Consider the following 55,107-nt stretch of genomic DNA (forward strand, 5'->3'; position numbering starts at 1 on the left):
TTCGAAGGCTTGTTTATTGATCTGATGACATTAGGATGAATGGATTGGGTGGGCGATATTCGTGAATACTTTGATTTGGGCAAAGAACTAGGTCTTGAGACTGACAGTGTGTTTGATGCCGAGTTTTGGGATAAGTTTTCTAAGTTTTTGGGGGCATTAGGGGATAGTGCGCACTGATTAGCGGAATCGTATGTGGTAATAAGGAGTTAATTCGTAGTCAAACCCTGATTCGGAACGCTTCGTCCTCATTTGCGTGATTACCCAGAAAACCGCGGCAAGGCCGATCACATCGTCACCCGCTATCAATACGATAGCGAGGACCGTCTGGTCCGCGCCGAAACGCCGAATGGCACGACGCAATACCGCTACGACGCCCTGGGCCGGTGCATCGCCAAACACACCGCGCAAGGCGAAACCCGCTTTCAATACGATGGCCCGCGCCGGCTGGCGGAAACCGATAGCCAGCGTAGCCGCACCTGCCTGTTTGAGCCCGGCAGCTTCCGGCCCTTGGCATTGTGCGAACAAGACAACACCCAAGCCAGCGGCACCACCTACCATCTGGACCATCTCGGCACGCCTCGGGAGTTGACCGACAGCGAAGGTAAAATAGTCTGGTCCGCCCGCTACCGCGCCTACGGCAACCTGGCCCTGGCGGACGTCGAAGCCATCGACAACCCGCTACGCTTTCAAGGCCAGTATTACGACCAAGAAACCGGTTTGCACTACAACTTGAACCGGTATTACGATCCTAATGCAGGGCGGTTTATTCATCAGGATTCGATAGGGTTGGAAGGCGGAGTCAACGGCTAGCAATATGCGCCGAATCCGGTGAATTGGGTTGATCCGTTGGGGTTGACTGGGAAGGATTGTGCACCAATAACTGATCCAGCAAAACTACTGCCGGCACCTAAGAACTCTAACCCATGTATGCCTGGTACACCATTAGAGAGTAATGTAGTTGGACCTGATGGAATGACTGTCTATCGCGCGCATGGTCAAGGACGAGCAACCGGAGGTTGGGTAACTTAGAGCCTCATCCAAATCAAGCTTATGTAAGGAAAGAATTGGCGGTGCATCCAGATTGGAATGATGCAACTAATTATTCTGAAATACAATTGGCCCCAGGAACGAGGTATCAATCAGGCATAGCTGGGCCACAAAACTTTCCAGGAGGGGGCGGAGGAGGTCGCGAGATTCAGATTTTAAACTTTGAAGATATATTGAAACAGAAGGTTGTTTCAACTCATTCATTACCAAGGTAACTATGGCTGACCTAACGATATTTTCTAATAATGGAAAATTGGCTATTGAACTTTTTTTTGCGGGTGAAATACACTTCGGTCCGATGTATTTTAGGCCAAAATTTGTGGGATTTCAGACAGAGGCGACGCCCAGTCTAATTGCTGAAAACATCGTTTGGAGTATTGATGATGGGTATGTTGCGCTAGCTGAAGTATCTTCTAATCTTGAGTCAATGAAACTGCATTTAATTAATGCAGCGAACGGCTCGTTAAAAACGCTTGATGAATGTAAAGGCCTGTTAATTCCATTACATGTAAGCAACAAAGGAGAAGTGGAATTTGAATGGAGAGAAAAAGGAACGAAGGAAATCAGAATTAGGGCGTAATCTTTAGCGCTCTTGGAGGAGCGCTGCATACGAATACCCGGGATCAGATAATATGGATTCTATTTTTCAACGAATTGTGATCACGGTTAAACAGGTAGTTGAATGGCTGGTAACCGGTGATTTTGTGGCTATTGAGCGTTATACACATGGTGAGCGGCTTACCGCGAATTTGATTTCAGAAGCGATATCCGAATATGGACATAAGTTGGTTATGCCTCCCTCTGATGCGTTTGATCAATTGGATTTGATAGAGGTGGTTGGGGTTTCGCCAAGAAAATGGTCTGTTCGCTTTGATCTCTGGACGGAACGGGAGGGGCGGTCGGATTTGAGTCTTGAATGCACCTTAAGTTATACCGATGAAGGATTACTGGCTGTCGAAGTCGATAATATCCACGTTCTCTAATTTTATTGTTGCACTGAGCGTTACACCTTTGAGAGATGCGAGGTCAGAAATACAAACAAATATAAAGGTTGCAAATTATGAAATTCTATGAGGATGAAAATTGTCGATTATTTAATTCTTACTTTGCCTCCTCTTTTGAAGATATAAACTGCTACTGGGTAATTTAGGATCAGGATGAATATACCTACGATGCTGATATTGAATTCAGCCTCAAAAGCATGGGTAGCATACAATTAGTAATAAACGATAAGATCTATGACGATACAAAAATAAGCAAGCGCATTAAAGAATTTAAAGGGGCTTTTGGGCATCATACTTTGTTGTCGATTAACAAAAGAAAAAATTTCTCGCATAAAGTATTTTTGGAACCATATAGTTATTATGTCGAATCTTGCAAGTATGATTGCGCAATAAAGGCTGATACAATTAAATTTTTAAAATTAATACAATATGGGTAGGCAAACGGTTTTTTAGTTAACGCGGAAGTGGACTTGAAGTGCTTTATTAACGTGCTTGGAAGAGTTTTTTAGGAACTTTAGGTGAGCCTGGCTATTTTTCAACAATCGCTAAAAATGTCTTATTTTCATTTCCGCTAATATTTCATTCGTGTTATAAGGGCTCGATAATTTTTGGAAATTTAAAAATTGAAAATCAGCAAGGTGAAAAAATCAAGAGCCGGGACGAATTTAACTCTGTTTTTGGATCATATATCTGGGGAATTAATAAATTGACCATATTAAAGAAATGTCAAAACTCTTTGCTGAATCCAGCCCGCGTAGGTAAGGATTTAGAAATGAATCTTCGTGAACCGATGAAGTTCTTGGATATAATCGAGATGGTTAAGAATAAACAGGAGCGCAAAACCTCTTATTGTGTCTATTGTCCTGATGATATAGACGATCCAACACTCGACACGGTATGTTATATAGATAGTTATCCAGAAATTACAAATAATGATGAAGAAGTATATTCGGGATTCGTTTATAGCAATAATTTGCAGCTTCTTTGCCGAGAGGAGCTTATTCAAGACGTGATTGATACTGCCATTTCTCAAAAGCCTAATGTTTCCGACAGTGAGTTATTAATGGCTTTTATTTTTTATAATGGAAATGATGTTTTTTTAATTTTTCGTGAATTAATCAGCTATATTGGACAAATCAGCCTGCGTAGATACGATTAGCGTCAGCGTAATCGTACGCAGGGAAGTGTTGCCAAGTCTTAAATCAGAACGCTTCGTTCACGCCAGACCGGCAACCTGATCGAAGAAAACCGCGGCAAGGCCCACCACATGCCACGCGCTACCAATGAGATAGCGACAACCGCCCGAAACGCCGAATGGCGCCGCCCAATACCGTTATGACGCCCTGGGCCGGCGCATCGGAAAACACACCGAGTGAGGCAAATTTACTTTCAATACGACGGCCCATAGTTTTTGTGGAGCAATTGATCCGTAAAGTTTCCAAATACCATGATTTTAAAAAATATATTTCTTTACCCTGATTTAGTAGAGTTTGCTAACAGAGAGCAAGATTTGCTGATAGTTAAAGATCAGACCAGACACCTTTGTAATTATCTTGAGCGACGATTAGCTGTGCTTAAATTTCACGCTGATGGTTTCAATAGAATTTGTGTGATTGGGAAATCCCAGCCTCAAGAAATGCACATTAACTCTTCATCTGTATTGGCGGTTTATATTCCTTTTAATATGGAAGAGTTTAGATAAATAAAGCGAAGTGAATTAGGGGATTATTACAGCGTGTTATTGAAAGAGGGGCTGAAAAAATGTGCTGCTAAATACGAAATACCAATTGATGAGTTATTGTCCTGGCTTGAAGAAATGAAGCAAGATGGCTATCGTAACGAATTGATATTTAAGAAAAAACATTTAAAGATCATGATATAAAGTGTCGTCTTGATTGCGCTTTAACTCTGGATGAATTCACATTGAGGCTTAATGTTTCAAAAAAAGGTATTGATCTTTTCAGTGAATTAATTTTGACTACTCCGTCTGATGAAATTGCCTTTCAATACAAATTTAAAGATGTGCTAATTGAAAATGACAATATTGTGGTAATTACTCGTTTGAACTCTGAGTCCGAAAGAGTTTTATTTCGAACAATGATTCCGGCTGGCTAAATAGCCGTAACACCTGTCATTATCATCTGGATCATCTCGGCATGCCCAGGGAGCTGACCGATACCGATGGCATAATTCTCTGTTCCGCCCGCTACCACCCCTATGGCAATCTGGCACTGGCCGATGTCGACGCTATCGACAAACCTTTTGGCGCGAGAGAGCTAAAACCGAGCAGGAGCGAAGAAAAATGTTAAAACGCTGTGGATAATATGTTGTCGAATAAAGTAATAAATTATTTTAAAGCTAATGGCTAGTGGTATGAGGATATTGCTGAAGAACATTCGTTGGCATTAAATGAACTAGACATTGATCTTGATAGTCAGTTTGCAGAATTTTATCTTCATGTGGAGGACGGGCCAACTTTCAGTAGAAAATATGGAGAAATTTATCAAATATGCTGGTTCGTAACAAATTCAAGTTACGATATATGCTTACAAAGAACTCACAATGCTCTTGGTTTGCCGATGGAATATATACCTCTAGATGGTTTTGAAGGGGGAGGTGTTTTTTTTATAATAGAAAAACAAGGGAGGTTTTATATTTAGAGATCGGTAAAAAAAATTGAGGATTTTTTAGTAGGTATATTAATGCCTCAATGGAAAGATTTTAATGATTTTTTAGGGTGGTTTTTTCTTTAAGGAATCAGTAGGCATTTTCTGGGGCGAAAGATATGCGAATGGTGGGGCAGCGTCAGCTCGTATTGGCTGTAAGATATTTTATTCTGTTGGTAATAAAATAATAGGTAAGCACGAAATGAATGATGATTTGTGTGTGCAAGCGGTTAAGCAATTAATTAATTTCATGGAAGCCATGTGTGGCTGGGATATAAAATATTACGAATTATTGACTCAAGATTTTGAAAAGCATAAGTATTTAGCGAAACAAGATTTAACTCGTATTTATGACATATTTTTAATTAAAAAGAACGTAAGTATGGCCGGGAAGCAGCGGTTAATGCCTCAAGTCCGCCTGTTTTCGATCCCAGTACTGAATCTATTATTAAATGCGATGTCGTTGATAATAAAACCATTCTTATATATACAAAACAAGGTGCTGGGTTTAAATTTGATTGTCGCTACCGAATAAAAGTGATAAGGGGAGAGTGGCTTATAGACAAGAAAGAAATATTTTCTGTACACGAGAAAAAATGGGTTAATGAGCTTTTTTAGCTGTGCCGGCAGTTTTGTTGCATAAATCGGCATAGACCCCAGCCGGGGGAGATACCGCCAGCGCCAGCGTAATTATACATAGGGAAGTTTTTTGATTTGTCGCCAAGTTTTAAGTCAAAAAGCGTATCCTGCTTCTGGCCCGGCAACCTGATCGAAGAAAAGCGCGGTAAGGCCGGCCAAATTGTCGCACGCTACCGATACGATAGCGACACCTGTCTGATTCGCGCCGAAACGCAGCAAGGTATCAGCGAGTAGCGTTAGCCTCGTTTCTCGAAAGATAGACGCGATGAAAGATTTAACCGATAAAGCAGGGATTCCAACCAATTTTGTTCCATACGATTAGGTGGTATATGGGAAGCTTATCAATACAGTTCCATGCGTTACCGGAAGAAGTTAACGACATGGTTATGGCAATAAGGTCTGTGGAAGGTTTAAATATAACGTCAATGGGGGGAACGCCTTTTCGCGCCGACGCTTGGGATGGTAGAAGTCTCGCATTTGAAAATGCAGGCGAAATCAGCTTGGGTTTTACACATTATCCAGTCGACTTAAATTGTGTAAGTCGCTACGACTTTGTAATCCAGAACCCAAATGCGTTAGTTCTCGATATTGGACAGTTGACGAAAGACGGGCTCAAACGATCATGGTTGTCATGCAAAACTGACGACGAAGTTTCGTTATCGAAATGGAAAGAATTTGCCACAATCATTAAGAAAAAAACCAAGTGTGGTGCCGTCGCAATAAATCCACAAAGCGGAGAAACGTCGCTAATGAATAGTCATAGATATACAGATGGCGCGCTGAGATTATTCCAATCAGGTGTTGATATGTTACCAGTAGGCGGTATTGTTCGTATTCAACTTGGAAACGCTAAATAGTCTGAATAATCCTAATATAGTAGGATTCACAACGTCTCGATACGAGGGTTGTATAAAAGAATTTTTTCAAAATTTCGGTCGCTAAAAACTGATTTCACTATCCGGCATTGATAGGTGATTTTTTGAGGTGATTGCCCTTGATTTTTAGGGTATAGTGTTTTTGTGAATAAAGTTACCGAAAGGATTGGTAGAGCAATTTAATCCAAATTACGCATTAGATGATAAATTTGGATAGAATTAATAGGTTTCTCAAACAAGCTGTATTCTAGGCTCTTTCCCTTCTAATGCATCTTGAGCAATTTCGACCAGTCCAGGCCAATTTGATTCTTTGCAAGACTCTAAAAAGTCTTTAACCTCATTTTTTGGCCAAAGATGCGCAATCGCCGCAATATAACAGCGAGGTGTGATTTTTTTGCCTTCATCTTCCGTAAATTTTGAAATTCCTGAAACGATATTTTGAATATCGGTTTCTTTTGGAACTATTTTCTTGTACAAAATGGCTGAGCAGGCGCCGCCTATTTGCAAATCATTTTCTTTCTCGATAGATTCAAAAAGAAAGCTCAAATCTAATTTGTCCAAATGAGTGTTTTCTAACAGAAATATAGAAAACGCTAAATCCCGATATAGGATCGTGTTTTCATAATTCCTTTCTATTAGTTTCTTAAGAAAAGGCAGTGCTTCACTACAGCTACCTATTCCAATGGCTCTGATCAGGTGGCATTGCGTTTGCCACGCTTTTGGTTTTTCAATTTCTTTGGTTAGGGCTTCTAATAAATAGGAGCAGTACCCAGTTAATCTTTTTTTTATTATATTTTGTGCGGCTTTTTTTATTTTAGGTGATGAGCCAGATGTTAAGTCGTTAACATATTCCATGATTGTATGTTTTGGTAATGGTTTAGTGTATTGTTGGGCGTTTTTCTAACTTTATATTGTCCTTATTTTTCATGATAAATGGAAGTGTTGACTAGTGGCGAGCAATGCCGTAATTCAGAAGAATTAGTCATCGCACAAGGGGCAGGCGGATCGAAGAAAAGCTCGGCAACGCGCTCAGCCTAAGTACGTACGATTAGTATCAGCGTGTTGCGGCTGGGTAATGCTGCTTAAATCTATGGGGGCCTCGATAACTGCTAGACACAGGCCGAGTATCTCGCTATGCAGGTAGGAGATTTTTGATGAGTATAGTTAATATAAGGCCTTGGAACTCAAAGCCACGCACTATGCTTCGTTTTATTAAGCCAGGCGATATATTTGTTTTTAAAATTAATGATGAGTCTTTTGGGGTTGGTAGGATTTTGACAAAGGTAAGTCTTGGGCACGTTGCGGAGATATTTGATTCTATTTTAACGTCACCAACCGTTACGCCCGAGTTACTTAGTAGCGTGAGTCGGCTGGGAACTCCAGTAGTATTGGATACGTACAGTTTATTCGATAAGCGCTTAGAAGGAGATTGGCAGATTGTTGCCCATGATAGTGAATTCTGCATGGGTGATACAGATAACGTATATTTTGTATATGGGCATCCAAATTCATGGATAAGGGTCGATGTTTTTGGAAACAAGGAGTCTATGGCTGATTTGGAAGCGGCTTTATTATCTAAATACAGCCCAAGAGGATATGGCGAGGTCAAAGAGATGTTCGAAAAGGCAATCTAGCGATGAAGGTGTGATTAACCCGCGTAGATACTGTTAGTGTAATCGTATGCATGAACGCGAGTTGGCAAATAGCGACAACCGCCTAGTCCGCGCCGAAACGCCAAACGGCGTCAGCGAATATCGCACGACACCCTGGGCCGGCGCATCGCCAAGCACACCACACAAGGCGAAACCCGCTTTCAATACGACAGCTCGCGCCTGTAGATGCATTAGATCGCAAGTACAAAAAATCCGGAGACTGTTAATAATGAATGCGAAGAAGTTTTGTTTCAACGAGAATATAAATGAATTGGAGATTGATCCCCGATATATTAACGATGGGGTGTCTTTTGCGGAGCAGAATAATTACACGGCCATTAGAATACTGGAGTTGAACGAGCAAAATGGAGGTGGCTGCGATTTGGATTTAACACCACTTTTAGGAAATAAATCCATATGTTCATTATCGATAGCAGATAACTTTAAGGTTTTAAAGGCGAACATTGATGCGATATACACTATGGAAAACTTGAGCAAGTTGTCGTTTCAGGATAAGAAAATAAAGCCGGATTTCTCAAGGTTATCCCAGTTGATAGTGCTGTACATGAAATATAACGCGGACCTTTCCGGATTTTCTTCCCTAAAGAACTTAATACACCTGCTGATAACCTCGTTGAGTGCCAAGGATTGCTCTTTTCTCGAAGGGCTTAATTCTTTGAAAGAATTGCGATTAAGCGGAGGAAGCGTCGAGTCGATGTCTGGTATCGAGAAGCTTACAAGTCTAGTTGATGTGAAAATTGATCATTGTTCCAAGTTGAATGATATTTCCTCCTTGGGCAAATTAAACAGTTTGGCGACTCTGCATGTGGAAAAATGCAAGCTTTTGAATGACTTTTCTTTCCTATCAAATAATAATTCTATTGAAAATTTATTTTTATCGGACCTGGATTCTATTTCATTCGTTGCAAGTATGGAGCGGATCAAGTCGCTACGATTTTGGAATTTGAAGGATGGCGATATTAACCCTATTCTAAAAACGAAGTCTTTGATAAGCGTAGATTTCTATCCAGACAAAAAACATTACAGTCATACTAAAGCCGAGATAAAGTCATTGATGGCTTAACGCGATTTAGCCTGAGTATGTATGGTTAATGGAACTGCTGTTAATGAGGCTTGCGGATATTTGTTAGGCAAGCAACTAGGATGCTCTGGTGATATAACGAAAAATTTGGTTACATTGCAGAAGAATTGGACCAATACTCCAGCGATGCGTGGATTTGAAGGGCAAATAAGAGCTGCTGTCGAAGGTGACCGAGTCGTTGATTATTCGGCAACGCCAATCTATAACGGCAACAGCCCCTAATCTTAAATCAGATAGTTTTTTCCTCGCCTGAGAGGCAAGCGGAACGAAGAAAAACGCGGCAAGGCCGGCCACATTGTCACCCGCTACTAATGAGATAGCGACAACGGCCGGGTTCGCGCCGAAACGCCGCAAAGAATCAGCGAATACCTCTACGACAGCCCGCGCCTGCTTGCGGAAACCGACAGCCGCGCAGTCGCATCTATCTATCCGAACCCGGCAGTGTCCGGCTCTTGGCTCCGCAGGAACAAGACAACACCCAAACCCAGCACCACCTACCACCTGGACCATCTCGGCACGCCCAGGGAGCAGACCGATACCGATGGCAGAATCGTCTGGTCCGCCCGCTACCGCGCTTACGGCAATCTGGCCCTGGCCGATGTCGAAGCCATCAATAGCCCGAATCAAGAAGGTGGATTTAAATGGCTTAAAAATAAATGGTAAAGGAGAATCCATATGAAAGTTGAAACAGTATCGCTTGAAGAAGTGTTGACCGATCCAGGTAGATTCAAAGGTTGGCTTTTTCTAGAACCAGTGCCGTGGACAGCGAAAAGCCGGGGAGTTTTGATTGTTTTCGATAAAGACGCGGAGCCAAGCGATGAGCTCATCCACGCATGGATTGAAGACAAAGAGTGGTGCGAAACGTTGGATATAGCAACGATAGAAGATATTGTGTTTAATGCTGCACAACAAATAGAAAAACCAAGGATAGATGAGTTGGTGGAAGCGTTCACATTTTATTTTACAATGATGCTTTCAAAGATTTTTGAATGTATTTAATCAGGAATGAACGCCGAAGGCGGGGAGCTTAGGTATGTTAGCCCAAGCGTATGCTTGAACGTGTCACCAAATCTTGAATCAAAAAGTCTCGCCCGCTTACGGCCGCCATCGTCGATGAATATGGGGAGAAAGTAAATTCATTTGACCATACAGTATTAGTCGTGATCGCAACTCGACAATCAATTATCAAGCAGAAATGAAAACACAGAAAGGAGATTGCAGGTGAGCGAAATAAAAATTAGGGGGTGGGGGGCGAAGCCAAGAACGATGCTTCGATATATTAAGTCTGGCGACATATTTATGTTTCAGGTTGATGATAATCGGTATGGGATTGGGCGGATTTTAATAAAGATAGACTTTGGTCATTTAGCGGAGGTTTTTGATGAAATTCTGCGTTCAACAGAATTGAGCGAGGAAATAATTAGGCACTTGAAGCGGGTTAATTCACCTATTATTCTTGATTCGTATGGTTTGTTCGATAAGAAGTTGGAGGGGATTGGCGTATTGTTGCTCAACAAGATGGATTTCAGATGCCTACGTCTGACAATGCCTATTTTTGTTATGGCGCTACTAATTCATGGAAAAAGATTGATGTTTTTGGTAATGAAGAATCGATCACTGAGAATGAGGCCAATAAATTACCAAAATACAGTCCTAAGGGAGATCGCGATGTAAAAGAAATGCTCAGAATCGCATTTTGAGAATTATTGGGGGTGCTAAGAATGATTTTTTCGAATTGTGGAGCGAATTTATCTCTGGAAGATATTGGAGATATTCAGCAACAGTTGGATCTCGTTTTGCCGGAAGAATTGGTCAATCATTATTTAATACATAATGGGGGTATACCTTCAAATAGTTTTTGGATTTTGGAGGATGGCCGTTCTTTATGGGTTAAAAAATTTTTGCCTATGAAATTCCCGGTTGGAACCGAGCGGACTTTGGAAGATAGTTATTTACTGATGGTTGCAAAGAATGTAATGCCCAAAGGATTGATCCCGTTTGCCATTGATCATGGGGGAAATTACTTTTGCATCGATACATCTGGCGAAGTTTACTTTTATGCGGTTGACAGATGGGATGAAGCGCTGAATGACGAACAAAATCATGAGAAGGCAAAAAAGAAGTTAGGCGTGTCTTTTCAATTGTTTGTAAACCAGCTTGTCGAAACTGACGAATTTGAAGATTAGGCCGCTTAGGCAAAATTAGCCGTATATTAGTCTTATCCAGGGAGACGTACTGATTCGTCGCCAATTCCAGAATCAGAAAGCTTTGTCCGCGTTGGGCCAAATCGCTAACGCAAAGCTCTGGCCTCCCTACGAGGTTGCATCAGCAAGTTTTAAAATTGGGGAAGCAAAACCCCGATTCCAAGGTGGTCGGTAGGGTTATTGATAAAAGTATGTCTACGACAAAAGAGGCGAAAGCCGTGGAGACTAAGAAATTAAAAGAGTATTTTGATCAGACTGGTAATACACCGGAAGGTAATAAAAAGCTTTAAGCCAACAAAAACAAGGGTTGTTGACGAAATGAATATATCTACATGTCAAGTTTATCCTGAAGTTGATGTCAGTTATAAAATACCCAGTTTTGTTATGAAAGAGTTGCGTAAAGGATTAAACTCGTTGGATAAGGAAATAACTTATTTTAAGGAAAAGTTCAAAGGACAAGATTTTGAGCTTGGTATTGTTATTTCGGCAACGCGCGAAAAATATAAGCCTTTAGTCATGGGGCCTACATTTTTTAATCGATATAAGCGCGTTGATTTTGTATTACATATTCCTTATAAAAAATTCGATAGTTCTTATGATGAGTTTTCTTATATTGTCGAAAACCTTCGATGTGGATTAGTAAGTATTTTTGACAAATATAGTGAGGATAGCTCTGGTATAAATGAAGTCTTGCAGCGTATATTGGAAATGGCGCCGTATCCGTAAATCGGAATATCCCGAATAGCCTGTGTAGGTATAATTAGCGTAATCGTACACAGGAAATATCGCCAAATCCTGAATCAAAAAGCTTCGCTCGCTTATGGCCGGCTACCTGATCGAAGAAAACGCGGTAAGGTATGGTAGTAGCCCTGAAAAAAAGTAGGGGCTGTTGCCATTTTGTCATAATCCCTTTGAAAATCGATTGGCGAGCCATATTGATTGAGTTTTCAATCAAACGATAACTAGCGAATGCCACGCCAACTGCTTACAGATACCCACTGGGAAAAGCTAAAAACGATTATGTTGAGTTTCAGCATTTACGACAAACCCGGTCTTCGGCAAACGGTCGAAGGGATTTTTTATCGTTTGCGTGTTGGCTGCCCTTGGCGAGACTTGCCCGTCGCTTTTGGCAAGTGGAATGCCGTGTACAAGCGCTTCAATGCCTGGTCACTGCAAGAAAAGCTGAGGGGTATCTTTCAAGCGCTAGTGATTGAGCCTGATTTGGAATGGCTATTTATTGATGGCAGCATTATTAAAGCCCATCAACACAGTAGCGGCGGCGCCCATGAAAACCCAACAGCCATCGGGAAATCGGTCGCAGGCAACACGACCAAAATCCATATGGCGGTTGATGCCGGTGGACTTCCCATCCAGTTCTCGATTACGGGGGGCGAAGTACATGACTGCAAAGAAGCGCCGGAATTTGTGGCCAAGCTCCCCCAGGCGGGCTACATGATTGCAGACAAAGGGTATGACAGCGAGCCGTTACGGATTCAAATTCGAGACCAAGGCACAGTCCCCATCATCCCAAGAAAACAAAATTCAATAGTCGGGAATGAGGAAATGGACTGGTGTCTCTATAAATATCGCCACCTCGTTGAAAACGTATTTGCGCGACTGAAACATTTTAGAGCTATTGCCACCCGATATGACAAACTAAAACGCAATTTTGAAGGTGCTATCGCCCTGGCTTGTGCATTTATATGGTTACCGATGTGAAACGGCAACAGCCCCTAGGATTTCAAAGTAGAGTTTTCTGGTAAGAAAAAGCTGATTTTAATAAGGTTACATAATCCAGTGGCCTACCCATACGCCTATACCAGCAAGACCGAAAACTTGCCGATCAGTTTGGAAGGGAAAACGTGAAAAGCAAGGTGATTGAGAAGGGGGATGCTTCAACGTCAGAAGCAAAGGCGGCTGAGACGGCAAAATTAGAAGAGCACTTGGAAAATACGGCTCGGTGCCGAAAGGTAATCAAAGAAGCTTTAAACCCAAAGGAAATTGCGGGTGATGATGAATATTGAGTTTGGTCAAATATATGTGGAATTAAATGCGGACTTTGATTTGCCGAGCTTGTTGCTTAAAAGATTGCGAGAAGAGCTAGATGCTCTTGGAAAGGAAATTTCACACTTTAATACAATATTTAAGAATTCTGATTTCAAATTAGTATTTATTATTTCCGCAACTCGTAAGACCGATGAGCTTAATATAAAAGGGCCGACTTTGGTGCGAAAAAAGCCGGCGGCTGAATTTGTTATTTATATTCCATATAAAGAAATTGTAGATTTTGTGGATAAAGTGTCGTATGTGCTGCCATACGTTGCTAAAGGTGTGGTTTTTGTACTTAATAAATATAAAAAGGATAGTTCTGGCGTTGAAGATGTTGTCCGGAACGTTATTGTGGCAGTAAGAGATGAGCCAGAGACATTTCTGCGAAAATCTTAGCCCGCATAGGCTCTATTAGTTTTAGTGTAATCGTATGCAGGGAAGCTGATTCTTAACGAAGTCCTGAATCAGCAAAGCCTTGCGGTAACCTGAGCGAAGAAAAACGCGGTAAGGCCATTCAATTCGCCACCCGACCCGGAAACAATGAGATCGAGAAATGACCAAAAGAGTCGTGTGGAAACATAATAATGTTGTCAGCCTTAAGCTTCGCGAGGACCTTTACACGTTGGGGCAAATGTTGGGTCGAGCTGCCATGCGATTTTTCAATATTACTAGTCGCGACGGTAATTGGCATAATATTGATTTAAATCAAGTCGATCCAATATTTACGTTGTTTATTGGAAATATCGTATTACATAATTTGGTTGACAAAAAAGTTTCCGATAAAGATGTTAAGCCGAGCTTCGCGCCCTGTGAACCCTACTGGATTGATGCTAAGCTTAATTTTGATGGAGGTTACCCCTTCAAGGGAGGGAATCTTATCGATATTGGTACGGAAGGGAATATCTGCACCACTGAGGGGCGAGTGGTGCAAGAAGATCTATCGCTTCCAGCCGATAAGGAAATTATAGAGAAATATGAGTTGACGAATATTTGGGGTGATGTACATGTTAGAGATCGCTTGCTTCATTTTTTTGATACCGGTAAGGATGACGATTTTTTAAAGAAAAAAGTATTTCCGGGGTACGGGGCTGAACATCCAGTGTAGATACTGTTAGCGTAATCGTTCGCGGTGACGTGTTGCCAAGTGTTGATTCAAAACGCTTCTCCCGCTTACGGCCGATAACCTGATCGAAGAATAGCGCGTTAAGGAATCGGCGAATACCGCTACGACTCCGTGGAGCGGTGCATCACCAAACGCACCGCGTAAGGCGAAACCCGCTTCAATACAACGGTCCGCTCCTGCTGGCGGAAACCGACAGCCTGCGCAGTCGCAACTACCTGTTCGAGCCTGGGAGCTTCCGGCCCTTGGCACTACACGAACAAGACATAACCCAAGCTAGCCGCAACATCTACCACTAACGCCCGAACCATCTCTCCTAAAGCCAGCGGCGCATTCAATGGTGATTTACTTCCTAGAATGACTTGGCATCATGGTGATGAATCTGGCTCTTGACAGCTTGTTGGTAAGGCGGACCATGCCAAGTACTGCAAGATATATCATCCCGTTGGAAGGGGGCGAAACAAATGGGGCGGCGTCACCGATTGCAAGTAGAAAATTATTTAGAGGAGTGGTTATGTTAAAAAGCTATTTAGGATTTGAAACTTTAAAAAATGAAATTAACGAGCTTCCCATGGCGGGTAGGATCTATACCAAGCCAAAGATCAATAAAGATAATATTGTCGCGGCTGAGTTTGTTGTTATTTCAAGTGACGAAGTTGAAGATTATTCCAAAGAAAGCGGTGGGCTTATTCCCAGTCAACTTGCAGGGCGGGGGTATTACTCCTGGCTTGAGTCTCCAAATTTCAGTGATATTATTTTACTTAAGGTTGAGCATGTGCCAAATGCAACATTGCAGGAATTTATAGAGGCTGTTTTTTTCTATTTAGAAAATGATGCATTTATAGACTAGTGAATGGTGCAAGTATGAATAGGGTAACTTCCAATATTAAGCCCACAATAGCCTATGATTTGCAGTGGTAACTAATAAAGCCTGCGTAGATACTGTTACTTCAGCGCAATCGTAAGCCTGGAAATGCACTGATTCGCTGTGAAGTCCTGAATTAGACGGCTTAGCCCTCTTTCGGCGGGCATGTGATTTAAGAAAAGCGCGGCAAGGCCGGCCTCATTGTCAGCCGCTACCAATACTATAGCGACAAACGCCTGATTCGCGCCGAAACGCCGAATGGCACGACGCAATACCGCTACGCCGCTCTTGAGCCAGCGCAACCGCATCTAACCAAGTTGAAAAACTAGCCGACGCCGGGCGAGTAATTACCGGAAATGAATCCTTGTACTGTGACTGTGTGCCTATGGCAGAATGGCGTTAACTAATTTTTAAAGGGATAGTCGTATGTTGTTAGCCAGATTACTGCCAGTTTTTTTTGCCTCGTTGTTGGCTGCGTGCGCAGAGGTGCCTGAGCAACCGGCTCCGCCACCGCCAACAGTCGTTGAGCTAACGCTAAACAGCACCGCCTCAATTAACCCCGACGCCGACGGTAAAGCCTCGCCGGTGGTGTTAAGAATTTACGAATTGCGGGAGAAAAGTGGTTTTAACGGTGCCGATTTTTTTGCCATATTCGATAAAGAGCAGGCTACTTTGGCCTCCGATCTGGTACGCAAACAAGAGTTGGTGATAAAGCCCGGCGAGAACAAATCCTTGCGGATCGAGCCGGCTGCGGATACCCGGGTATTAGGGTTTTTTGCGGCTTTTCGTAAATTGGATAATGCCGGCTGGCGCACTTTGACCGAGTTGAAGGCTCATCAGAACAATGCGGTGTTACTGAAGCTGGATGCCAATAGTCTAACCGTGACCAATACGCCAACGGAACCCGCACCCGCAGCACCTAAAGAAGATTAAGTGGGGAATAACGATAGGGGCTATGGGTTAGCTTTTAGTCCCTGAGCGGTTTAAGCAATTAAAAAACCGGCACCACCAGCACAAACACGAACGCGATTAAGGTCCAAATCACGATCTTGGTTTTTAAGGGCGTGTTGAACCACAGGGTTTTCAACGCAGCTCTCAGGGCTTGTGGGCGGTCTTCGGCGGCGCGAATGCGTTTAAGCGTACCTTTTAGCGTCAGGCTTTCCTGCTTTTGCTGTTCTGCGTACAGCAATTCGTCGAGCTGGGAATAAAACACGTCGCAACTCGGACATTTAAATGCCTCGCCCAACCTGGGCTGGCCGCATTGCGGGCAGTTTTTCATTTTCGCTCCTGAAAAACTCGATTGCCTTGATGACGAGCATCAAGGCAATCCAGGAAACATTTACGCGGCGATACCGTTATGTCTGAGCAGGGCGTCGATATTGGGTTCTCGGCCGCGGAAGTTTTTGAATAAGGTCATCGCATCGCTGCTGCCGCCTTGCTCCAGGATGTTGTGCAGGAAAGACTCACCTGTATCGCGGTCGAAAATGCCTTTCTCTTCGAACAAGGAAAATGCGTCCGCCGACAACACTTCCGCCCATTTGTAACTGTAATAACCGGCGGCGTAACCACCAGCGAAAATATGCGAGAAGCTATGGGCGAAACGGTTGAATTCCGGTACCTTGACCACGGCTACCTGGTCACGCACCTGTTTGAGGATGGTATAAATTTGTCCGCCCTTGGCCGGAGCGTAATCCCGATGCATCTTGAAATCGAATAGACTGAATTCCAGTTGCCGCACCATCATCATGCCGGCTTGGAAGTTTTTTGCCGCCAACATTTTGTCGTACAACGTATCGGGCAGCGGTTCACCGGTTTGATAATGACCGGAGATTAAGCCCAGCGCTTCTTTTTCCCAGCACCAGTTTTCCATGAATTGGCTGGGCAGTTCTACCGCATCCCACTCGACGCCGTTGATGCCCGAGACACCGAGGTGATCGATCTGGGTCAACATGTGATGCAGACCGTGGCCGAATTCGTGAAACAGCGTTTCCACTTCGTCGTGGGTCAGCAAGGCCGGGTCGTTGCCAGTCGGCGGGGTAAAGTTGCAGGTTAAATACGCCACCGGTGTTTGTAGTGCATCGCCGACTTTTTTACGGCAGACGCAGTCGTCCATCCAGGCGCCGCCGCGCTTTTTGGCGCGGGCGTATAAGTCCAGGAAGAAGCGGCCGCGCAATTGGCCGTGTTTATCCAGGATTTGATAAAAGCGGGCGTCGGGGTGCCAGGTGTCGAAGTCTTTGATTTCGCTGATTTGCAGGCCATAGAGTTTCTCGACGATGGCAAACAGGCCGGGCACAACTTTGTTGTCGGGGAAATAGGCTTTCACTTCTTCTTGCGACAATTGGTAGAAGTGCTGGCGCATTTTTTCCGAGTAATAACCGATGTCCCAGGCTTGCAAGTCGTTTAGGCCGTGCTCGGCGGCAGCAAACTCTTTCAATTCAGTCAAATCCCGGCGGGCTTGGCGCCAGGATTTGTCGGCCAAATCTTCCAGAAACTTCACCACGTCGTCGGTGGATTTGGCCATTTTAGTAGCCAGCGAATATTCGGCGTAGTTGTTAAAGCCCAGCAATTGGGCTTTCTCGTGGCGCAACGCCAGGATTTGTTCCATCAATTCGGAATTGTCCCATTGCCCGGCATGCGGGCCTTGATCGGAGGCTCGGGTGCAGAATGCCTCATAATGTTCGCGGCGCAGTTCGCGGTTGTCAGCGTAGGTCATCACCGCCAGATACGACGGGAATTGCAGGTTGATCAACCAGCCATCCTTGCCTTCCGCTTCGGCGGCTTGTTTGGCTTGGGCCAGAGCCGATTCCGGCAGGCCGGCCAAATCGTCGAGATGGGTAATCTGTTTGTGCCAGGCGTTGGTGGCGTCCAGTAAATGTTCTTCGTATTGACTGGCTAGTTTCGATAATTGCTGGTTGATCTCTTTATAACGCGCCTGTTGTTCGGGCGGTAAATCCACGCCGGACAAATGAAAGTCGCGCAGGGCGTTGTTGACGATTTTTTGTTGGGCGCGGTCGAGCTTGGCAAAGTCCGCGCTGTCGCGTATGGCTTGGTAGGCCTCGTACAAGGCGCGGTTTTGGCCGGTTTCTGTGGCGTATTCGCTGAGTTTGCCGAGGCAGGCATTGTAGGCATCACGCATCGCTTCGCTGTTGACTACCGAATTCATATGGCTGACCGGCGACCAAGCCTTGTTCAAGCGGTCTTCGGCGGCTTCGATCGGTTCGATCAGATTTTGCCAGGTGTAAGGTCCGCCGGCTTGCAGTTGCCGGTCTATGGTTTGCCGGGCTTCGGTGAGTAGCTGGCTGATGGCCGGCTCCACGTGTTCGGGCAGGATTTTAGAAAATTGCGGTAGTTCGGTGTTTTCGAGCAAAGGATTGGTCATGTCGGTAGCCAGTCTGATATGAATATCGGGAAAATTAGGATAATAAATGCATGGCGGCGTTGACCCGATTTTGGGCTTTTTTCAACACCATCAAGGAAAAATCAGGGTTGAGTTTACCGTGATTTAGTTTGCTGTAAGACGGAATCGAGTTGATATAAGGCAGATCTCGGGCATTGCCGGAACCGAAATAGCTGTGCAATTTGGCGAGGATGACGATGTCGGTCATCGTTAGTTCAGGGCCGCTGTCGTACAGCCAGTTTTCTGCTTGATGCGGAATGTTGCCCAGTTGTTCGGGAAAACCCAACGTGTGCAGCATCAGCACACCGACCGGGCCGCGTAAATAGGGCAGCGCGGTTTTTAGTTCCTGAAAGCTGGGGCCGCCGTCGGGAAATTGTTCAGCAAAATGCAGTAAGGGAATCGCGCCGATGTCGGCAATCAAACCGCCCAGCAGGGCGTCTTCCGGGTTGATGTTGCTGCACTCCTGGGCTAAGACAAAGCTTAAACTTGAGACATACAGGCTGTTTTTCCATAAGGCCTGCATGCCTTTCATGAGTTCCGGGTCGGTGCAACTGAATAATTGTTTCATGCTGATGCCCATCACCAAATTCCGCGTCGCATTCAGGCCGATGCGAGCTACCGCGTCATGGCAATTGTTGATCGGTATTTCCGTGGCATATAAGGGGCTGTTCGCCACCTGGATTAATTTCGCCACGATAGGCGGGTCCAGCTGAATAATCTCTGCGGCCCCGCGGATGCCGATGTCTTTTTGCACCGCATCTTTTAGTTTCAGGGCGACATCCGGTAAGGAAGGCAGGCGCAGTTTGTTTTCCCGATAGGCTTGGGCGAAGCTGTTGAAAAAGCGGCTGCCGTTGATCGGCTCCGGCAGTTGAATATCGAGCAGTTCCACGCAATTGGCGCTTTCCTGACTTTTATCTGTCCATAAACGGTTGAGTTGGATAGGGATTTCCAAAATACGCACATCGCTGAGCGCCGTGGCGGTAGCGCCGCAACGGCTACCGCTGTTCAGCGGCAGATTGGCTAGCGTGGAATCGGCGTCGATTTGATAACGGCTATCGCTATCCGGTTGCATCGATAGTTGTCCTGCCAACAAATACAGTACGCTGTTGGTCGGTTGCCCCAGGGTAAAAAGAATTGCCCCTTTGGCGTAGGCCAAGCTGAGATGCGGTAATGAGCTTAAGGCGGCGTCATCAAGATCGCGTAAGGGTGCGAATTTTTTCAGCTGTGCGACGCTAAGCGCTTGCTGATGAGTGCTGCTGGGTTTGGATACTGAGTTGTCGGTTGGTAGGCTACTCCGGGGTTCTGCGCCAGACGGCAAGGCTTTCCGGCTTGGTTTGTTGGCGGTGGTGTTTTTTTCCAGTAGCTTGGAAAACCAATTCATCTTATGTCCTGAAAAAGTTGATGGCCTCGGCAATTTGTTGTTTTGCATCCTGTAATGCCTTCAGAGACATATCCGGCGTCAGTGCGCTATCGTCCAGTTTTTGAAAGGCAGGCAAGGTGTTGAGTGGCGGCAGTTTCTGGGTATTGGTGCCGCCGAGTTGGCTGTGAAATTTAGCTAACAGCACAACGTCATAGAGTTGCAGGCCCTGGCCGTCGTCAAAGTACCAATTTGTGGTATTGACGGGAATTTGCTGAAAACTATCGGGGAAATGCCATTTTTTCAAAATATAGGTGCCTAACAAACCTTGCAGACAGGCGATGCTGGCCTGTAATTCTTCTTCGGTATACTTTGAAATATCAAGGCTTTCGGCAAAGGTGACGATAGGTAAAGCACCAATATTGTGAATTAACCCGGCCAGTAAGGCTTCGTCGGCGTTCACTTTTCGGGTTAGTCCGGCCAAGGTGTGGCTGAGGCTGGCAATCTGGATGCTTTGTTTCCAAAGTGTCTGAATAATGTTGTTCAATTGCCGGTTGCGGCTTCTGAACAACTGGTGCAGGCTGATGCTGGTCACCAGGTTTTGCGTGGTTTTAAACCCCAGCCGGTTCACGGCATCATGGCTACTGGTGATCGGGTTGCTGCCGCGGTAGATCGGGCTATTGGCCACCTGAATCAATTTGGAGGATATAACCGGGTCCAGGTTTAAAATTTTGACCGCATCGGCGATGCTGATGTCTTTTTGCAAGGCGCTGCGCAAACGCAAGGCAACATCCGGTAGGCTGGGAACATGCAGATTGTCGGCTCTGAACGCATCGCAAAAGCTGTCGAAAAAAAAGCTGTGTCGCAGCTTGGGCGGAATGCTCTCCGGGTGGATCAGCGGATTGTTGACGGGTTTGCTGCTGTGCTGCAAGTTGGACAGCGGCATGTAGATGATTTGGGTCGGTGATTTGGCAATCGCGCTGAACGCGTGTTCGCCGGATGTTGCCAGCGGATAACAGGCTTTAAAAGTATCGGCTTCGACCGTATAACCGGCGCCATTATTCGCTTCCAGATAGACGTTGCCGGTGTACAGATAGCTTAATTGTTCGGCCTCGGCGCCGCGGTTAAATATGATGTCGCCGGGGTTGAAGTTCCGCATGGTCACCGGTATTGCCAACAAGTCTGCCGCCGGCAAGTCCCCCAGCGGGATGAGCTTTTGCAGGTAGCTCAAGGGCAATTGGTTGACGGTTGCTGCGGGGGGGCTGCTCTCTGTCGGCGTTTTGTCCGGTGATTTTTTTAAAAATTTCCAGATCATGCGGCTAGGACGAAAAGATGCTCAATGCTTCGTGAATTTTAGTTTTGGCATCGTGCAAGATTGCCAGCGTATTTTCCGGAGACAAAGAGAAGTTTTTCAATTTGGCCGCGGCGGGGATGGCGGTAATCGCCGGCAGATCGGCGGTGGCTTTTTTGCCGATCAAGGCATGGAGTCTGGACAGGACTACTATATCGGTCACCGTCAAGGTATCGCCGCTGTTTTGAAACCAGTCGCTGGACGACTTGGCCACGTCGATGAATTCTTCGGCAAAATCCCATTCTTTCAACACCACTGCGCCGACCGGGCCTTTGATGATGGGCATGGCTTCCATGATTTCGGCGTCGTTATGGTATTCGGGTGGTAAGTTGGCGGTAAAGCTCAGAAAGGGAATCACGCCGATGTCGCAGACCAATCCGGCCAGTAAGGCATTCTCAGGATTTTGCTGCATGCTGTGGCTGGCCAGCACATGGCACAGGCCGGACAGATAAAGGCTTTGCTTCCACAGATCTTCCAAATGATTTTTAATCAGCGGCGATTTGCTTTTGAAAATCTGCTTCATACTCAGCGCCGTTACCAGGTTGCGCGTGGCATTCAAGCCGATACGCACGACAGCGTCTTTGCAGTTTTTCGCTGGTACGTTGGTCAGATATAACGGGCAATTGGCGACTTCGATCAATTTCGCGGAGATGGCAGGGTCCAGTTGGATGATTTTGACGGCTTCGTCGATGTTGACATCTTTTTGGATGGCTTTGCGCAAATTGATCGCCACTTCGGGTAATGAGGGGATTTCTATCTCGTGGTCGTTATTTTCGAAATGTTCGACGAATAAGCTCAATAGCCGGTTGTGATGCAATTCTTCCGGAATAGATAATTTGCCGTGGTCTTGGCGGCTGGGCGTCAGCATGATTTTCAGGGATACCCGCAACAGGTCTATCTCGGTTTTTGCGGTGGCGGTGGCGGTGTGCTTAATACCGCTGCATATCGGGAATTTCGCTTGTGCGCTGCCTGCCGATATTTCATAGCTTTTGCCGTTGTGATCGGCCAAAATCACCGTGCCGCGCAACAAATACATTGCGCAAGTCGCCTGTTGATTGACGCTGAACAAGGTGTTGCCGGCTGCCAGGGTTTCGACGTGATTTTCAGTGGCGAAAGTTTGTAATATCTCGTCGCTTAAATTCCTGATGGGGAATAACTGTTTTAGAGTTTCCGGCGTAATGCGTTGCCCTCCGCGCTGCGGTTTGCCTTTAGCATGGGATTTTTCAAAAAAAGCTCTAATTCCACTCATAGTATTCCAGTAAACGTTAATGGCGGGCGGTTTGGGGAGATTGTTACCATGGACATCGCCCCGGTCAATAATTTCATCCGTTCGTGTTGTTTAATGCTCTTTCGGCGTTTAGCAGGCCAATCACCGGCGAGGTTTGTGGACGCACGCCTCGCCAAATAAAGAACGCTTCGGCGGCCTGCTCTACCAACATGCCCAAGCCGTCCAGGCTGTGCGCGGCCTTATTCGCCAAGCCCCATGTCACAAATGCGGTGGCTTGGTTGGCGTAAGCCAAGTCGTAGCAACTGCCGCCGGCTTTCAATAGTGCGGCCGGCAAAGGTGGTAAATCGCCGCTGAGGCTGGCCGACGTGGCGTTGATGATCAAATCAAATTGGCGATCTTTAAGATTAGCGTAATCGCAAGCATGCACCGCGCCTAGTGCCGCGAAATCCTCGGCAATTGCGTGGGCTTTGCTCACATTGCGATTGACGATGACCAATCCCGACGGCTGCTGTTCCAGTAGGGGAGGGACGATGCCGCGTGTGGCTCCTCCAGCCCCTAGAATCAAAATCTCGGCATCCTTCAGTGTGATGCCATGGTTTATGGTTAAGTCGTTAAGCAAGCCGATGCCGTCGGTGTTGTCGCCCAAAATGATGTCGTCCGCTTGGCGGAATAAGGTGTTGACGGCTTTTGCTTGACGAGCGCGTTCCGTCAGTTGGTCGGCATATTGCCAGGCCAGTTCCTTGAGCGGGACGGTGCAATTCAGGCCTTTGCCGCCATCGGCAAAAAAACGGCTGGTAGCCGCGGCAAAAGTTTCCGCAGGCACCTCTTGGGCCCTATAGTCCATCAGTTGACCGGTTTGTTCGGCAAATAATTTATGGATACGCGGTGATTTACTGTGGCTGATCGGTTGGCCGAATACCGCGTAATTATCAATTTTCATCATCGGTACTGTATTTGCTGCGCCAATATTCCCAGAGGAAAGTGCAGGCTATCACCAGCACTCCCAGCCCTATACTGATGGGCATAAAGTTCTCGAAATAAGCCACGATCAGCGCGCAGGTTGCCAGGAAAAAACCGAGTAGGCTGTATTGCCAGCCGATGCGGATGCCATCCAGCAGGGTGGCTAAGGCCAGGATCAGCAAGATAACCAGGCTGGCGCTTCTGTCGGATAACTGCTCGGATTTGTTAAGCAATGCGGCGGCTATCACCACAACCAGCGTATGCAGCCAATGCAGCCCTTGGGCCTTGACGATGTCGCCAAAGTCGTTGTCGTTGGTTCGGGTTTGTAGCCAGGAGACGAAAATCGACAGCATGCCAAACACGATCACCATGAATAGCCAATAACCATAGCCGTCGTGCGGGTTGAATTCGGTAATAGCGATGCCGGTCAGCGATAAAACGACCAGCAGAATAAATACCGCCTGTTCCAGGCCGAAGTAACGTCGGCGCTGTTGGGGCGGATCGTCAGTCGAATGACTGTCATCAGAATCGATGTCTTGGTTCATGCCGGGTCCGTTTGTCTGGTTGTTATGGTTGTTTTAGCCACTGGGCAGCGGATTTAGCGTAATAAGTCAGTATCGCGTCGCAGCCGGCTCTCTTAAATGCCAGTAGGGATTCCATCACCACCTGTTGTTCGTCCAGCCAGCCGTTTTGCGACGCGGCTTTCAGCATCGCATATTCGCCGCTGACCTGATAAGCAAAGGTCGGTACACCGAATTGGTCCTTGGCGCGGCGGATGATGTCCAGATAGGGCATGCCGGGTTTGACCATGATCATATCGGCGCCTTCGCGTAAATCCAGCGCAATTTCCCGCAAGGCTTCATCGGAATTGGCCGGGTCCATTTGATAACTGTATTTATTCCCGCCGCCCAGATTACCGGCCGAGCCGACCGCATCGCGGAAAGGGCCATAGAAACTGGAGGCGTATTTGGCGGAATAGGCCAATATTCGGGTGTTGGTATGGCCATGAGATTCCAACACGGCTCTGATCGCACCGATGCGGCCGTCCATCATGTCGGAAGGGGCGACGATGTCGGCGCCGGCTTCGGCATGCGACAAGGCCTGTTTGCAAAGGACTTCGACGGTTTCGTCGTTGACGACATAACCTTGATCATTCAGCAATCCATCCTGACCGTGCGAGGTAAAAGGGTCTAAGGCGACGTCGGTGATGATCCCGAGCTCCGGTAGGGCGCCTTTCAAGGCCCGAACGCAGCGTTGTGCCAAGCCGTCAGGGTTGTAAGCTTCTTCCGCACTTAACGATTTTTTGTTCGGATCCGTTACCGGGAATAGGGCAATGGCGGGTACGCCCAGATTTAATAAGGTTTCGGCTTCGCGCAGCACCAGGTCGATGGATAATCGGTTGACGCCCGGCATGGAAGTGACGGCTTCTTGTTTGTTATTGCCCTCGATAACAAATAGCGGGCAGATTAAGTCGTCGCTGCTTAAGCGATTTTCCCGCATCAGCCGCCTTGAAAAGGCCTGATAACGCATGCGACGCATCCGGGTGGCCGGGAAAAAGTCGTTAGGGTGTGACATCTCTTCCATAGTAATATAATAGGGTACTCGCTGGCCCGATGGGCTGGCTGGAATCTGGAGCCGGGTTAGTGCTTCGGCCTTTATTTTAGCAGTGTATCGAATGAAGGCGGTTGAAATTAGCCGGCGATACCTTTTTGAGATGGTTTTTATGAATATCAAACGTCATATGCATTTTATATTTGTTGTGGTTTTTAGCTTGTTTGCCGGAATGTTTTTGTCCTTGCCCGCTAGCGCGGCCGATTTGAGCGAGCCGCAACGCACCATTGAGGATGCGTCCAACAAGTTGAAGCAACGCTTACAGGATCCTGCCTTTCCGCATGATTTCCAAAAAATCAATGCCTTCGTCCAGGAAGTCATTTATCCGAATGTGGATTTCGATCTGATTTCTTCCCTGGTGTTGGGGAAAATGTGGAAGGATGCTTCGCCGGCGGAAAAGGAGAGCTTTAAAAAGGAGTTTCAAGTGTTGTTGATCAGGACCTATTCCCGAGCTTTCTTTGAATTTAAAGATTGGTCCGTGCGGTTTTTGCCGATTACCCCGGAAGAAGACGAAAGAAAAGTCCTGATTAAAACCGAAGTGCTGCAACCCGGTTTGCAGCCTATCGCTGTTAACTATCGGATGCTGAACGTCAAAGGCCAATGGAAAGCCTATGACATCATGATCGAAGGCGTCAGTTTGGTGACCAACTATCGTACCAGCTTCAAAAACGAAGTGGAGCGCACCGGTTCGTTGCAAGAGGTCATCAACCAATTAGCCAAGCGCAATACCGAAGCATTAAACAGCAAAAATAATTCATAAGTTTTTCCCTCTCTTATTGTTCCCGGTTGTGCCGTTTAGGGGCAGCCGGGAATGACCATCAGTATGCAATCCGCTAAAGACTCTCTGTACGCCAGTCCGCTGGGCGAAATCAACGCATTTGCTTTCGACGAAACTGTCGTCAAAGTCTTTCCCGACATGATCCAGCGCTCTGTTCCCGGTTACAACACTATTATCTCGGCGATCGGTTTATTGGCGGCACGTTTTGCCAAGGAAGACAGCGTTTGCTACGACTTGGGCTGCTCGTTGGGGGCTGCAACCTTGGCTATGCATCAGCAAATCACCACTAAGAATTGCCGAATCGTTGCTGTGGATTGTTCGGCTGCAATGGTCGAGCAATGCAGGCAAAATCTGGCGGTTGCTTCCGGTGGGGCCGAGTTAGAAATTTTATGTGCCGATATTCGCGACATTGCGATTAGCAATGCTTCGGTGGTCGTGCTGAATTTTACGTTGCAGTTTATTCCGTTAGCTGATCGGCAGGCTTTTTTGGCCAAGATTTATCGTGGCTTGTTGCCGGGCGGGATTTTGATTTTGTCCGAAAAACTGGCGTTCGACGATGCTCAACAGCAGGCTTTGCAGATTGATATGCATCATTTATTTAAAAAAGCCCAAGGCTATAGCGAGCTGGAAATCAGCCAAAAGCGCAGTGCTTTGGAGAATGTGTTGATTCCTGAAACCTTTGCCGCGCATCAACAGCGCTTGAAGTTGGCGGGTTTCGCCAGCGCGGAAGTTTGGTTTCAGTATTTCAACTTCGCTTCGATGATTGCATTGAAATGACGCTATACGAAGGTCTTTATCAAGCATTGGCGGCGTCCGGCGACGAAGTTTGGGTAAACCGTTTGCCTGAGCAATTGGCGGCGGCTTTTGCGGATTCGTCGCATGGCGATCTGAAACGCTGGCAACAGGTAGTAGACGATTTGCCGGGTTTGATGCCGTCCAGTGTCGATTTGTTGGAGAGTGTCAGAGTAGGTCAGGCAGAGGATATTTCCGATGAGATGCGGGCCGGTTTGCGCGAACAGTTGATGCAGTTGCATCCTTGGCGAAAAGGACCTTATCGGATCTTCGACATTGACATCGATACCGAATGGCGTTCGGATTGGAAATGGGACAGGGTGAAAGACCAGATCGCACCGCTACGAAATCGCTTGGTTTTGGATGTTGGTTGCGGCAACGGCTATCATTGTTGGCGCATGCTCGGTGCGGGAGCGCGATTGGTGGTTGGCATTGATCCGACATTGCTCAGCGTAATGCAGTTCCAGGCTATCCGAAAGCTGTACGGTGAGGCGTCGATTTATGTGTTGCCGCTGGGTATAGAAGATGTGCCGCCCAATATGGGGCTATTCGATACGGTGTTTTCGATGGGGGTGTTGTATCACCGCCGCTCACCCATCGATCATTTGCTGGAATTAAGGGGCTGTTTGCGGGCTGGCGGTGAATTGATTTTGGAGACTCTGGTTGTTGAAGGGGACGCGCAGCATGTCTTGGTGCCTGAGGGGCGTTATGCGCAAATGCGCAATGTGTGGTTTTTGCCAAGCTGCGCAGCTTTGATGTTATGGATGCGCCGCTGCGGGTTTAAAAATATTCGCCTAGCGGATGTTTCCAAAACTTCTGTCGAGGAGCAGCGCAGTACCGAATGGATGCGGTTTCATTCTTTGGCGGAATTTTTGGATCCGCATTCTCCGGATTTAACTTGTGAAGGCTTGCCGGCGCCGGTTCGGGCTGTGATTGTGGCTAGCGCCGATTAATCAGTGGATTTTTGTTTTTGAATTGTAAAATTTAAAGAACAGGCTAAGATTGGCTAGCTTGAAAAGTCAGCTGATTAAGTGTGTGCTGATTAGTCCAGGCAGCCCTAAAATCCAATCGGAGAAAATCCATGAAAAAGTTATTTGTACTTTTTATGCTGTATTCTTTTGCCGTATTTGCTGAACCAATCAATATCAACCAAGCCGATGCCGAAACCATTTCCAAGGCCTTGACCGGGATAGGCCCGAAGAAGGCCGAGGCGGTGGTTCAATACCGTAAGGAACATGGCGATTTTAAGACATTGAAAGATCTGGAAAATGTGTCTGGAATTGGAGAGAAAACCGTCCAACAGAATGAGAAGAATATTCTGTTTGGGGATTCTGCTCCCGCTGCTGCTGAAAAAATCGCGAAGCCAGAGAAACCGGAAAAGCCCCAAGAACCAAAAAAACCAAAATAAGGCGACTGAGTTGGCGTGCTTGGGCTTAGCGCGCCAACTCATTAAATCTGTCTTGTCTGAAATGCGCGTTCGTATTTATTTGACGTCCAGGTCGTTTAGCCAAACGTCGAGCCGTTCCAACCCCAAAAATCAGCCGGACAGTTACTGAATTCGATATAAATCCGATCCTGAGGGATTGAAAGCCGGGTATTGAGCAATTGGCATATCGATGCAGACAAGTTTTTGGCTTGGCTACTGCTCAGGCCAATGCTCTTGCATTCCAGATATGCCAAGGGGGCAGTGCTGCCGGCAAACAGCATGGCGTCGTTTTGCTCAATGCTAATCATGACGTAGCGCTCCGGTTTGCCGGTCTCTTTGGACACCAATTGCGACAGTTCGCCTAACAATTTTGATTTCAGTTCGGTATCGAGCACTGAGTTGGTGTTCAATTTTAAAAAGGGCATGATCAGTCTCCTGTTTTGGGGGGCTAAATTGCCGGCCAGCGTTGAATAATTCGATATTCAACGCCATCCGGACCTGAGCAGGATTCTACCAAGCAGAATCCTATTGATTGCCAAAGTATGGGGGCGAAATCGAAATCGATTGCCGAACTAGCCTTTTTAAGTAAAGTGACATGCGGCTTGAATAGTCTGTTTTCGACGGGTATGCCTTGTTGTTTGGCTATGCGGGCCAAGTTTTCGTTTAATGTCGACACGCTTTGAGCGAATTGGCTGGCGGTCAGGCATAGCACGGCAGGTTTTTTCCAGAAACTCAGGCGGTCAAAACTTAACGTTATCAGCGGTGTTGGCAGTTTTCCTGCCTCCCTGGTGATTATGGCCTGTTGTTCTGCAGAAATTCTCCCTAAAAACAACACGGTGACATGTAAGTTTGCTTCCTTAACAGGTTTTCCGGTTCGGTTTAGTTGGCTGATTAAAGCCGCGCATTGTTGCCTGGCGTTTTGTTCCGGCCATAAGGCAAAAAAGAGACGTTTCAAGCTGTTCCTCTCCGGTTGTTGTGAGATCGAGCTATGACTTTTTTTTCTTTTCGATGGCAGGCAAAATGCTGCGATTTGGGTGTCGAAAGCTGGTGATCAGGCTAAAGGATGTTGTGTTATTGTGGCGAGGATAGACAATTAGCCAAAAAAATATCCAGATTTATCAGCTCCTAAGCGATGAATCCTAAAATTGAAATTGAATTTTGCTCGGTTTGCCTGCGGTTTTGTTCAGCCTAAGCTTACGCCGCGGACTTGTCTAGTAACAATTTGTTCGCATAACCTGTAGGCTGCGCGCAGTTGCTAAGCATTGACATATATCCCATTTCTACCTTACAGTTACAAATGCATCACACGTACGTGACAAGCCTAGCGGGTTGTGGCAATTTGCAAGAATCGGCTATTACTAAAAATTAAAACTTTCGGAGCACATCACATGGCAAGACCATTAATTCAAATGGCGTTGGATTCACTGGATTTCAACCAAACCGTTGCGTTGGCAGATCAAGTAGCACCCTATGTCGATATTTTTGAAATCGGCACCCCTTGCATTAAATACAACGGTATCAACCTGGTTAAAGAACTGAGACAACGTTACCCAGACAAACTGTTGTTGGTTGACCTGAAAACCATGGACGCAGGCGAATACGAAGCGGGCGCTTTCTATGCTGCTGGTGCGGACATCTGCACTGTATTGGGCGTATCCGGTTTGGCCACTATCGCTGGCGTTATCAAAGCTGCAAAAAAACACGGCGCTGAAACTCAAATCGACTTGATCAACGTGGCCGACAAAGCCGATTGCGCGAGAGAGTCTGTCAAATTGGGCGCGCAAATCGTTGGTATTCACACTGGTCTGGACGCGCAAGCAGCCGGTCACACACCGTTTACCGATCTGAACGACATCGCTCGTTTGGGCTTGAATGTGCGTATCTCTGTTGCCGGCGGTATCAAACAAGCGACTGTACAACAAGTCGTTGAAGCTGGCGCTAACATCATCGTTGTTGGTGCAGCTATCTACGGTGCTCCTTCACCTGCTGAAGCAGCTCGTGAAATCCGTGAATTGGTTGATGCGGCGGCGGTATAAGTCATGCATCAGCAGTTAATTATTGACAAAATCTCAGGGATTCTGGAAGCGACACCCGATTCGCATGACAAAACCTTGGTGGACATGTTGGATCAGGCTAAGCGTATTTTTATATCTGGCGCTGGCCGTTCAAAGCTGGTTGGCAATTTCTTTGCCATGCGTTTAATGCATGGCGGCTACGACGTCAGCGTTGTTGGTGAAATTGTTACGCCAAGCATCAAAGCTGGCGATTTGTTGATCATTATTTCCGGCTCCGGTGAAACCGAGCAGTTGATTGCCTTTACCAAAAAAGCCAAAGAAGTCGGCGCAAAGATTGTGTTGATTTCGGCTAAGGACGATTCAACGATTGGCGACATGGCTGATGTCACTTTGCAAATCGGCAGATCAGAACAATACGGTAAAGTCAAAGGCATGCCTATGGGTACTGTGTTTGAATTATCTACCTTGTTTTTCCTGGAAGCGACAATTTCGCATGTAATCCATGACAAAGGTATTGCAGAAGAAGAAATGAGATCAAGACACGCCAATTTGGAATAACTTAGCGTGTAAACCTGTGGCCGGAGTATTTCGGTCACAGGTTTTTTACATTACATTCGGGTGTCAAGGCGATACCGATTCCAGCAGTCTGAATGAACGAGAGTGTGGTTTTGGTCTTCCTTGTATTTACCAGCCTCAGCCAGAGTGATGTTTGAGTAATCGAATGTCGCAACTAAAATAACAAAATAAAAAGGAGACCAACATGCCTTCGCGCCGAGACTTAGCGAACGCCATCCGCGCACTTAGCATGGACGCCGTACAGAAAGCCAACTCCGGGCACCCCGGTGCCCCGATGGGGATGGCCGACATCGCAGAAGTATTGTGGAATGATTTTCTGCAACACAACCCCAGCAACCCCAAATGGCCCAACCGCGACCGCTTCATCCTGTCCAACGGTCACGGCTCCATGCTGATTTATTCCTTGCTGCACTTGGCCGGCTACAACCTGCCGATCGAAGAACTGAAACAGTTCCGCCAACTGCACTCGCAAACCCCAGGACACCCTGAATACGGTTACACCGAAGGTGTCGAAACCACCACCGGTCCTTTGGGACAAGGCATCACCAATGCCGTCGGTTTCGCTTTAGCCGAACGCACCCTGGCCGGCCAATTCAACCGTCCGGGCCACGACATCGTCGACCACCACACTTACGTGTTCCTGGGTGATGGCTGCTTGATGGAAGGTATCTCCCACGAAGCCTGCTCCCTGGCCGGCTCCATGAAACTGGGCAAACTGATCGCCTTCTACGACGACAACAACATCTCCATCGATGGCGAAGTCCGTGGTCATGGCAACGTTGCCGGCTGGTTCCTCGACGACACCCCGAAACGCTTCGAAGCCTACGGCTGGCATGTCATTCCTAAAGTGGATGGCCACAACCCTGACGCCGTCAAAGCCGCGATTGAAGCAGCTAAAAAAGTCACCGACAAGCCTTCTATCATCTGCTGCCAAACCATCATCGGTTTCGGTTCGCCGAACAAACAAGGTAAAGAAGAATGCCACGGTGCCGCTTTAGGTGAAGCCGAAATTGCCTTGACCCGCGAAAAGCTGGGCTGGCCGCACGCGCCTTTTGAAATTCCTGCCGACATCAAAGCCGGTTGGGACGCCAATGCCAAAGGCGCCAAACTGGAAAGCGCCTGGAACGACAAATTTGCGGCCTACAAAGCCGCACACCCTGAACTCGCGGCCGAATTCGAACGTCGCGTGATCAAAAACCAGCTGCCTGCCGATTGGGCTGAAAAATCCAAAGCGTTTATCGCTGCGGTGGATGCCAAAGGCGAAACCATCGCCAGCCGCAAAGCCTCACAAAACACCCTCAACGGTTTTGGCCCCTTGTTGCCCGAATTACTGGGCGGCTCTGCCGACTTGGCGGGCTCCAACCTGACCCTGTGGTCCGGCTGTAAAGACGTCAACCAACCGGGCTTCGATGGCAACTACGCCTACTACGGTGTGCGTGAATTTGGTATGTCCGCCATCATGAACGGCATTACCTTGCACGGCGGATTCAAACCTTACGGCGCCACCTTCCTGATGTTCTCGGAATACGCCCGTAACGCCTTGCGTATGGCCGCATTGATGAAAATCCCGACCATCTTCGTTTACACCCACGACTCCATCGGTCTGGGCGAAGACGGCCCGACCCACCAACCGGTCGAACAAACCGCCACCCTGCGCATGATCCCCAACATGCACGTCTGGCGTCCTTGCGACGCCGTCGAGTCGGCCGTGTGCTGGAAAGCCGCCATCGAACGTCAAGACGGACCGAGCACCCTGATCTTCTCTCGTCAAAACCTGCCGCACGTGCCCCGTACTGCCGCACAAATTGACGCGATCAGCAAAGGGGGCTACATCCTGAAAGACAGCGATGGCGCGCCGGACGCGATCATCATTGCCACCGGCTCTGAAGTGGAATTGGCGTTGAAAGCCGCTGACGCATTGAGCGCGAAAGGCAAAAAAATCCGCGTGGTGTCACTACCGTCTACCAACGTCTTCGAAGCGCAAGACCAGGCGTATAAAGACAGCGTATTGCCGCCAAGCGTTACCCAGCGCGTGGTAGTAGAAGCGGGAGTAACCGACAGCTGGTGGAAATACGCCGGCAGCGCGGGTAGAGTCGTAGGATTGGACCGTTTCGGCGAATCGGCCCCGGCAGGTCAGCTCTTCAAAGAGTTCGGCTTTACCGTGGACAATGTCGTCGCTAATGTGGAAGCCGTTCTTTAATTTTGTAAACTTAGGTGAGGTTTGGATTAAATGATCGAAGCCTCACGTTTCTAACAGCATAGGTGATAGACGTGAAAAGAAATGAATTAACGAAAGGCGTGATGGCAGCTCTAATGCTGACCAGTTCCTTAGCTATGGCGGGATCGGATTATCCGGCGGCTGATTATCAGCCAAAGGTGCTTTATACCAATCCTGAATATAACGACAGCAAAGCTGCCCCTGCGGCTGCCACAGCACCTGCAGCGAAACCAGCTGTAAAAGAAGTTGAAGCGGATCCAGCTTTCCCAGCGACGAATTTTCAACCTAAAGTGTTATACAGCGATGCTGACTACAAGCACAGCTCTGCAGCACCAACTGCGGCTAAATCGTCAAGCTCGTCATCTGCCTCCACAACTTCTGCGGAAGCAGCGGTAGATGTGATACAAACAGAAAAGGCTGCGTCCTCTGATTTTTCCTACATTGGTTTAATTTTGTTGGCTGTAGCCGGATTTTTTATCTACAACAAAAAATCGCCTAAAAGTGCCAAAGGTTCTTCAGCTGATGATTACCAAGTTGCATCTGGCGCAACCGGCGTTGAAAAGTATCTGGAAAAAATGGGTGCGAATAAAACCGGCGTTGCCAAATACTTGGAAAAACAAGATTCCAATCCTGCTACCGGTGTTGCCAAATACATGGCAAAGCAAATCGTAAGAGATCGGGAAGCTGCCGCTGCGAAAGCGACTGGCGTGGAAAAGTATTTACGTGATAAAGCTTAATAGCATCTGATTCCTGATGCTGATTGCTGGAACTTAAGGGTTAAGCGTTAACTCTGAACCGGTAGATTTAAATGATCGCCACTTCGTATGTTTTAAAGCGTGTGTTTCGGCTTTGAATATATGCCAAGTGGCGATTCAGTCTTATCAATATAGCTAAAAATAGAGTTTCATCACCAGGGACTCTTTTGCAAATCAATCTCCTGCAAGAATTGCTGAACATCTTTTGCTTGTAAAGCTCGGTTCAAACGAGGGGGAAAAATTAACAACACATCTGAGGATAATCCTATGGCAAAAAATTTACTCGAACAACTCCGTGAAATAACTGTGGTTGTCGCCGATACCGGTGATATTCAAGCGATCGAAACTTTCAAACCGCGCGATGCAACCACCAATCCCTCTTTGATCACCGCTGCTGCACAAATGCCGCAATATCAAGGAATTGTTGACGATACTTTGAAAGGTGCAAGAGCAACATTGGGTGCCGCTGCTTCGGCTGCAGAAGTTGTGACCCTGGCATTTGATCGTTTGGCCGTGTCTTTTGGCTTGAAAATTCTGGAAATCGTCGAAGGTCGTGTATCGACTGAAGTCGATGCGCGTTTGTCTTACGATACCGAAGCCACCATCGCTAAAGGTCGCGACTTGATCGCTCAATACGAAGCTGCAGGCATTTCCAAAGAGCGCGTTTTAATTAAAATCGCTGCTACCTGGGAAGGCATTCAAGCTGCCGCCGTATTGGAAAAAGAAGGTATTCACACCAACCTGACATTGTTGTTCGGTTTGCACCAAGCGATTGCTTGTGCGGAAAACGGTATCACACTGATTTCACCATTCGTTGGCCGTATCTTAGACTGGTATAAAAAAGACACAGGCCGTGATTCTTATGCGCCTGCTGAAGATCCAGGTGTATTGTCAGTGACCGAAGTCTATAACTACTACAAAAAATTCGGCTACAAAACCGAAGTCATGGGCGCCAGCTTCCGTAACATCGGCGAGATCACCGAATTGGCGGGCTGCGATTTGTTGACCATCGCGCCGTCTTTATTGGCAGAGTTGCAATCCGTTGAGGGTGACTTGCCGCGCAAACTGGATCCTGCCAAAGCAGCAACAGCTTCAATCGAAAAAATTTCAGTCGACAAAGCCACTTTTGACCGCATGCATGAAGAAAACCGGATGGCTAAAGAAAAATTGGCCGAAGGTATCGATGGTTTCGCCAAAGCGCTGGAAGCACTGGAAAAATTGTTGTCGGACCGTTTGGCTGCCTTGGAAGCCTAATCTTGGTCTAGCCGCCGAGTGCAGGCACTCGGTTGTTTAAGATTTGCAAGGCCGCCGAATCGAGTACGCGGCCTTGATTTGTTATTAACAGGATAAAATTTATGCCACAAAAAATATTTGATGTTGTTAAGCCGGGTGTTGTCACCGGTGAAGATGTACAAAAAATCTTTGCTATCTGCAAAGAAAATAATTTTGCGTTGCCGGCTGTAAACGTCATCAGCACCGATACCATTAACTCGGTATTGGAAGCGGCAGCAAAAGCCAAGTCACCTGTCGTCATTCAATTTTCTAATGGCGGCGCCGCATTCGTTGCTGGTAAAGGTCTGAAACTGGAAGGCCAAGGTTGCTCTATCGTTGGCGCCATTTCCGGTGCTCACCATGTTCACCGCATGGCGGAACTGTATGGCGTACCTGTTATTTTGCATACAGATCACGCGGCAAAAAAATTGCTGCCATGGGTAGACGGCATGCTGGATGAAGGTGAAAAATTCTTCGCTGCAACCGGCAAGCCTTTGTTCAGCTCGCACATGCTGGATCTTTCCGAAGAAAGTTTGCAAGAAAACATTGAAATCTGCGGTAAGTATTTGGAGCGCATGTCCAAAATGGGTATGACTCTGGAAATCGAACTGGGTTGTACCGGTGGTGAGGAAGACGGTGTCGACAACAGCGGTATGGATCATTCTGCGCTGTATACCCAACCTGAAGACGTTGCTTACGCTTACGAGCAACTGAGCAAAATCAGTCACAGATTCACTATCGCCGCATCGTTCGGTAACGTTCATGGCGTTTACTCTCCAGGTAACGTTAAATTGACGCCGAAAATTCTGGACAATTCTCAAAAATTTGTTTCCGAGAAATTCGGTTTGCCGCATAACACATTGAACTTCGTTTTCCACGGTGGTTCAGGTTCTTCTCCTGAAGAGATCAAAGAATCCATCAGTTACGGTGTTGTCAAAATGAACATCGATACCGATACTCAATGGGCTAGCTGGGCCGGTGTGATGGAGTTTTACAAAAAGAACGAAGGCTATTTGCAAAGTCAAATCGGTAACCCGGAAGGTGCCGATAAACCGAACAAAAAATACTATGACCCACGTGTTTGGCAACGTGCCGGGCAAGTTGGCATGGTGACTCGTTTAGAGCAAGCCTTCCAAGAATTAAACGCAGTTAATTCGCTGTAATATCTTGATAAAGCTGCAAAGGCCGTGAGGTCTTTGCAGTTCTTTCTGCAAAACATCCACAAGCTGAGTCAAAAATTTGACTTAACAGCTACAATTCCTCCAGGTATTTTGTGCATACCTGAGCTCCGCTTTTTGCCTAACTGCTTTCCAGTGACGGCTATACTATTATTCTAAAACGATGTTTTTTCTTGTATGATCAAATCCAGCTGATTTTCGTACAGTGGTCTGATTGAGCTTGAATATTTTGGCGCGTATTGTGCTGTAAAAATTTAAAAGGTGGAAAATGGCAGAAGCCCATGGGAAAGAAGAAGGTAAGAAGTCTTCCAAGAAAATAATCATAATAATCGTCGCGGTTGTCTTGGTTTTGGCTGGCGCGGGAGGTGGGGCTTATTTCTTTCTGAATAAGCCGGCTGACGCCGAGCATAAAGAAGAAGGCGATGCCAAGCACGACAAGGCGGAGCACAAGGATGAAGCAGCGCATGAAGAAGAGGCCGGCCACGAAAAAGTCGCTGAGCCTGATGTTTATTATGATTTACCAAGCCCGTTATTGGTTAATTTTCCCGCCGGCTCCGGCGCAAAAGTGATCAGAATATCCCTGACAATACTGATGAAAGGTGAGGCGAGTAAGGATGCGATGAAAAAGCATGAGCCGATGATACGCAACAATTTGTTGATGGCCATCAGTGCGGTGGGTGCGGAAAAGGCGAAAACCTTGGAAGGAAAACAAGAGTTAAAAGCCATGATGCAAGCCGAAATTGGTAAAGTTTTGGAAAAAATGGCCGGTAAAAACACCGTTAAAGATGTGTACTTCACTGAATTTGTAATGCAATAAATGTCAACCGCCGATCTATTATCACAAGACGAAATCGATGCGCTACTGCATGGCGTGGACGACGGCGACGTCGATACAGGGGCTGATGAAGACTACAGTCGAGGCACAGCGAGAGTCTATGATTTTAACAGTCAGGAACGGATTGTTCGGGGGCGGATGCCCACCTTGGAAATGGTCAACGAGCGCTTCGCTCGCCATTTTCGGATAGCGTTATTTAACTTTTTAAGGCGTGCTGCGGAAATATCTGTTTCCGGGATTCAAGTACAGAAGTTTTCTGAATTCATTCAGGGCTTATTCGTACCGACTAATTTGAATGTGATTCGGATGTCGCCTTTACGCGGGCGGGCATTGATCGTGATGGAGCCGCGATTGGTGTTTACCGCTGTCGATAACTTTTTCGGCGGTGGCGGTCAGTTTTATAACAAGGTTGAGGGCAGGGAATTCACGCCGACCGAAATGCGCATTATTCGGCTGATTATCGACATGATTTTCAAGGATTTAGCCGAAGCCTGGAAACCCGTGATGGATATTGACTTTGAATACATCAATTCAGAAGTCAATCCTCAGTTCGCCAACATTGTCAGTCCCTCGGAAATCGTGGTGATTTCCACTATCCATGTGGAGTTGGAGGGCGGCGGTGGCGATATCAATATTGCAATGCCTTACTCCATGATTGAACCTATCAGAGAATTGCTGGATGCGGTAACCAGCGACCGGGGTGAGGTGGATGGCCGTTGGCAAGATTCGCTAAGAGTTGAAATTATGCGTAGCGAAGTGGTCGTCAACAGTAAACTGATAGAAAAAGAAATGTCTATCAGCGAAGTGATTGAGCTTAAAAAAGGCGATGTGATTCCTATAGAAATGCCGGAAACCGTATTACTCGAAGTTGAGGATGTGCCGGTTTTTCGGGGCAAATTAGGGCTTTCCGATGGTAACTACGCCATCGAAATTACAGAAAAAATGACGCTGGATAATATTTGACAGCAGGGAAGGATAAGCATGAGTGAAAACGACGAAATCGGTGACGACTGGGCTGCAGCGATGAACGAGCAAGCTGATGCTGAAGCTGATTGGGGCGATGCACTGAAGGAACAAGCAAACGCCGCAAAGAGCTCTCAGCAAGGTTTTGCCGCAGCGGAGTTTCCCGAGTTTAGCGAGCAAAAATCCAGAAATAACGGTCCCAGCAGCGATGAAGTCAAGCTGGACGTCATTCTCGATGTGCCGGTGACCGTGTCGCTGGAGATCGGTCGAACCAAAATTAATATCCGCAATTTATTGCAGCTAAACCAGGGCTCGGTTGTAGAGCTGGATCGTTTTGCCGGCGAACCGATGGATGTATTGGTGAATGGTACTTTAGTTGCTCACGGCGAAGTTGTGGTGGTTAACGACAAGTTTGGTATTCGGCTGACCGACATTATCAGTCCGTCGGAACGAGTCAGAAAGCTCGGCTGATGTCTGTATCTCGCCTGACTACCCAAATTATTTCGGTATTGATTGCACCTGTTGCATGGGCTGACGAAGCGGCTACGTTGCCCAGGCAGACCGCCAAAGTGGTGACTTCCGGGGATGTCGCACAATGGCTGTTGGCGTTGCTATTGGTGTTGGCGCTATTTTTTCTGTCGGTGTGGCTATTACGTAAAAGCGGCAGTTTGGCCTTTGTCGGTAAAAGTCAGTTGGCAGTGCTGGCCGGATTGTCATTGGGTATGCGTGAAAAATTGGTGTTGGTTAAAGTCGGTGAAAAACAGCTACTGTTAGGCGTTAGTAGCGGGCGTATCGATAAACTGCTTGAGCTTGAAGGCGACCAGCGCTTGTTTATGAATAGCGCAGACGGGCAGGAAACCAGCGTATTTGCCAAGAAATTGCTGCAGGTCATGCAAGGTAAGCACTATGATTAAGTTGATTTTTTCCTGCCTGATAATAGGCTTACTGTTTTTACCGGAAGCTGTTTACGCCGCAGTAGGCATAGATGCTATTACCGTTACCAGTAACCCTAAAGGCGGCGAAACCTATACGGTTACCATCCAGATTTTAGCGTTGATGACTATGCTGACCTTATTGCCGGCATTGTTGTTATCGATGACTTCGTTTACTCGTATCATGATCGTACTGGGCTTGCTACGCCAAGCCATAGGTGCCGCACAAGCGCCAAGTAACCAAGTGTTATTGGGGCTATCTCTATTTCTAACTATTTTCATTATGATGCCGGTGTTGGAAAAAGTTAACGAAACCGCCGTGCAGCCGTACATGGAAGAAAAAATTGACGCAGTGACTGCCTTACAAAATGCCTCCGAGCCATTCAAGCAGTTCATGCTCAAGCAAACCCGCGAGGCGGATTTGGATACCTTTGTACGTATCTCTGGCCGTGAACAAATTGACAAACCGGAAGATGTGCCGTTTTCCTTGTTGGTGCCGGCTTATGTGACTAGCGAATTGAAAACCGCGTTTCAGATAGGCTTTCTAATTTTTCTGCCGTTTCTGGTCATCGATCTAGTGGTAGCCAGTGTATTGATGTCTATGGGTATGATGATGCTGTCACCGATGATCGTGTCGTTGCCGTTCAAGATTATGTTGTTTGTGCTGGCGGACGGTTGGACCATGGTGATGGAAATGCTGGCAGCCAGCTTTTACGTATAGGCCAAGCCGATGATGACACCGGAAACCATCTCGGCAATAGCCCAGGACACCGTATTGATTTCCCTGAAATTAATGGGTCCTATCCTGATTGCCTCCTTGGTTGTCGGTTTGCTGGTGTCCATGTTTCAGGCGGCGACTTCGATTCAAGAACAGACTCTGACCTTTATCCCCAAGCTGGCGACTATTATCGCCGTGTTGATGATAGCCGGTCCCGGCATGTTACAAATGCTCATTGATTATTTCCAAGATTTGATGCGCGATATCCCCACGCTAATAGGATGAACTTCGGCGAAGACGAGTTACTGAGGTATCTTGCTTCGTTTGTCTGGCCATTCTTTCGCATCAGTTCCATGTTCATCACCGTGCCGGTTTTTAGCGTTAAAGCGGTGCCGGCCAAAGTAAGATTGATCGCCAGCCTATTGATTACCTGGGTCATTATGCCAACTTTGCCGGCGATGCCGGATATTGAAATATTTGGCTACCAAGGGTTTATGGTGGCGGTACAGCAAGTCGCCTTGGGGCTGACCACAGGCTTCATCCTGCAAATGGTGTTTTCCATCATGTTGTTTGCCGGACAGACTATCGCTTACAGCATGGGTTTGGGCTTTGCATCCATGGTCGATCCGGCAACTGGGGTGCAGGTGCCGGTGATCGCTCAATTATTTGTGATTAGCGGCAGCTTGTTATTTCTCGCGGTGGATGGCCATTTGTTGCTGATCGAGATGTTGGCGCAAAGCTTCCATACATTACCGGTTGGTAGTATGGGTATGGATAAGAGCGATGTGTGGCGAGTAATCAGTTGGAGCAGTCTGATATTTGCTGACGGCCTGCTACTGGCTATGCCTGTGATGGCGACCTTGTTATTCGTCAACATCAGCTTCGGTGTGGCGTCAAAAGCCGCGCCGCAGCTACAGATATTCGGCGTCGGCTTCCCTATCACCATCATGCTGGGTATGGGCTTAATCTGGATTGGCCTGCCGACCATGCTGGAAGGTTTTAGCGATATGCTGCACAACGGCTTCGCGCTGGTCCATGCATTATTGAGGTTGCAATAAATGGCGGAAGATTCCGGTCAAGATAAAACCGAAGACCCCACCGGCAAGCGACTTAGCGAGTCGCGTAAAAAAGGCCAGATTCCCCGTTCCAAGGAACTCAACACTTTTGTAACGTTGATTACCAGTTCGGCGCTGTTTTTCTATTTCGGGCAAGGCATGTGGCGCAGCATGCTGGAGATGATGAAGCATCCCTTGCAGTTGTCGCGGGAGGCTGTGTTCGATCCGGCGACTCCGCTGATTTATCTGAAGGCAGCGTTTGCCGAAGGTTTGTGGGTAATCCTGCCGTTTTTGGTGGTATTGGTGGTTGCGGATTTGGCGGCGGCTATGATGTTGGGTGGATGGAACTTTACCAGCGAAGCCTTCGAAATGAAGTTTTCCAAGCTCAATCCGCTGACCGGGATAAAAAAAATCATCGGAATTCAAGGCTTGGTCGAATTGGTCAAGGCCATCATCAAAACCATACTGGTTGCGATTGTCTCCTGGAATTTGTTCAAACTGTATTTCGATGATTTCATGGGCTTGAGCCGCTTGCCGCTCGATCAAGCCATCCATCATGTCGGCGATATTATTTCCTTCTGTTTAGTGATTTTGAGTGCTACCTTTTTATTGTTGGTAATGCTGGATGCCCCTTATCAGTTATGGAATCACCAGCGCCAACTGAAAATGACCAAGCAGGAAGTTCGGGACGAGGCTAAGGATCAAGAGGGTAATCCGGAAGTTAAAGGCAAAATCCGCCGCATGCAGATGGAGGCCGCGCAGCGGCGGATGATGGATGCGGTGCCTAGTGCCGACGTCATCGTCACCAATCCTACCCATTTCGCGGTAGCCTTAAAATACGATCAGAACGGCAATGGTGCACCTTTGCTGGTTGCCAAAGGCACGGATTTAGTTGCCGCACAGATCCGCCAGCTGGCAATGGTCTCGCAAGTACCCTTGGTCGCAGCGCCTTCGCTAGCAAGAGCTTTATACTATTCCACCGACCTGAATCAGGAAATACCTCGCGGCTTATTCTTAGCCGTCGCTCAAGTATTGGCCTATGTTTTTCAATTACGGGCTTCGACGCAATACGGCTGGAACAAACCGGTTCCGCCTACCGATGTGCAAGTACCCGACGACTTTAAGCAATAGCCCGGTATCGAGCTGAATTATGGATTTTACGAAAATACTCAACTCACTTAAGGCGCTGACCGGCTTGGGCTTGGGCGCGCCACTATTGATCGTGATGTTGCTGGCGTTGTTGATTTTGCCGCTGCCGCCGTTTGTGCTGGATCTGTTTTTTACCTTCAATATCGCGTTTTCGCTGATCATCTTGTTGGTGGTGATTTACACCCTCAAGCCGCTGGAGTTTGCCTCATTTCCTACCGTCATTCTGGTCGCAACCTTGTTGCGGCTATCCCTGAACGTGGCGTCCACCCGGGTCGTATTGATTCGCGGCCATGAGGGCGGAGATGCCGCCGGCAAAGTCATCGAAGCTTTCGGTTCGTTCGTCATCGGTGGCAATTTTGCGGTGGGTATCGTGGTGTTTGCGATTTTAGTGGTCATCAATTTTATGGTGGTCACCAAAGGTGCCGGACGGGTCGCGGAAGTGAGCGCCCGTTTTACCTTGGATGCGATGCCGGGCAAGCAGATGGCTATCGATGCCGATTTGAATTCGGGGTTGATCAACCAAGATGAAGCGCGTGCCCGCCGCGAAGAAGTGGCCGCCGAAGCCGATTTTTACGGTTCCATGGATGGTGCCAGTAAATTCGTGCGTGGCGACGCGGTAGCCGGCATCATCATTTTGTTTGTGAATATGATAGGCGGCTTGGCGATAGGTGTGGGGCAGCACGGCATGAGCTTTGCCGACGCCGCCAATATTTATGTCTTGCTGACCATCGGTGACGGTTTGGTGGCGCAGATTCCGTCGCTGTTGTTGTCGGTGGCCGCGGCGATGGTGGTGACGCGGGTTCGCGGCAGCAAGCAGGATATTGGTAAACAGTTAAGTTCACAGCTGTTCGAAGATCCGCGTACTTTGTTGGTCACTGCGGCGGTGATGGGTATCCTGGGTATCATCCCCGGCATGCCGAATTTGGTGTTCATCCTGTTAGCACTGACATTGGTCGGTGGGGCCTATTTGATTGATAGACGCCGCAAGTTGGAGGAAGAAAAAGCCCTGGAAATGGAGCGCATCGTTTCGCCGCCGCAACTAGCCAAGACCGAAATCAAGGAATTAGGCTGGGACGATGTAATGCCGGTCGATGCCATTGGTCTGGAAGTGGGGTACCGCTTGATTCCGCTGGTGGATAGAAATCAAGGCGGCCAATTGATGATGCGCATCAAGGGTGTGCGCAAGAAGTTATCGCAAGAACTGGGCTTTCTGATTCCGTCGGTGCACATCCGGGATAACCTGGATTTGTCACCTACCGAATACCGGATTTCCTTGATGGGGGTGAGCGTCGGCGAAGCCAATATCATGCCCGAGAAAGAAATGGCGATTAATCCCGGCCGGGTGTTCGGTACTTTGCAAGGCGCGCCTTGTAAGGATCCGGCGTTTGGTTTGGATGCGATCTGGATCGACGCCAATCAAAAAGACCAAGCGCAAACTCTGGGTTACACGGTTGTCGATCCCAGCACCGTGGTGGCCACGCATCTCAGTCATATTCTGCAAAGCAATGCGCATGAATTGTTCGGTTACGAGGAGGCGCAGCAGTTGCTGGATAATTTGTCCAAAGTGGCACCAAAGCTGGTCGAGGATCTGGTGCCGAAAACCTTGCCCTTGGGTATTTTGGTCAAGGTTCTGCAAAATCTGCTGCAAGAGCGGGTTTCAATTCGCGATTTACGAACCATCGCCGAAACTTTGGCGGAGTACGGGGTGAAGAGTCAAGATCCGGACATCTTGACCTCGGCGGTGCGGGCGGCCTTGGGGCGCTCAATTGTCCATGAAATCAATGGAGTACAGACAGAGATTCCGGTTATTACCCTTGATCCAGGATTGGAACAGATATTGCATAGATCATTGCAGACGGCGGGCGAAGGTGGTGCCGGTTTAGAACCCGGTCTAGCCGAGCAGATGCACAAATCCCTGGAGGAAAGTGCGCAAAGGATGGAAATGGAAGGGCAGACTGCGGTGTTGTTGGTGTCTTCTTATATTCGTCCTTGGTTGGCTCGCTTCGTTCGTCATTCGATATCCGGCTTACATGTGCTGGCCTATAATGAAATCCCGCAAGATCGGCAGATCAGGGTGGTTTCCACAGTAGGACAGCGGGGACAATAAAACAGAGGTTGCGCGATGAAAATTAAACGCTTTTTTGCAGCAGACATACGGCAGGCCATGCGCATGGTCAAAGAAGAATTGGGCGCCGATGCAGTGATTATGTCCAACCGTTCTGTGGATGGCGGCGTGGAAATCGTGGCGGCCCGCGACTTTGACGAACAGGTCATTCATAAAAATCTCAAGCAACGCGAAGACGAAAAATCACCGCCCAATGAAGTTAAAAAAGTCGATTTGCCCGATCTCGAAGCCGAAAAGAAATCGCTGCATGTTTTAAGTAGCGCCAGAAAACGCGGCGCGGAAGGCAGCATTCCGGAAAATCCGATCCGTCGCAACCTGGATCAATACGTCGGTTATGCCGAAAAATTGCAGGTTGGGCATAACAACGCGCAGAAAATCGCCGAAAAAGTTCGCCAAGTTGAAAAAATTGAAAAACCAGCCTGGGCAAGTGCCGATCCCAAAATCAAACCGTTGACCGAGCCACGGCCGGTGCAAGCGCACAACGGCGATAAATTCCTCGACGAAATGCGCGCGGAAATGAAAGAACTGCGGACGATGTTGGACAGCAAGCTGTCGAATATCGTCATGCAAATACCGCAACACGGGCTACCTTTACACGATGATTTGCGCGATCGGATGTTGGAGTGTGGCTTCTCGAAAAACTTGGCAGGCAAGATAGCCAACCGGTTGGGTAGCCACAAGCAATTCGATTTGGCCATCGGCAAAGCCCAGGAAATGTTGGCCAGACTGGTGCCGATAGCCGACGACAACCTGTTGGATCAAGGCGGTATCGCCGCATTGGTTGGCTCCACCGGGGTCGGTAAAACTACGACAGTCGCTAAATTGGCCGCGCAGTTTATTTTAAAACATGGTTCTCGGCAGATTGCGTTGATTACCACCGATAATTATCGGATCGGTGCGCACGAGCAAATCAACACTTACGGCAGAATTCTGGATGTACCGGTCAGAGTGGCGGGCGATGCGGAAGAGTTGCGCAGGCATATCAATAGTTTTTCCGATAAACGCCTGATTTTGATCGACACCGCCGGCATGAGTCAGCGCGATATGCGTTTGGCCGAGCAGCTGAAAACCTTGCAACACGGCGATTTGCCTATACGCTCTTATCTGGTGATGTCCGCCACCACGCAATACAAAGCAATGCTGGAAATTATGGATGCGTTCCGAATACTCGAACCACAAGCGACTATACTAACCAAGTTTGATGAGGCAGTTAGCAAAGGTACCGCGTTGTCGGCGATTATCGAGCGGCGTATGCCATTGTCATTTATCACTGACGGTCAGCAGGTTCCGGAAGATATTTACTTGCCCGATGCCGATGCTTTGATTCGGCAGTGTATGGAAAGTGTCGATCAGGACCATGGCTATGGCGACGATGTGAATGTTGAAGACTGGCTGGCGGAAAGCCATGCATAAGTCATTCGATCAGGCAGCTGGAATTAGACAAATGAGACATATGAAACCGGTGCGAGTAATCGCGGTAACAAGTGGCAAGGGCGGGGTTGGCAAAACCAATCTTTCCGTCAATATCGGCGTGGCGCTGTCTAAAATGGGTAGGCGGGTGGCGATACTCGATGCCGATATGGGCTTGGCTAATGTCGATATTTTGCTGGGCATGTTTCCCGAATTCAATTTGTCGCATGTATTGAGCGGCGAAAAAAGCTTGAAGGAAATCATGATGACCGGACCTTCGGGGCTGAAAATCATTCCGGCGTCGTCGGGTATTCAGCGGATGTCCGATTTGTCGAGTATCGAGCAAGCCGGCGTGATAAGGGCTTTTAGCGAAATCGACCGAGAGTTGGATGTGTTGATCGTCGATACCGCTGCCGGTATTTCGGCAAGCGTGGTGAATTTTGCCCGGGCTTGCCAAGAAATAATCGTGGTGGTTTGCGACGAACCCACCTCGTTGGCTGATGCTTATGCGTATATCAAGCTGTTGAATAGAGATTACGGGTTGAATAGCTTTCATATCATTACGAATATGGTGCAGTCGGCTGAGCATGGACAGGCCTTGTTCAATAAGCTGAGTAAGGTAACCGACCGTTATTTGGATGTGGCCTTGCAGTTTGTCGGCGCGGTGCCGCAGGACGAATATTTGAAAAAATCCGTGCAAAAACAAACGCCAGTGGTGGAAGCATTCCCGCAAAGTAAGGCGGCGCTGGCGATTAAGAATTTGGCGCGAAAAATCGACAGCTGGCCGATCAAGCCCAAAGCGGGCGGCTACCTGGAGTTTTTTGTCGAACGGATGATTCAGTACAGCGCGAAAGAGGATGTTGCATGAGTGGAGCGGCAATGTATGCTGCTGTGCAGGCTGGAAATGTTGATGCCTTAGTCATTCAGCATGCGCCGCTGGTAAAACGCATTGCCTACCACTTAATGGGACGACTGCCCGATACGGTGCAGCTCGATGATTTGATTCAATCCGGCATGCTGGGCTTGCTGGAAGCGCTGAAACATTATGATGCTGGGCAGGGTGCCAGTTTCGATACCTATGCCGGTATCCGGATTCGCGGGGCCATGTTGGACGAACTGCGCCGTTCGGATTGGACGCCGCGTTCGGTGCATAAGAAAGCCCGGATGGTGGCGGAGGCGATACGCGAGGTTGAGAATCAACTGGGACGTGATGCCAAGGATACCGAAGTGGCCGGACATATGGGTATCGATCTGACTGAATACCATCATATTTTGCAGGACGCGGTGTCTTGTAAGACCTTTAGCGTCGAAGAATTGGTGCAAGGCGAAGACAGTGTTATAGATGATGTGCACGGCAATCAGCAGCCGGAAGATGTGCTGATCCAACAGAATTTTCAAAAAGCCCTAGCCAAGGCCATCTCGGAATTACCGGAACGGGAGCGCTTAGTCATATCGCTGTATTACGACGAAGAGCTGAATTTGCGTGAGATAGGCAAGGTGCTTGATGTCAGCGAATCGCGGGTTAGCCAAATTTGTAGTCAGGCGATGTTGCGCTTACGCGCTAGACTTGCGGATTGGGTGGAAGGGAAAGATAATGAAAAGTGCAGCTAATGTGTGGTTATTGCAGGAATTTTTCGCAATTATTGGTCACAATTTAGCGGTTTCTTAACAATAAAGTAATCTGGGTGGAGATTATCCTTGGATAAAAATATGCGTATTCTGGTTGTCGATGACTTTTCGACAATGCGGAGAATAGTAAAAAACCTGTTGAAAGATCTGGGTTTTACCAACACCGTGGAAGCGGACGACGGTAAAACAGCACTGCCTATTCTGGAAAAAGGCGGTATCGATTTTTTGATTACTGACTGGAATATGCCGGGCATGACCGGCATCGATTTATTGAAGGCCGTCAGGTCTACTCCCAGTTTGGCCAATCTGCCGGTGTTGATGGTCACAGCTGAAGCCAAGCGCGAGCAAATCATTATGGCTGCACAGGCCGGTGTAAATGGTTATGTCATCAAGCCTTTTACGGCTGCTACGCTTAAAGAGAAAATCGAAAAGATTTTTGAACGCATCGACGGCTGAAGCACAGGGAGATTACCATGAATACTGACCTGCTGAGTTTGGCCCGAGATTTGGTCGCAGCATTAGAAAAGTGCGACGAAGCGGCTGCCGATGAAATTCTTGATCAAGTAGCCGGATTAAGAGAAACACAATTGTTTAAAGAAATTGGCCGCCTAACTCGCCAATTGCACGACACTATGGTGAGTTTTTCCGTCGACTCAAAAATAGCAGCCATGGCTGAGCACGATATACCGGATGCCAAGGAGCGTCTGCATTATGTGATCGCGATGACGGAGCAAGCCGCAGATCAAACCTTAACCGCCGTTGAAGAGTTGTTGCCGGTATCAGATGAGCTAAACGGGCAGGTTAAACAATTGTCGGCGCAATGGAATCGCTTTTTGGATCGGGAAATGCCGTTCGACGAGTTTAAGGCCATGAGCGCCGATCTCAGTCAGTATTTTGAGCAGTCGCAAGTGTCTCTGGAGAAAATCCAGGCGGGCCTAAGCGATATATTGATGGCGCAAGGGTTTCAAGATATTACCGGGCAGATTATCCGCCGGGTTATCGATTTGGTGCAGGATCTTGAAGGCAGCATGGTGAATCTGATCAAAATTTCCAGTCGTAAAATTACGTCAAGCAGCGGTGCCGCGTTGCAGCCCGAAGTGCCCGGACCGGTTGTCCCCGGAGTAGATGACAGAGCCGGTGATGTGGCCACCAGTCAGGTCGATGTTGATGACTTACTGTCTAGTCTAGGTTTCTGAGGAAAACAACATGGCGATCGATCTGGACGACGAAATATTGCAAGACTTCCTGGTCGAAGCCGGGGAGATTCTCGATTCTCTGGGTGAGCAGCTGGTGGAACTGGAGCAATCGCCTGGCGATCTCGATCTTCTGAATTCCATATTTCGCGGGTTCCACACCATAAAGGGCGGCGCCGGTTTTTTGGCTATTAGCGCCTTAGTCGATGTCTGTCACAACGCCGAAGACGTTTTTAACGTGCTCAGACAGGGTGATCGCCAAGTCACGCCGGATTTGATGGACGTGATTTTGCAAGTCGTGGACATCGTCAACGAGATGTTCGGGCAAGTCCGTTCGGGCAATACCCCAAAATCGGCGGATCAAGGTCTTTTGAAACGCTTGAAATCTTACGCGGGGCCGGCCGAAGCTGCCGCGCCTGCTGAGATAGCGGTTGAAGCCGCTGTCATCAACGAAACCTCCGAATCCACCCCGCCGCTATCCCCTCAAGAATCCGCAGCGCAAGACTATGATGCAATGCTCGATCCAGAGGAGTTATTGGCCAGCGAATCCGCCTCGGAAGATGGCGATGAAATTACCGAGCAGGAATTCGAAGATTTGCTGGATGCGCTGCATGGTAAGGGCGGTTCTCCCACCGCGAACATCGCAGCGCAATCGGCAGTGCCGACGGCGGATGACGAAATCAGTGAAGACGAGTTTGAAAATCTGCTGGACGAGTTGCATGGCAAAGGTAAGTTTTCTGTAAAAACCGAGCCGTCTGTGCCCGCCGCCGATTCCGGCGATATTACCGACGAGGAGTTCGATAAGGTCCTCGATGCTTTGCACGGCAAAGGTAAGTTCGATGCTGCCAATTTGGGCAAGATTGATGAGCCGGCTGCGGGTGAAAAAAACCCACCAATTAAAAATGTAGAGTTGCCTGTCGAGAAACCGTTCGTGGCGGCTAAACCTGAGCCGGTCGCGAAACCGTCCGTCGATGTGGAGCCGGAAAATAGCTTAGGCAAAGTAGCGTCGGTAGTAGATTCCGTTTCCGACAAGAGTAAAGCCGCCACACCCCAAGCCGATACCACCGTCAGGGTAGATACCCAGATTTTGGACGATATTATGAACATGGTCGGCGAGCTGGTTCTGGTGCGTAACCGTTTCCAGACGCTTAAAGCCAATGCTGAAGCCGGAGAGCAGTTGTCCAAAGCGATATCCAATTTGGACGTGGTGACTGCCGATTTACAATTGGCGGTCATGAAAACCCGGATGCAGCCAATCAAAAAAGTCTTCGGGCGTTTTCCGCGTGTGGTACGCGATTTGGCTAGAAGTCTGAAAAAAGAAATCAGGCTGGAGTTGGTGGGTGAAGAAACCGATCTCGACAAAAATCTGGTCGAGGCTCTGGCGGATCCTTTAGTGCATTTGGTCAGGAATGCGGTAGATCACGGAATCGAATCGCCGGATGAGCGCGAAGCCAACGGCAAACCTCGGGAAGGCGTGGTGATATTGAAAGCGTCTCAGGAAGGCGATCATATTCAGTTGTCCATCAAAGACGACGGCAAGGGCATGAACCCCGACATACTGCGCGCCAAAGTGGTGGAAAAAGGCTTGATGGATGAAGAAAGCGCCGCCCGTCTTGACGATAAAGAGTGTTACAACCTAATTTTTCTGCCCGGATTTTCCACCAAAACTGAAATTTCCGACGTGTCCGGTCGTGGTGTCGGCATGGACGTGGTGAAAACACGGATCGCGCAAATGAACGGCGTGGTGGAAATTGATTCGGTGGAAGGCAAGGGCAGCACCATTATAATCAAGGTGCCGTTGACTTTGGCTATTATGCCGACCCTTATGGTGAAGTTGCGCGGGCAGGCTTTCGCGTTACCCTTGGCCAGCGTTTTGGAGATACTCGATCTGGATTTGAGCAAAACCAATAAGGTAGATGGTCAATTGGTGGTAATGGTCAGAAACAAGGCCTTGCCGCTGTTTTATTTAAGTGAGTGGCTGGTTAGAGGTTCTTATTTCACAGGCGAAACGCAGCCGACCAATCATGTGGTGGTGGTGAACGCTGGCGGCAGGCATGTCGGGTTCGTGGTGGATCAATTAATCGGTCAGGAAGAAGTGGTGATTAAAGCGCTGGGTGCCAAGTTACATGGATTGGAAGGATTGGCGGGAGCAACCATCACCGGTGACGGCAAGATAGCGCTGATACTCGATGTGCCTGGCCTGATGAAGAAGTATGCGATGTGACGCGGCAATATGACCATTCGGGTGCTGATCGTCGACGACTCCAGTTTTATCTGTAAAAGAATTCGGGAAATTTTAGAAGAGGATCAAGAGTTTAAAGTGATAGGCGTCGCTCACGACGGTCGCGAAGCCATAGAACTTGCGGCAAGTCTGCAGCCGGACGTTATCACCATGGATGTGGAGATGCCAATCATGGATGGTATCACGGCAGTCAAAAAAATCATGGGCACCCGGCCTTGTCCGATACTAATGTTTTCGGCAATGACGCAAGTCGGCGCTCAAGCCACTCTGGATGCGTTGAATGCCGGCGCTATCGACTTTTTGCCCAAGCAGTTGGAAGACATCGATGCTAATCGTGAAACGGCCCGCTACTTACTGAGATATAGAGTGAGAATGGTGGCTTCTCAGGCTACTAGAATGTCTTCCCCACGACCTCTGCCGCGCGTGAATCAAGAAGAACATCAGAGCTCAACCGCCGAAAACCCCGTAGTTAAGCCGATACGCGCTGCGTCCGCGTGGCCCAAAACTGCAACCAGCAGCAAAATCGAGCTTTTGGTGGTTGCCGCCTCGACCGGCGGGCCGGTCGCCATGCAATACGTGCTGAGCAAAATTCCGGCTGAGTGTTCGATACCCATATTGCTGGTGCAACACATGCCGCCTAATTTCACCAAAAGCTTTGCCGAACGCTTGAATTTGCTTTGCAATATTAATGTCAGGGAGGCGCGGGATGGTGACGTATTGCAGCCGGGGACCGCGTTATTGGGGCCAGGTGCAATGCAGATGCAAGTTAAGCAAGTAGCCGGTGAGCGGCGGATTGTGTTGCGGGCCAAGCAAAATGGGGAAATTTATAGTCCCTGTGTAGATATTACTTTTGACTCGCTTGCCGAGGTATTCGCCGGGCATGTGTTGGCGGTGGTGTTGACCGGCATGGGCGCAGACGGCAAGGCTGGCGCTATGAAGTTAAGGCAGCGCGGCGCGCAAATCTGGGCGCAGGACGAGGCTACAAGTACTATCTACGGCATGCCGAAAGCCATCGCAGAAGCCGGTCTGGCGGATCATATTTATTCTCTGGAAGAGATTGCCAACCAATTTAAAAAATTACATTGATGGATATTCTCAGTATTTTGGGTGTGTTGATAGGCTTTGCCGCGATTATCGGCGGTAACCTAATGGGCGGAGGAGAACTCGGGTCCCTGATCAATTTTCATGCCTTCATTATTGTGGTGGGTGGTACGCTGGGAGCGACACTGTTGCAATTTCCGCCCAAGGTATTTCTGCGCAGCTTACGTATTTTGAGTTGGATTTTTGTGCCGCAAAATTTGCAGCTCAAAAAGCAAATCGACAAGATTGTGCGCTGGAGCTCTCTGGCCCGTAAGGAAGGCTTGCTGGGCTTGGAATCGGTTATCGAAACCGAAAAAGACAGTTTTGCCAAAAAAGGTTTGCAGTTGCTGGTCGATGGCAACGAGCCGGAAGTGATACGCGATTGCCTTGAGGTTGAGCTAACGACAAAGGAGCATTTGGATACCCAGGCGGCTAGGGTTTTTGAGGCGATGGGTGGGTATGCGCCTACTATCGGCATTATCGGCGCGGTAATAGGCTTGATTCATGTGATGCAGAACCTCGCCAAGCCGGAGTTATTGGGCAGCGGCATCGCGACAGCTTTCGTGGCGACTATTTACGGTGTCGGCTTGGCCAATCTGTTGTTTATTCCTATCGCCAATAAGCTGAAGAGTCTGATTTTCGAAGCATCGCAAGCCAGGGAAATGGTGATAGAAGGCATTTCGTCGATAGCCGAGGGCGAAAACCCGCGTAATATCGAGTTGAAATTATCCGGTTTTTTATTGGAAAAATAAGGGAGGCCTTATGAGTCGGCGCAAACGTAGACCATTGCAACAGGCCGATAATCACGACCGCTGGATGGTGTCTTACGCGGATTTCGTGACCTTGCTGTTTGCGTTTTTTGTGGTGATGTATTCGATTTCCTCGGTAAATAAGGGTAAGTACGAAACATTCTCCGAATCGCTGGACCAGGCTCTGTTTCACAACGAGAAGATTCAAAAAGAAGCAGAGCCGATTCAGGTTGGCACGATTCCCACCACGATCCAGCCGATTGAATTGCCAAATTTGATGACGGCCGAGGAAAGAGAGCTGAGCGAAGAAATCATGCAGGAAAAACGCCGGCTGGATGAAGTGTCGCAGGAGTTTCAACGAGCCTTGCAGCCTTTTGTGGAAAGCCAGTTGGTGGGTATCAAACAGCACGATTTCTGGGTGGAACTGGAAATGAATAGCGAGTTACTGTTTGCCAGCGGTAAGGCCGAGCTCTCCAGCAAGGCTGTTCCGGTGTTGCAGAAAGTTGCAGAGGCCGTGCGCGACGTACCCAATGTGATCAATGTCGAGGGATACACCGACAACGTACCGATTTCCACCGGCTTTTATCCATCCAATTGGGACTTGTCCTCAGCCAGGGCAACCAGTGTTGTCAAGGAATTGGTAAAAAACAATATTCCGGCGACACGATTATCGGCGGTGGGCTATGGAGAATTTCATCCGATCGCCGATAACAAAGACGAGGAGGGGCGTTTTAAAAATCGGCGAGTTGTATTGGTGCTGATGTCGCAAGCCTTTGCTCGTTACGGCATGACTGACGACGAACGCGCGAAAGTGCTGAATTTGGCGCCGTCACAGCCCAGCTCGCCACCTGAAACCGCAGTTGAAAAGACGCCGGAAGCGCCGGCTCAGTTATGAAAATATGGTCAGTTTCCAATCAAAAAGGCGGCGTCGGTAAAACGACTACCGTGGTGACACTGGGTGGCTTGTTGTCGTCCTGGGGGTTCAGGACTTTGCTGGTCGATTTAGATCCGCATGGTTCGTTGACCAGCTATTTCAAGATGAATCCGGATGAGATCGAGCTTGGCGTTTACAATTTATTTCTCGACGCCAGCGAGAAAAAGAAAAACGTCGATCCCCAGGTCTATATCGCCAAAACAGACTTCGACGGTATCGATGTCTTGCCCGCATCCACCGCTATAGCCACCTTGGATAGGCAGGTCGCCGCAATCGGCGGGATGGGCTTGGTGGTTGCTACCGCATTGCACAAAGTGGCCGACCAATATGACTATGTGATTATCGATAGCCCGCCGATGTTGGGGGTGTTAATGATCAATGCGCTGGCGGCCTGCGATCATTTAGTGATTCCGGTTTTAGCCGAATTCCTGGCCCTAAAAGGTCTGGATAGAATGGTGCATACCATAAAAATGGTTTTTCATTCCCGGAAAACACCGCCTAAATTCACTATCGTGCCGACCATGTTTGATAAACGCACCAAGGCGGCTCGCGACAGCTTAGCGGCCTTACATCAACAGTATCCGGACAATGCCTGGAGTTCGGTCGTCCCGGTGGATACTAAAGTGCGGGATGCCAGCCAGGCCGGTATTCCCTTACCCCTGTACGACAAAAGCGCGCGTGCGGCCGAAGCCTATGCCGAATTGTTGGAACTGTTATTGCTTGATAAGAGTCCAGACAAAAACTTGGCACCGCATAAATGACTCAGGCAAAACCACCCCCCAGTATCGTTGATCAACAGTTAGCGCTTGATGTGTATCTGCAGACGCTATTGGATGAGGTGCCCGAGGCTGAGGAAGCTGTTAACGTAAAGTCGGCAATATCGCTGGAACAGCTTGTTGTTGAGGAGCCTATCAAATTGCCGGATCCTGCTCCGGTCGTGACCGGCATTCCAAAAGCAAGCTCCAAAGCACTGGTCAGGAACCGACAACCCAAGCTTGTAGAGCCGGAAATCCCGGCTAAACTACAGGCACTGTCTATCATGCCGGATTGGTCGCAGTACGAGTTTCAGGCTTTGTTTTTTAAGGTTGATAAGCTGATATTGGCAACGCCGCTGATCGAGTTGTCGAGAACGATAAAAATCGACCGCAAACCCACGAAAATTCCCGGACAACCCTCTTGGTTCTTGGGTTTGCTGGACGAGCATGATAGCCGTATCGGCGTGCTTGATACCCGGCAGCTGATTTTTGGCAAAAGCCGAGGCCTGCAACCGGATAGTGAGGAGTATCCGTTCGAGCGCATTTTAATCACCCAGGATAAAAAATGGGGTTTGGTGTGTGATGAAATTCTCTCCATCGGTAAAGTAAAGCCCGATGGGGTCAGATGGCGAACGGCCAGACAAAAAAAACCATGGTTAATCGGTACGGTAATAGACGAGTTGACAGCGATTATCGATGTTAAACAGCTGGTACCGCATAGAAAAAATAGTTAAACAGCATCTGGATAAAGCAAAATGAGCGAAGATAAAAAACAAGGCGACCCTATCATGCAATGGGTGACTTTTTGTCTAGGCGACGAAAAGTACGGCATCAATGTCATGCAAGTGCAAGAGGTGTTGCGGATTACCGAAATTGCCCCGGTGCCCGGTGCGCCGTCCTATGTATTGGGGATTATCAATTTACGCGGTAATGTGGTGACGGTCATCGATACCCGTAACCGTTTCGGCTTACCGTCCAAAGACACCGATGATGCGTCACGGGTAGTGATCATCGAAACCGACCGGCATATCATCGGCATTTTGGTTGATAGCGTCGCCGAAGTCGTGGAAATGCGCGCTTCCGAGATTGAAACCGCGCCTAACGTCGGCAATGAAGAAAGCTCAAAATACATTCAAGGTGTCACCAGTCGCGACAATCAGTTGTTAATTCTGGTGGATTTGAATAAATTCCTCAGCGACGA

Annotated in this window: 67 protein-coding genes and 1 pseudogene (2 of these 68 only partly in view); 57 read left to right on the forward strand and 11 right to left on the reverse strand. The window is 47.9% G+C overall.

The genetic code is table 11. From position 1 onward, the window contains the following. The 12 genes and pseudogenes from ACWAU0_RS08865 to ACWAU0_RS08920 all read left to right on the forward strand — a co-directional run. Positions 1-39: the 3' end of a hypothetical protein gene (locus tag ACWAU0_RS08865; RefSeq protein WP_458138946.1), read on the forward strand. Its footprint begins 135 nt before the window's first position; only the last 39 of its 174 coding nucleotides appear in the window; the start codon falls outside the window, past its left edge; it ends in the stop codon at positions 37-39. Between the two features lie 210 nt (positions 40-249). Continuing rightward, entirely contained in the window at positions 250-810 is a 561-nt protein-coding gene (locus tag ACWAU0_RS08870; RefSeq protein WP_458138948.1) for an RHS repeat domain-containing protein, read from the forward strand. Between the two features lie 454 nt (positions 811-1,264). Next, positions 1,265-1,627, forward strand: coding sequence for a hypothetical protein (locus tag ACWAU0_RS08875; protein ID WP_458138949.1), 363 nt, complete (start codon positions 1,265-1,267; stop codon positions 1,625-1,627). Between the two features lie 52 nt (positions 1,628-1,679). Beyond that, on the forward strand, positions 1,680-2,030 hold the full coding sequence (locus ACWAU0_RS08880) for a DUF7668 domain-containing protein (protein WP_458138950.1): 351 nt from the start codon (positions 1,680-1,682) through the stop codon (positions 2,028-2,030). Positions 2,031-2,757: 727 nt separating this feature from the next. Next, positions 2,758-3,210 carry a DUF7716 domain-containing protein gene (locus ACWAU0_RS08885; protein ID WP_458138951.1) on the forward strand — a complete coding sequence of 151 codons (453 nt, stop codon included), beginning with the start codon at positions 2,758-2,760 and terminating at the stop codon, positions 3,208-3,210. 288 nt (positions 3,211-3,498) lie between these two features. Next, positions 3,499-3,753 carry a hypothetical protein gene (locus tag ACWAU0_RS08890; protein ID WP_458138952.1) on the forward strand — a complete coding sequence of 85 codons (255 nt, stop codon included), beginning with the start codon at positions 3,499-3,501 and terminating at the stop codon, positions 3,751-3,753. Between the two features lie 33 nt (positions 3,754-3,786). After that, positions 3,787-3,933, forward strand: coding sequence for a hypothetical protein (locus tag ACWAU0_RS08895; RefSeq protein ID WP_458138953.1), 147 nt, complete (start codon positions 3,787-3,789; stop codon positions 3,931-3,933). Positions 3,934-4,192: 259 nt separating this feature from the next. Continuing rightward, the gene (locus tag ACWAU0_RS08900) at positions 4,193-4,360 is read left to right on the forward strand and encodes an RHS domain-containing protein (RefSeq protein ID WP_458139212.1); all 168 of its coding nucleotides are present in this window, start codon (positions 4,193-4,195) and stop codon (positions 4,358-4,360) included. Between the two features lie 90 nt (positions 4,361-4,450). Then, complete coding sequence (locus ACWAU0_RS08905; protein WP_494522875.1) at positions 4,451-4,711, forward strand: hypothetical protein; 261 nt, start codon at positions 4,451-4,453, stop codon at positions 4,709-4,711. Between the two features lie 435 nt (positions 4,712-5,146). Beyond that, positions 5,147-5,335: pseudogene (locus tag ACWAU0_RS08910) on the forward strand (NTF2 fold immunity protein); the annotation flags it as partial. 96 nt (positions 5,336-5,431) lie between these two features. After that, a complete protein-coding gene (locus tag ACWAU0_RS08915; protein WP_458138954.1) occupies positions 5,432-5,590 on the forward strand; it encodes a hypothetical protein in 159 nt (52 codons plus the stop codon). 95 nt (positions 5,591-5,685) lie between these two features. After that, the gene (locus ACWAU0_RS08920) at positions 5,686-6,213 is read left to right on the forward strand and encodes a hypothetical protein (protein ID WP_458138955.1); all 528 of its coding nucleotides are present in this window, start codon (positions 5,686-5,688) and stop codon (positions 6,211-6,213) included. Positions 6,214-6,462: 249 nt separating this feature from the next. Here the strand turns inward: ACWAU0_RS08920 and ACWAU0_RS08925 are convergent, their stop codons facing one another. Beyond that, entirely contained in the window at positions 6,463-7,086 is a 624-nt protein-coding gene (locus ACWAU0_RS08925) for a hypothetical protein (RefSeq protein WP_458138956.1), read from the reverse strand. Positions 7,087-7,385: 299 nt separating this feature from the next. Here ACWAU0_RS08925 and ACWAU0_RS08930 point away from each other — a divergent pair, with 299 nt between their 5' ends. From ACWAU0_RS08930 to tssJ, 14 genes are all read left to right on the forward strand, one after another. Beyond that, entirely contained in the window at positions 7,386-7,865 is a 480-nt protein-coding gene (locus ACWAU0_RS08930) for an Imm26 family immunity protein (protein WP_458138957.1), read from the forward strand. A gap of 46 nt (positions 7,866-7,911) precedes the next feature. Further along, positions 7,912-8,967, forward strand: coding sequence for a leucine-rich repeat domain-containing protein (locus tag ACWAU0_RS08935; RefSeq protein ID WP_458138958.1), 1,056 nt, complete (start codon positions 7,912-7,914; stop codon positions 8,965-8,967). Between the two features lie 21 nt (positions 8,968-8,988). Further along, positions 8,989-9,207 (forward strand): DNA/RNA non-specific endonuclease, encoded by a 219-nt coding sequence (locus ACWAU0_RS08940; RefSeq protein WP_458138959.1) that lies wholly within the window; start codon positions 8,989-8,991, stop codon positions 9,205-9,207. A gap of 219 nt (positions 9,208-9,426) precedes the next feature. Beyond that, the gene (locus tag ACWAU0_RS08945; RefSeq protein WP_458138960.1) at positions 9,427-9,648 is read left to right on the forward strand and encodes an RHS domain-containing protein; all 222 of its coding nucleotides are present in this window, start codon (positions 9,427-9,429) and stop codon (positions 9,646-9,648) included. A gap of 12 nt (positions 9,649-9,660) precedes the next feature. Further along, on the forward strand, positions 9,661-9,984 hold the full coding sequence (locus tag ACWAU0_RS08950; RefSeq protein ID WP_458138961.1) for a DUF7716 domain-containing protein: 324 nt from the start codon (positions 9,661-9,663) through the stop codon (positions 9,982-9,984). A gap of 222 nt (positions 9,985-10,206) precedes the next feature. After that, entirely contained in the window at positions 10,207-10,659 is a 453-nt protein-coding gene (locus ACWAU0_RS08955; RefSeq protein WP_458138962.1) for an Imm26 family immunity protein, read from the forward strand. Between the two features lie 47 nt (positions 10,660-10,706). Further along, positions 10,707-11,171 carry an SMI1/KNR4 family protein gene (locus tag ACWAU0_RS08960; RefSeq protein WP_458138963.1) on the forward strand — a complete coding sequence of 155 codons (465 nt, stop codon included), beginning with the start codon at positions 10,707-10,709 and terminating at the stop codon, positions 11,169-11,171. A 336-nt stretch (positions 11,172-11,507) separates the two neighbouring features. Next, on the forward strand, positions 11,508-11,915 hold the full coding sequence (locus ACWAU0_RS08965) for a hypothetical protein (RefSeq protein ID WP_494522876.1): 408 nt from the start codon (positions 11,508-11,510) through the stop codon (positions 11,913-11,915). 243 nt (positions 11,916-12,158) lie between these two features. Next, positions 12,159-12,908, forward strand: coding sequence for an IS5 family transposase (locus ACWAU0_RS08970; RefSeq protein ID WP_129871393.1), 750 nt, complete (start codon positions 12,159-12,161; stop codon positions 12,906-12,908). A 143-nt stretch (positions 12,909-13,051) separates the two neighbouring features. Continuing rightward, positions 13,052-13,213, forward strand: a complete 162-nt coding sequence (locus ACWAU0_RS08975; RefSeq protein ID WP_458138965.1) for a hypothetical protein — start codon at positions 13,052-13,054, stop codon at positions 13,211-13,213. Then, positions 13,197-13,634, forward strand: coding sequence for a hypothetical protein (locus ACWAU0_RS08980; protein WP_458138966.1), 438 nt, complete (start codon positions 13,197-13,199; stop codon positions 13,632-13,634). Before ACWAU0_RS08975 ends, ACWAU0_RS08980 begins: the two co-directional genes overlap by 17 nt. A gap of 157 nt (positions 13,635-13,791) precedes the next feature. Next, entirely contained in the window at positions 13,792-14,343 is a 552-nt protein-coding gene (locus ACWAU0_RS08985) for a DUF8309 domain-containing protein (protein ID WP_458138967.1), read from the forward strand. Positions 14,344-14,728: 385 nt separating this feature from the next. Then, entirely contained in the window at positions 14,729-15,208 is a 480-nt protein-coding gene (locus tag ACWAU0_RS08990) for a DUF7716 domain-containing protein (RefSeq protein WP_458138968.1), read from the forward strand. 441 nt (positions 15,209-15,649) lie between these two features. After that, a complete protein-coding gene (tssJ, locus tag ACWAU0_RS08995) occupies positions 15,650-16,156 on the forward strand; it encodes a type VI secretion system lipoprotein TssJ (RefSeq protein WP_033159192.1) in 507 nt (168 codons plus the stop codon). A 58-nt stretch (positions 16,157-16,214) separates the two neighbouring features. On the opposite strand, the gene ACWAU0_RS09000 is transcribed toward tssJ, so the two are convergent. From ACWAU0_RS09000 to hemB, 8 genes are all read right to left on the reverse strand, one after another. Continuing rightward, on the reverse strand, positions 16,215-16,502 hold the full coding sequence (locus ACWAU0_RS09000) for a hypothetical protein (protein WP_033159191.1): 288 nt from the start codon (positions 16,500-16,502) through the stop codon (positions 16,215-16,217). A gap of 60 nt (positions 16,503-16,562) precedes the next feature. Next, the gene (gene prlC, locus ACWAU0_RS09005; RefSeq protein WP_033159190.1) at positions 16,563-18,602 is read right to left on the reverse strand and encodes an oligopeptidase A; all 2,040 of its coding nucleotides are present in this window, start codon (positions 18,600-18,602) and stop codon (positions 16,563-16,565) included. A 34-nt stretch (positions 18,603-18,636) separates the two neighbouring features. Then, entirely contained in the window at positions 18,637-20,001 is a 1,365-nt protein-coding gene (locus ACWAU0_RS09010) for an HDOD domain-containing protein (RefSeq protein ID WP_033159189.1), read from the reverse strand. Between the two features lies 1 nt (position 20,002). Further along, positions 20,003-21,292: an HDOD domain-containing protein gene (locus tag ACWAU0_RS09015; protein WP_458138969.1), complete on the reverse strand. Its 1,290-nt coding sequence runs from the start codon at positions 21,290-21,292 to the stop codon at positions 20,003-20,005. A gap of 4 nt (positions 21,293-21,296) precedes the next feature. Continuing rightward, positions 21,297-22,577 carry an HDOD domain-containing protein gene (locus tag ACWAU0_RS09020; protein WP_458138970.1) on the reverse strand — a complete coding sequence of 427 codons (1,281 nt, stop codon included), beginning with the start codon at positions 22,575-22,577 and terminating at the stop codon, positions 21,297-21,299. A 73-nt stretch (positions 22,578-22,650) separates the two neighbouring features. After that, the gene (gene aroE, locus ACWAU0_RS09025; protein ID WP_101053220.1) at positions 22,651-23,499 is read right to left on the reverse strand and encodes a shikimate dehydrogenase; all 849 of its coding nucleotides are present in this window, start codon (positions 23,497-23,499) and stop codon (positions 22,651-22,653) included. Beyond that, positions 23,486-24,061: a hypothetical protein gene (locus ACWAU0_RS09030; protein ID WP_458138971.1), complete on the reverse strand. Its 576-nt coding sequence runs from the start codon at positions 24,059-24,061 to the stop codon at positions 23,486-23,488. The genes aroE and ACWAU0_RS09030 overlap by 14 nt, the downstream gene beginning before the upstream one ends. A gap of 22 nt (positions 24,062-24,083) precedes the next feature. Beyond that, positions 24,084-25,100: a porphobilinogen synthase gene (gene hemB / locus ACWAU0_RS09035; protein ID WP_033159184.1), complete on the reverse strand. Its 1,017-nt coding sequence runs from the start codon at positions 25,098-25,100 to the stop codon at positions 24,084-24,086. 139 nt (positions 25,101-25,239) lie between these two features. Here hemB and ACWAU0_RS09040 point away from each other — a divergent pair, with 139 nt between their 5' ends. From ACWAU0_RS09040 to ACWAU0_RS09055, 4 genes are all read left to right on the forward strand, one after another. Then, complete coding sequence (locus ACWAU0_RS09040; protein ID WP_225892924.1) at positions 25,240-25,887, forward strand: MlaC/ttg2D family ABC transporter substrate-binding protein; 648 nt, start codon at positions 25,240-25,242, stop codon at positions 25,885-25,887. Between the two features lie 51 nt (positions 25,888-25,938). After that, a complete protein-coding gene (cmoA, locus tag ACWAU0_RS09045; RefSeq protein WP_458138972.1) occupies positions 25,939-26,682 on the forward strand; it encodes a carboxy-S-adenosyl-L-methionine synthase CmoA in 744 nt (247 codons plus the stop codon). After that, on the forward strand, positions 26,679-27,650 hold the full coding sequence (gene cmoB / locus ACWAU0_RS09050) for a tRNA 5-methoxyuridine(34)/uridine 5-oxyacetic acid(34) synthase CmoB (RefSeq protein WP_458138973.1): 972 nt from the start codon (positions 26,679-26,681) through the stop codon (positions 27,648-27,650). The genes cmoA and cmoB overlap by 4 nt, the downstream gene beginning before the upstream one ends. Before the next feature lie 128 nt (positions 27,651-27,778). Next, positions 27,779-28,105: a ComEA family DNA-binding protein gene (locus ACWAU0_RS09055; RefSeq protein WP_458138974.1), complete on the forward strand. Its 327-nt coding sequence runs from the start codon at positions 27,779-27,781 to the stop codon at positions 28,103-28,105. A 95-nt stretch (positions 28,106-28,200) separates the two neighbouring features. Here the strand turns inward: ACWAU0_RS09055 and ACWAU0_RS09060 are convergent, their stop codons facing one another. Together ACWAU0_RS09060 and thpR are read right to left on the reverse strand one after the other, a co-directional pair. Next, entirely contained in the window at positions 28,201-28,548 is a 348-nt protein-coding gene (locus ACWAU0_RS09060; protein ID WP_458138975.1) for a phenylpyruvate tautomerase MIF-related protein, read from the reverse strand. A 23-nt stretch (positions 28,549-28,571) separates the two neighbouring features. Further along, positions 28,572-29,078 (reverse strand): RNA 2',3'-cyclic phosphodiesterase, encoded by a 507-nt coding sequence (thpR, locus tag ACWAU0_RS09065; protein ID WP_458138976.1) that lies wholly within the window; start codon positions 29,076-29,078, stop codon positions 28,572-28,574. Positions 29,079-29,511: 433 nt separating this feature from the next. Between thpR and hxlA the strand changes: the two genes are divergently transcribed. The 27 genes from hxlA to ACWAU0_RS09200 form a co-directional block, all read left to right on the forward strand. Then, entirely contained in the window at positions 29,512-30,159 is a 648-nt protein-coding gene (hxlA, locus tag ACWAU0_RS09070; protein ID WP_033159179.1) for a 3-hexulose-6-phosphate synthase, read from the forward strand. A 3-nt stretch (positions 30,160-30,162) separates the two neighbouring features. Further along, on the forward strand, positions 30,163-30,696 hold the full coding sequence (gene hxlB, locus ACWAU0_RS09075) for a 6-phospho-3-hexuloisomerase (RefSeq protein ID WP_020483686.1): 534 nt from the start codon (positions 30,163-30,165) through the stop codon (positions 30,694-30,696). Positions 30,697-30,898: 202 nt separating this feature from the next. Further along, entirely contained in the window at positions 30,899-32,914 is a 2,016-nt protein-coding gene (tkt, locus tag ACWAU0_RS09080; protein ID WP_458138977.1) for a transketolase, read from the forward strand. Positions 32,915-32,985: 71 nt separating this feature from the next. Next, entirely contained in the window at positions 32,986-33,669 is a 684-nt protein-coding gene (locus ACWAU0_RS09085) for a hypothetical protein (RefSeq protein WP_225892923.1), read from the forward strand. A gap of 285 nt (positions 33,670-33,954) precedes the next feature. Continuing rightward, on the forward strand, positions 33,955-34,941 hold the full coding sequence (locus ACWAU0_RS09090) for a transaldolase (protein WP_033159418.1): 987 nt from the start codon (positions 33,955-33,957) through the stop codon (positions 34,939-34,941). A gap of 101 nt (positions 34,942-35,042) precedes the next feature. Continuing rightward, positions 35,043-36,122, forward strand: a complete 1,080-nt coding sequence (gene fbaA, locus ACWAU0_RS09095) for a class II fructose-bisphosphate aldolase (RefSeq protein WP_033159417.1) — start codon at positions 35,043-35,045, stop codon at positions 36,120-36,122. A gap of 283 nt (positions 36,123-36,405) precedes the next feature. Then, positions 36,406-36,954 (forward strand): flagellar basal body-associated FliL family protein, encoded by a 549-nt coding sequence (locus ACWAU0_RS09100; RefSeq protein ID WP_445367729.1) that lies wholly within the window; start codon positions 36,406-36,408, stop codon positions 36,952-36,954. Further along, entirely contained in the window at positions 36,955-37,935 is a 981-nt protein-coding gene (gene fliM / locus ACWAU0_RS09105; protein ID WP_033159415.1) for a flagellar motor switch protein FliM, read from the forward strand. 18 nt (positions 37,936-37,953) lie between these two features. Continuing rightward, positions 37,954-38,406, forward strand: coding sequence for a flagellar motor switch protein FliN (gene fliN, locus ACWAU0_RS09110; RefSeq protein ID WP_020483679.1), 453 nt, complete (start codon positions 37,954-37,956; stop codon positions 38,404-38,406). After that, positions 38,406-38,849 (forward strand): flagellar biosynthetic protein FliO, encoded by a 444-nt coding sequence (gene fliO / locus ACWAU0_RS09115; RefSeq protein WP_458138978.1) that lies wholly within the window; start codon positions 38,406-38,408, stop codon positions 38,847-38,849. The genes fliN and fliO overlap by 1 nt, the downstream gene beginning before the upstream one ends. Next, positions 38,842-39,588, forward strand: a complete 747-nt coding sequence (gene fliP / locus ACWAU0_RS09120) for a flagellar type III secretion system pore protein FliP (RefSeq protein ID WP_033159413.1) — start codon at positions 38,842-38,844, stop codon at positions 39,586-39,588. The genes fliO and fliP overlap by 8 nt, the downstream gene beginning before the upstream one ends. A gap of 9 nt (positions 39,589-39,597) precedes the next feature. Continuing rightward, positions 39,598-39,870 (forward strand): flagellar biosynthesis protein FliQ, encoded by a 273-nt coding sequence (gene fliQ, locus ACWAU0_RS09125; protein WP_020483676.1) that lies wholly within the window; start codon positions 39,598-39,600, stop codon positions 39,868-39,870. Further along, entirely contained in the window at positions 39,867-40,643 is a 777-nt protein-coding gene (fliR, locus tag ACWAU0_RS09130; RefSeq protein ID WP_445367731.1) for a flagellar biosynthetic protein FliR, read from the forward strand. The genes fliQ and fliR overlap by 4 nt, the downstream gene beginning before the upstream one ends. Then, positions 40,644-41,771 carry a flagellar biosynthesis protein FlhB gene (gene flhB, locus ACWAU0_RS09135; protein WP_458138979.1) on the forward strand — a complete coding sequence of 376 codons (1,128 nt, stop codon included), beginning with the start codon at positions 40,644-40,646 and terminating at the stop codon, positions 41,769-41,771. Positions 41,772-41,790: 19 nt separating this feature from the next. After that, positions 41,791-43,896 (forward strand): flagellar biosynthesis protein FlhA, encoded by a 2,106-nt coding sequence (gene flhA, locus ACWAU0_RS09140; protein ID WP_458138980.1) that lies wholly within the window; start codon positions 41,791-41,793, stop codon positions 43,894-43,896. A gap of 15 nt (positions 43,897-43,911) precedes the next feature. Next, positions 43,912-45,327 carry a flagellar biosynthesis GTPase FlhF gene (flhF, locus tag ACWAU0_RS09145; protein ID WP_458138981.1) on the forward strand — a complete coding sequence of 472 codons (1,416 nt, stop codon included), beginning with the start codon at positions 43,912-43,914 and terminating at the stop codon, positions 45,325-45,327. Positions 45,328-45,358: 31 nt separating this feature from the next. Then, entirely contained in the window at positions 45,359-46,192 is an 834-nt protein-coding gene (locus tag ACWAU0_RS09150; RefSeq protein WP_033159408.1) for a MinD/ParA family protein, read from the forward strand. Further along, complete coding sequence (locus tag ACWAU0_RS09155; RefSeq protein WP_033159407.1) at positions 46,189-46,935, forward strand: RNA polymerase sigma factor FliA; 747 nt, start codon at positions 46,189-46,191, stop codon at positions 46,933-46,935. Before ACWAU0_RS09150 ends, ACWAU0_RS09155 begins: the two co-directional genes overlap by 4 nt. Before the next feature lie 99 nt (positions 46,936-47,034). Then, the gene (locus ACWAU0_RS09160; protein ID WP_033193930.1) at positions 47,035-47,409 is read left to right on the forward strand and encodes a chemotaxis response regulator CheY; all 375 of its coding nucleotides are present in this window, start codon (positions 47,035-47,037) and stop codon (positions 47,407-47,409) included. Positions 47,410-47,426: 17 nt separating this feature from the next. Continuing rightward, positions 47,427-48,149, forward strand: a complete 723-nt coding sequence (locus ACWAU0_RS09165) for a protein phosphatase CheZ (RefSeq protein ID WP_033159406.1) — start codon at positions 47,427-47,429, stop codon at positions 48,147-48,149. Positions 48,150-48,159: 10 nt separating this feature from the next. Further along, complete coding sequence (locus ACWAU0_RS09170) at positions 48,160-50,370, forward strand: chemotaxis protein CheA (protein WP_458138982.1); 2,211 nt, start codon at positions 48,160-48,162, stop codon at positions 50,368-50,370. A gap of 9 nt (positions 50,371-50,379) precedes the next feature. Continuing rightward, positions 50,380-51,474 (forward strand): protein-glutamate methylesterase/protein-glutamine glutaminase, encoded by a 1,095-nt coding sequence (locus tag ACWAU0_RS09175; RefSeq protein WP_458138983.1) that lies wholly within the window; start codon positions 50,380-50,382, stop codon positions 51,472-51,474. Next, the gene (locus tag ACWAU0_RS09180; RefSeq protein WP_033159403.1) at positions 51,474-52,220 is read left to right on the forward strand and encodes a flagellar motor protein; all 747 of its coding nucleotides are present in this window, start codon (positions 51,474-51,476) and stop codon (positions 52,218-52,220) included. The genes ACWAU0_RS09175 and ACWAU0_RS09180 overlap by 1 nt, the downstream gene beginning before the upstream one ends. Positions 52,221-52,230: 10 nt before the next feature. Next, a complete protein-coding gene (gene motD / locus ACWAU0_RS09185; RefSeq protein WP_458138984.1) occupies positions 52,231-53,112 on the forward strand; it encodes a flagellar motor protein MotD in 882 nt (293 codons plus the stop codon). Then, positions 53,109-53,912: a ParA family protein gene (locus ACWAU0_RS09190; RefSeq protein WP_101053267.1), complete on the forward strand. Its 804-nt coding sequence runs from the start codon at positions 53,109-53,111 to the stop codon at positions 53,910-53,912. Before motD ends, ACWAU0_RS09190 begins: the two co-directional genes overlap by 4 nt. Continuing rightward, entirely contained in the window at positions 53,909-54,640 is a 732-nt protein-coding gene (locus tag ACWAU0_RS09195; RefSeq protein ID WP_458138985.1) for a chemotaxis protein CheW, read from the forward strand. The genes ACWAU0_RS09190 and ACWAU0_RS09195 overlap by 4 nt, the downstream gene beginning before the upstream one ends. Before the next feature lie 21 nt (positions 54,641-54,661). Next, positions 54,662-55,107, forward strand: the 5' portion of a protein-coding gene (locus ACWAU0_RS09200) for a chemotaxis protein CheW (protein WP_033159399.1). It continues 28 nt past the right edge of the window; 446 of the gene's 474 nt are visible here — the first part of the coding sequence; the start codon lies at positions 54,662-54,664; the stop codon falls past the right edge of the window.

Source organism: Methylomonas sp. Uni0009 (assembly GCF_054188105.3).

What these genes read in the sequence shown, in the direction of transcription:
- ACWAU0_RS09020 (WP_458138970.1), bottom strand. Translation starts at nt 22,577, where the DNA reads ATGAGTGGAATTAGAGCTTTTTTTGAAAAATCCCATGCTAAAGGCAAA.
- fliN (WP_020483679.1), top strand. Translation starts at nt 37,954, where the DNA reads ATGAGTGAAAACGACGAAATCGGTGACGACTGGGCTGCAGCGATGAAC.
- fliO (WP_458138978.1), top strand. Translation starts at nt 38,406, where the DNA reads ATGTCTGTATCTCGCCTGACTACCCAAATTATTTCGGTATTGATTGCA.
- ACWAU0_RS09155 (WP_033159407.1), top strand. Translation starts at nt 46,189, where the DNA reads ATGAGTGGAGCGGCAATGTATGCTGCTGTGCAGGCTGGAAATGTTGAT.
- ACWAU0_RS08875 (WP_458138949.1), top strand. Translation starts at nt 1,265, where the DNA reads ATGGCTGACCTAACGATATTTTCTAATAATGGAAAATTGGCTATTGAA.
- ACWAU0_RS08985 (WP_458138967.1), top strand. Translation starts at nt 13,792, where the DNA reads ATGACCAAAAGAGTCGTGTGGAAACATAATAATGTTGTCAGCCTTAAG.
- ACWAU0_RS08880 (WP_458138950.1), top strand. Translation starts at nt 1,680, where the DNA reads ATGGATTCTATTTTTCAACGAATTGTGATCACGGTTAAACAGGTAGTT.
- ACWAU0_RS09055 (WP_458138974.1), top strand. Translation starts at nt 27,779, where the DNA reads ATGAAAAAGTTATTTGTACTTTTTATGCTGTATTCTTTTGCCGTATTT.
- ACWAU0_RS09180 (WP_033159403.1), top strand. Translation starts at nt 51,474, where the DNA reads ATGGATATTCTCAGTATTTTGGGTGTGTTGATAGGCTTTGCCGCGATT.
- ACWAU0_RS09160 (WP_033193930.1), top strand. Translation starts at nt 47,035, where the DNA reads ATGCGTATTCTGGTTGTCGATGACTTTTCGACAATGCGGAGAATAGTA.
- ACWAU0_RS09040 (WP_225892924.1), top strand. Translation starts at nt 25,240, where the DNA reads ATGAATATCAAACGTCATATGCATTTTATATTTGTTGTGGTTTTTAGC.
- prlC (WP_033159190.1), bottom strand. Translation starts at nt 18,602, where the DNA reads ATGACCAATCCTTTGCTCGAAAACACCGAACTACCGCAATTTTCTAAA.
- ACWAU0_RS08920 (WP_458138955.1), top strand. Translation starts at nt 5,686, where the DNA reads ATGGGAAGCTTATCAATACAGTTCCATGCGTTACCGGAAGAAGTTAAC.
- ACWAU0_RS09175 (WP_458138983.1), top strand. Translation starts at nt 50,380, where the DNA reads ATGACCATTCGGGTGCTGATCGTCGACGACTCCAGTTTTATCTGTAAA.
- ACWAU0_RS08965 (WP_494522876.1), top strand. Translation starts at nt 11,508, where the DNA reads ATGAATATATCTACATGTCAAGTTTATCCTGAAGTTGATGTCAGTTAT.
- ACWAU0_RS09100 (WP_445367729.1), top strand. Translation starts at nt 36,406, where the DNA reads ATGGCAGAAGCCCATGGGAAAGAAGAAGGTAAGAAGTCTTCCAAGAAA.
- ACWAU0_RS08930 (WP_458138957.1), top strand. Translation starts at nt 7,386, where the DNA reads ATGAGTATAGTTAATATAAGGCCTTGGAACTCAAAGCCACGCACTATG.
- hxlB (WP_020483686.1), top strand. Translation starts at nt 30,163, where the DNA reads ATGCATCAGCAGTTAATTATTGACAAAATCTCAGGGATTCTGGAAGCG.
- ACWAU0_RS08935 (WP_458138958.1), top strand. Translation starts at nt 7,912, where the DNA reads ATGCATGAACGCGAGTTGGCAAATAGCGACAACCGCCTAGTCCGCGCC.
- ACWAU0_RS09165 (WP_033159406.1), top strand. Translation starts at nt 47,427, where the DNA reads ATGAATACTGACCTGCTGAGTTTGGCCCGAGATTTGGTCGCAGCATTA.
- motD (WP_458138984.1), top strand. Translation starts at nt 52,231, where the DNA reads ATGAGTCGGCGCAAACGTAGACCATTGCAACAGGCCGATAATCACGAC.
- cmoA (WP_458138972.1), top strand. Translation starts at nt 25,939, where the DNA reads ATGACCATCAGTATGCAATCCGCTAAAGACTCTCTGTACGCCAGTCCG.
- flhB (WP_458138979.1), top strand. Translation starts at nt 40,644, where the DNA reads ATGGCGGAAGATTCCGGTCAAGATAAAACCGAAGACCCCACCGGCAAG.
- cmoB (WP_458138973.1), top strand. Translation starts at nt 26,679, where the DNA reads ATGACGCTATACGAAGGTCTTTATCAAGCATTGGCGGCGTCCGGCGAC.
- tkt (WP_458138977.1), top strand. Translation starts at nt 30,899, where the DNA reads ATGCCTTCGCGCCGAGACTTAGCGAACGCCATCCGCGCACTTAGCATG.
- fliR (WP_445367731.1), top strand. Translation starts at nt 39,867, where the DNA reads ATGAACTTCGGCGAAGACGAGTTACTGAGGTATCTTGCTTCGTTTGTC.
- ACWAU0_RS09150 (WP_033159408.1), top strand. Translation starts at nt 45,359, where the DNA reads ATGAGACATATGAAACCGGTGCGAGTAATCGCGGTAACAAGTGGCAAG.
- flhA (WP_458138980.1), top strand. Translation starts at nt 41,791, where the DNA reads ATGGATTTTACGAAAATACTCAACTCACTTAAGGCGCTGACCGGCTTG.
- fbaA (WP_033159417.1), top strand. Translation starts at nt 35,043, where the DNA reads ATGCCACAAAAAATATTTGATGTTGTTAAGCCGGGTGTTGTCACCGGT.
- ACWAU0_RS09090 (WP_033159418.1), top strand. Translation starts at nt 33,955, where the DNA reads ATGGCAAAAAATTTACTCGAACAACTCCGTGAAATAACTGTGGTTGTC.
- aroE (WP_101053220.1), bottom strand. Translation starts at nt 23,499, where the DNA reads ATGATGAAAATTGATAATTACGCGGTATTCGGCCAACCGATCAGCCAC.
- ACWAU0_RS09015 (WP_458138969.1), bottom strand. Translation starts at nt 21,292, where the DNA reads ATGATCTGGAAATTTTTAAAAAAATCACCGGACAAAACGCCGACAGAG.
- hemB (WP_033159184.1), bottom strand. Translation starts at nt 25,100, where the DNA reads ATGGAAGAGATGTCACACCCTAACGACTTTTTCCCGGCCACCCGGATG.
- ACWAU0_RS09000 (WP_033159191.1), bottom strand. Translation starts at nt 16,502, where the DNA reads ATGAAAAACTGCCCGCAATGCGGCCAGCCCAGGTTGGGCGAGGCATTT.
- fliM (WP_033159415.1), top strand. Translation starts at nt 36,955, where the DNA reads ATGTCAACCGCCGATCTATTATCACAAGACGAAATCGATGCGCTACTG.
- hxlA (WP_033159179.1), top strand. Translation starts at nt 29,512, where the DNA reads ATGGCAAGACCATTAATTCAAATGGCGTTGGATTCACTGGATTTCAAC.
- ACWAU0_RS08925 (WP_458138956.1), bottom strand. Translation starts at nt 7,086, where the DNA reads ATGGAATATGTTAACGACTTAACATCTGGCTCATCACCTAAAATAAAA.
- ACWAU0_RS08970 (WP_129871393.1), top strand. Translation starts at nt 12,159, where the DNA reads ATGCCACGCCAACTGCTTACAGATACCCACTGGGAAAAGCTAAAAACG.
- ACWAU0_RS09060 (WP_458138975.1), bottom strand. Translation starts at nt 28,548, where the DNA reads ATGCCCTTTTTAAAATTGAACACCAACTCAGTGCTCGATACCGAACTG.
- ACWAU0_RS08960 (WP_458138963.1), top strand. Translation starts at nt 10,707, where the DNA reads ATGATTTTTTCGAATTGTGGAGCGAATTTATCTCTGGAAGATATTGGA.
- fliP (WP_033159413.1), top strand. Translation starts at nt 38,842, where the DNA reads ATGATTAAGTTGATTTTTTCCTGCCTGATAATAGGCTTACTGTTTTTA.
- ACWAU0_RS09170 (WP_458138982.1), top strand. Translation starts at nt 48,160, where the DNA reads ATGGCGATCGATCTGGACGACGAAATATTGCAAGACTTCCTGGTCGAA.
- ACWAU0_RS08940 (WP_458138959.1), top strand. Translation starts at nt 8,989, where the DNA reads ATGGTTAATGGAACTGCTGTTAATGAGGCTTGCGGATATTTGTTAGGC.
- flhF (WP_458138981.1), top strand. Translation starts at nt 43,912, where the DNA reads ATGAAAATTAAACGCTTTTTTGCAGCAGACATACGGCAGGCCATGCGC.
- fliQ (WP_020483676.1), top strand. Translation starts at nt 39,598, where the DNA reads ATGATGACACCGGAAACCATCTCGGCAATAGCCCAGGACACCGTATTG.
- ACWAU0_RS08950 (WP_458138961.1), top strand. Translation starts at nt 9,661, where the DNA reads ATGAAAGTTGAAACAGTATCGCTTGAAGAAGTGTTGACCGATCCAGGT.
- ACWAU0_RS08890 (WP_458138952.1), top strand. Translation starts at nt 3,499, where the DNA reads ATGATTTTAAAAAATATATTTCTTTACCCTGATTTAGTAGAGTTTGCT.
- tssJ (WP_033159192.1), top strand. Translation starts at nt 15,650, where the DNA reads ATGTTGTTAGCCAGATTACTGCCAGTTTTTTTTGCCTCGTTGTTGGCT.
- ACWAU0_RS09030 (WP_458138971.1), bottom strand. Translation starts at nt 24,061, where the DNA reads ATGAACCAAGACATCGATTCTGATGACAGTCATTCGACTGACGATCCG.
- ACWAU0_RS08990 (WP_458138968.1), top strand. Translation starts at nt 14,729, where the DNA reads ATGGTGATGAATCTGGCTCTTGACAGCTTGTTGGTAAGGCGGACCATG.
- ACWAU0_RS09010 (WP_033159189.1), bottom strand. Translation starts at nt 20,001, where the DNA reads ATGAATTGGTTTTCCAAGCTACTGGAAAAAAACACCACCGCCAACAAA.
- ACWAU0_RS09190 (WP_101053267.1), top strand. Translation starts at nt 53,109, where the DNA reads ATGAAAATATGGTCAGTTTCCAATCAAAAAGGCGGCGTCGGTAAAACG.
- ACWAU0_RS09195 (WP_458138985.1), top strand. Translation starts at nt 53,909, where the DNA reads ATGACTCAGGCAAAACCACCCCCCAGTATCGTTGATCAACAGTTAGCG.